Below are 57,671 nucleotides of genomic sequence, written 5' to 3'. Positions count from 1 at the left end.
AATAGGAGCAAAACTCTCTAGACTACCGATTTCTTTAACAATACAGTCATCGATAGTAGCATTGGCTTTTTGGAAAAAATCACGAGTTGCTCCTTCGCCGTCAGCCACTAAAACCGCAATTTTCTGCTCGGCTTTTAATCCCATCTTGATAAGAGGAATTTGAAGGACGCTGGAGAGGTAGACAGGAATAGAGACTGCGTGTTTAATTTCTTCCTGGAAATGGTTGAAATAGCCGCACGCACCAACAATAGCTCGAACTCCTTTTTTCTCTAACCGTTTGGCAGCTTCAATAATCGCTGGTAGCACTTCAGCTCTTCCTTGAAAAAGATCCTCGATTTCAATGTTGATGACTTCATATAAAACTGGGAAGTGAAAGGTTGTTGCATTGACGACATTCCCAGGCATTTTGACATAGTCGAAATCAATGGCAATGATACCAAGAGCGATTCCAGCAACGGGTGTTGGTACAACGTGATGGGAACGCTCTATTTTTTGTGGATTGTCTAGATAGGTATAGTGATGTTGACTCATCTTAGTCTGCCTTTCTAAAGTTTCCATTTTCAAGATAATCTAGAATTTCTTCAGCTGAGAGATGTGCTAAATCTAGGTCATCCAGCGTCAATCCTTTATCGTAGAAGTTTTGTCCCGTCATCACAGAACCAAGGGTGATCATACTGTCGATAACCGGAGTTGAGACACCGTATTTTTTCCCTAATTCATGGTAAAGATGGCAGCCGACTGGAATATCTTCTGTGATATAACGATCGTGGATGCTAAATGGACCTGTACCGTAAGCCATAGGGAATTGTTCGTCAAATGGGACAATACAGTCATCGCCCATATACTCAGGCCCTAGGATACTGGTACGTGATAAAAAGTTTTTCTTAGGGTAACGTTGTAAGTCTACACCGATTTTTTCTGCTAATTCAACTTGCTCTAGATAAAAGGCATATTGAACCTCAGCGACGGATTCACTGTAAGCATGGGAATAGATAGAATAAGAGTACTTGTCATTGCCGCCAAAAATTCTCCCCCAATTTTCCATCACGCTAGCACCTAGGATTGTGCCTGGTACATGTAGGACAGGGTTGACATTACTAAAACCGATGTCTAGAACCGTTTTCCCGCCAGTTGCTCCTTGGCCATGAGTGATAGCGTCAAAGCTACCGATAGCTTTGGAACTCTCCAAAAAAGCATCTTGATCGGTGCTTGGAAGGCTGGCACCTCGAAGGGTAATCGCGCGGTATTTTAGTTCGATTTTTGGCGTTAAAACACCGCCTTCTTTGATGACACGAGAGCCGTATGGGGCACTAGACCAGCCCCCAACGATGATGTCTTTTTGACAGTTTAATTCGCGCATTTTTTTCCGCAATTTGAGACTACCAAAGTTGTCAGGGATGATATGAACAATCATACCATCTTCTAGAACAGGAACTAATTTCTCAAAAAAGGTATCGTGAGCGACAGAGGGTACGGTGACAAGGACGAGGCGTGCTCCTTTTACCGCCTCAGCGATGTCAGTTGTTATCAAATCAAAATGGGCTTTGCCGCTCCGTTCAAAAGCAAATAGGTTATTTTGTCCCGTCTGAGCAATCGTAATTCCAGTTTTGTCAATGTCTCTAAGAGTGGTTGAGGAGAATTCCGGTAGTTCATAGAGATGAACAGTATTGCCGGCGAGAACAGAATCCGCTGCCACAGCTTTTCCGACTGCTCCTGCTCCTAATACTGCAATAGGATGATTTTTTAACTCTTGAAAATTCATAATTTTCTCCTTATAAGATAGATTCACCCTTATTTTATCATAATTTAGAAGATGGGGTGTTTGGTATTTTTTATCAAGGGTATAAAGAACAACTATCAACAGGATGTAAATTTTCTTTCTGAAAAAAGAAAATCATTTGCAATTTTATCAACTTCATTATATAATAGTAGTGTTGAAAGATAGCTTGGATATTTGCAAGTTAAAAATTTCACAAAAGGATTAAAAGGCCTGCCTTTTAAAATAAAAGAACCCGATTTTCATAAGGAGGAAATCATTCATGGTAGTTAAAGTTGGTATTAACGGTTTCGGTCGTATCGGACGTCTCGCATTCCGTCATATCCAAAATGTAGAAGGTGTTGAAGTGACTCGTATCAACGACCTTACAGATCCAGCAATGCTTGCACACTTGTTGAAATATGACACAACTCAAGGTCGTTTCGACGGTACTGTTGAAGTAAAAGACGGTGGATTTGAAGTAAATGGTAAATTTGTGAAAGTTTCTGCTGAACGCGAACCAGGAAACATTGACTGGGCTACTGATGGTGTAGAAATCGTTCTTGAAGCGACAGGATTCTTTGCTTCTAAAGAAAAAGCTGAGCAACACATCCACGCTAATGGAGCGAAAAAAGTTGTCATCACTGCACCTGGTGGAAACAATGTAAAAACAATCGTATTCAACACAAACCATGACATTCTTGATGGTACTGAGACAGTTATCTCTGGTGCTTCATGTACTACAAACTGCTTGGCTCCAATGGCTAAAGCACTTCAAGATAACTTTGGTGTTGTTCAAGGTTTGATGACAACTATCCACGCTTATACTGGTGACCAAATGATCCTTGACGGACCACACCGTGGTGGTGACCTTCGCCGTGCTCGTGCTGGTGCTGCAAACATCGTACCTAACTCAACTGGTGCTGCAAAAGCCATCGGTCTTGTAATCCCAGAATTGAACGGTAAATTGGACGGAGCTGCTCAACGCGTTCCTACACCAACTGGATCAGTAACTGAATTGGTAGCGGTTCTTGAGAAAAATGTAACAGTTGATGAAGTAAATGCTGCAATGAAAGCTGCTGCTAATGAGTCTTACGGCTATACAGAAGATCCAATCGTTTCTTCAGATATCGTAGGTATCTCATTTGGTTCGTTGTTCGACGCAACTCAAACAAAAGTTCTTGATGTTGACGGTAAACAATTGGTGAAAGTTGTTTCTTGGTATGACAACGAAATGTCTTACACTTCACAACTTGTTCGTACACTTGAGTACTTTGCAAAAATTGCAAAATAATGAGTTAAAAGGAGAGGTCATTTGACTTCTCTTTTTTGGTGCTAAAACGTTCGCTTTCCAGTGAGAATTTTTGTGAAATCTTTCCCTATATTTCCAAAATATGGTATAATGAGGGAGTATAAAATAAAGAATAGGAGTTTTTGTAAAATGGCAAAACTTACTGTAAAAGATGTTGACTTGAAAGGCAAGAAGGTCCTTGTCCGTGTTGACTTTAACGTTCCGTTGAAAGACGGCGTGATTACAAATGATAACCGTATTTCAGCAGCCCTTCCTACCATCAAGTATATCATTGAGCAAGGTGGACGTGCGGTGCTCTTCTCTCACCTTGGTCGTGTGAAAGAAGAAGCGGATAAAGAAGGAAAATCTCTTGCACCAGTTGCTGCTAACTTGGCAGAAAAATTGGGTCAAGATGTTGTCTTCATTCCAGGGGCAACTCGTGGAGCAGAACTTGAAGCAGCAATCAATGCATTGGAAGATGGACAGGTTCTTTTGGTTGAAAACACTCGTTTTGAAGATGTTGACGGCAAAAAAGAATCCAAAAATGATGCAGAACTTGGTCAATACTGGGCTTCTCTTGGAGATGGCATCTTTGTCAATGATGCCTTTGGTACAGCACACCGTGCGCACGCTTCAAACGTAGGTATCTCAGCAAACGTTGAAAAAGCAGTTGCAGGTTTCCTTCTTGAAAATGAAATTGCTTATATCCAAGAAGCGGTTGAAAATCCAGTTCGTCCATTTGTTGCGATTCTTGGTGGTTCAAAAGTTTCTGATAAGATTGGTGTAATCGAAAACCTTCTTGAAAAAGCGGATAAAGTCCTTATTGGTGGAGGTATGACCTATACATTCTACAAAGCACAAGGTATTGAAATCGGAAATTCACTTGTGGAAGAAGATAAATTAGATGTAGCGAAAGCTCTTCTTGAAAAAGCAAATGGGAAATTGATCTTACCAATTGACTCAAAAGAAGCAAATGCTTTTGCTGACTACACAGAAGTTCGTGATACAGATGCTGAAGCAGTTTCTGAAGGCTTCCTTGGTCTTGATATTGGTCCAAAATCAATTGCTAAATTTGACGAAGCTCTTACAGGTGCGAAAACAGTTGTTTGGAACGGTCCTATGGGTGTCTTTGAAAATCCTGACTTCCAAGCTGGAACAATCGGTGTGATGGATGCGATTGTGAAACAACCAGAAGTGAAATCAATCATCGGTGGTGGTGATTCAGCTGCAGCAGCCATCAATCTTGGCCGTGCAGACAAATTCTCATGGATTTCTACAGGTGGTGGCGCTTCAATGGAGCTTCTTGAGGGTAAAGTATTGCCAGGCTTGGCAGCTCTTACTGAAAAATAATCTTCTCATGATTGAGGGCTAGAAAAGGTGTCGATAGGCACCTTTTCTGTGTATCGCGTAGAGTTTCTATGAAGCTTAGTGAACTAGAAAATCTAGCAAGGTATAAAGTATTGTCGGGACTTGTAGCACTTACGGAGAAATAGACTGTCTAGACTGTTCTATTTCTCTTTATTTTTTGTTTTCTTGGAATGGTCCGCAAGGCAGGCAAGTTGTTCAATTAGTGGTATAATATAGGTATCAAATCTGTTTGGTGAGAGGGAAGTGAGATATGTTTAAAAAATACAACTTTAATCCTAAGGAATTTAAGTTGGGAATGCGGACTTTGAAATCAGGAATCGCAGTCTTTTTAGTCATCCTGCTTTTTGCATTTTCTAGCCGACAAGGCGCTCAAATTGCAGCTCTGACAGCTGTTTTTAGTCTGCGTGAGGATTTTGATAAAAGTGTGCATTTTGGGGCTTCCCGAATTTTGGGGAATTCGATTGGTGGTGTCTATGCCCTTATCTTTTTTATCTTAAACCAACTCTTTCATGAGCATGTACTGGTTACGATTTTTGTGGTACCGGTTTGTGTCATGTTAACGATTATGACAAACGTGGCTATGAATAACAAACCTGGGATTATTGGGGGAGTGGCTGCTTTGTTGATTATCACCTTATCGGTTCCGTCTGGAAATGCGATACAGTATGTCTTCATCCGTGTTTTTGAGACGTTTGTTGGAGTGTTTGTGGCGATTTTGGTCAATTCCGATATCGATAACATAAAAAAAGCGCTCACAAAACGAACGATGTAAGAAAATCTAACATAAAATATTGACGAATGCGTGGAATTCTCCTATAATGGTAGGCAGAAAGGAGCTTATCATGAGAGAAAAAGAATTTCGCAGATCTTTGGCAGTTTTTCCAATTGGTAGTGTGATGAAATTGACAGACTTAACGGCGCGTCAGATCCGCTATTATGAAGAACAGGGGTTGATTCACCCAGATCGAAATGAAGGCAATCGTAGACTCTATTCATTGAATGATATGGACCAATTGCTGGAGATTAAGGATTTCCTTAATGAGGGTCTCAATATCGCAGCGATTAAGAAAGAGTATGCGAACCGTAAAGCCAAGCCTCAGAAGGAATCTGAAACGCTGACGGATGAAGATGTACGCCGTATTCTTCGTGATGAACTCCGCAACCAAGGGCGCTTTTCTAACCCTACTAGTATCTTTCGTTAGTCTTCCCTGTTTTTAGACAGGAGTGTTATAGTTGAATCATTAAAGGAGACCATTTATGTCAATTACAGTAGCGGATATCAAACGGGATATTCAAGAAAAGAATGTGACCTTCATTCGCTTGATGTTTACAGATATCCTAGGAATTATGAAAAATGTTGAAATTCCAGCCACTGATGAGCAAGTAGATAAGGTGTTGTCAAATAAGGCAATGTTTGACGGCTCTTCTATTGAAGGATTTGTCCGAATCAATGAGTCAGATATGTATTTGTATCCGGATTTGAATACATGGACGATTTTCCCGTGGGGGGATGAAAATGGTCGTGTTGCAGGTTTAATCTGCGATATTTATACGACAGAGGGCGAACCATTTTTAGGGGATCCTCGTGGAAATCTAAAAAAAGCCTTGCGTCATATGGAACAGTTAGGTTTCACATCGTTTAACTTAGGTCCAGAGCCAGAATTTTTCCTTTTTAAAATGGACGAAAATGGGAATCCAACGCTTGAAGTAAATGATAAAGGTGGGTATTTTGACCTTGCGCCGACAGATCTTGCGGATAATACACGCCGGGAGATTGTCAATGTCTTGACACAAATGGGCTTTGAAGTAGAGGCTAGTCACCACGAAGTAGCAGTAGGGCAACACGAAATTGACTTTAAGTATGCAGATGTTTTGAAAGCCTGTGACAATATTCAGATTTTTAAATTGGTTGTCAAAACGATTGCTCGTAAGCATGGTTTATATGCAACCTTTATGGCTAAGCCGAAATTTGGTATTGCAGGTTCTGGAATGCACTGCAATATGTCCTTGTTTGATAGCAAAGGCAATAATGCCTTTTATGATCCAGCAGACCCGTATGGTATGCAGTTGTCAGAAACAGCTTATCATTTCTTGGGAGGCTTGATGAAGCATGCTTATAGCTACACAGCGATTATGAATCCGACAGTTAACTCGTATAAGCGTTTGGTACCAGGATTTGAAGCGCCTGTTTATATCGCTTGGGCTGGTCGTAACCGCTCGCCATTGATTCGCGTACCGGCATCTCGTGGTATGGGAACGCGTTTGGAATTGCGTTCGGTTGATCCAACAGCTAACCCGTATTTGGCAATGGCGGTCTTGTTGGAATCTGGTTTGGACGGTGTCGAAAATAGGCTTGAAGCACCAGCACCAGTAGAATCTAATATCTATGCGATGACTGAATCAGAACGTCAACGCGCAGGAATTGTCGATTTACCGTCTACGCTACATAATGCGATTAAGGCCTTGCAAAAAGATGATGTCGTAAAAGCTGCTCTTGGAAACCACATTTTTACAAACTTTGTAGAAGCTAAAAAGATTGAATGGGCTAGCTATGCGACCTACGTATCGCAATGGGAAATTGACCACTATTTGGATTTATACTAATTATAAGGGAAGGATACCGAAGGTGTCCTTTTTGTTATGGCTTTGAGCTATCATAAAAAGGTTAGACTTGAGCCAATCGCTTTTGCTTACAACTTTGTAAGGTTTCAATACAGAATTGTAAGGTTACATCTTATTTGAAGTTTTATAATAAAGATAAGGAGAGTGACGAGCATAACTTTCTTGAGTAAAAAGTTGAGAGGAGTCAAATAATGAAAGATGTGATAGCACTACAGCAGTTAGTAAAGGTTTATAAGGACGTTCCAACTGTTGATTTGGAGCAGATTACGGTGTATGAGGGAGAAATTTATGGCTTTCTTGGTCCGAACGGTGCAGGTAAAACAACGACCATGAAAATGATTCTGTCGCTGGTTTCTCCGACTTCTGGTCAGATTTTTGTCAATGGTCAGCCAATTGATCAAAAAGGACAATATTTGGATCAAATAGGATCAATGATTGAGGAGCCTTCGTATTATCCGAATTTGACAGCGTATGAAAATCTACTGGTTTTTCAGAAAATGCTTGGTTTTGATAAGAAACAGATTTGGCCGACATTGAAATTAGTCGGTTTGGCAGATGAAAAAAATCGCAAGAAATTAGTAAAAGCCTATTCTTTAGGAATGAAGCAACGCCTGGCTTTAGCTTTTGCTTTAGTAAAGAAACCAAAAATTTTACTCTTAGATGAGCCAACCAATGGCTTGGATCCTGCCGGGATTCATGAAATTCGAGAGTTAATTGTGAAATTGGCTAAAGAGGAAGGATTAACTGTCTTTATTTCGAGCCATATTCTATCTGAAATTGAGCATATTGCTGATCGGGTAGGAATTATCAACCATGGGCGCCTGGTTTACGAGGGAGAGCTTGAAGTGATTAAGGCCAATACATGGATTGAAATCGGTGGTGATTTTTCAAGTGGGTCTGTACTTGAGTATCTGAAAGAGTTTGGTAATCTGACTATTTTAGAATGCAGTCCTGAGCGTGTGAAGCTGGGCGATTTGGAGAACGAAGATGTGGCTGATTTGGTCAACTACTTGGTGGAGCATCGTGTTCACATTTTCCATGTTTCTCGTGAAAGAGAGAGCCTGGAAGATATCTTCCTATCTTTGACGAAGGAGGGCTAACATGGTAAAAGCAATTCAAATTGAATGGTTAAAAAGCAAGCGGACGAAATCGTTATCGACCTCGATGGTGATTATTTTGAGTGGGATATTGTGGACGATTGTGACATCAAGAGTAGATGGTCAGGGAGTGGAATCGTTTTTTGACAATCAAGACACTCATGTTTTGATACTTCCTCTGGCAATTAGTATTTTTGTTTCCCGCATTGTGTTTAACGAAAAAGAGGGTCGAACCTTTAAGCTACAAGTCAGTAATGGGAGTGGTTTAAGGACTGTATTTCATGATAAGTTATGGTTTACGAGTTTATTTTTTGTCTTAATGGCCATTCTTTTTTCTATGATTATCTTCCTGTATATCGTAGCTATCCGAGGAGTTTTTGTCTCTATTCGGCTAGTGGGGATTCAAATTGTGACACTTTCGCTAGCAAGTTTTGTGCAGATTTGTTTGTATATGACCGTAGCTCTGTCTATGGAAAAACCAGGAGGTGTACTAGCTTTAGGATTTATTGGTTCGTTTTTGGGGTTGATTTTTCAGCCACAAACAAATAACCTATGGTCTTTTCTGATTCCTTGGGATGGAGCAAGTTTCTTATCCATTTATAAATTTGGCTTTGATCCAAAAATAGAAAAAGGATTTTATACAGTAGATGGTCAGTTAGGCTTGAAAATAGCTATCTATATTCTATATGCAGTTGCTTGTTATCTGCTTGCACGGAAGATAGTGTTGAAAAAGAAAGGAGAACTGCTATGATACAGTATGTCGTTGCTGAATGGCGAAAATTACATAAAGTGCAGCTTGGATTGATTGGGCTACTCATGCTAGGCATTTCCAGTTTTATAGGATTTGGGATTTATTATGTGAATCGATCTATTTTTATTGAAGATACACAGTCTGTTGTGATGTGGGGACAGTTGACCTTCTATTATAGTCAGATTTTCTATCCAGCCATGTTAGCCATCTTTATTGGTATTTGCTTTATGCCAGAATTTGAGAGAACGACATTAGAAATGTTGCAAGCGAATCATGTATCAATCAAAAAACTTGTAGTGAGCAAATTGCTTAACTTGCTCATTCTTTTACTCCCCATTCAGATGATGTTGGCCGTGTTTTGGTTGTTTGCACTATGGCTTGATCAGATAATAGTCTTTTCTGAGCTGGCGCTTCATTTAAAATGGATTTTCCTGTCACTCATAGGCTCTCTCAGTATTTTGAGTTTGCAGGCGTACTTATTTGTTAAAACACGAAACATTGCTAAATCAGTTGCCTATGCAGCTATGGGAGCTGTTGGTGGATTTGTCTTGCTTTTTATAGGGGACAGGCTACCGTTATTCTATCCGTATTCACAACCGATGATTGCGCTTCGTAGTCGAGCTTTGGAGGATTTTTCTAGTTCGGAATTGGTATTATTTATCGGGATAAATCTTCTATATTGTGCTGTATTCTATGGCTTGACAGTCAGAGAGCTTCAAAAGCGGCCGTAGTTGAGAAACGAAAAAAACCGTCATCTCTCTCGAGGTGCGGTTTTGTTTGTTATTGATCTGGCGTTAGGATCATCGGGATGATGATTGGTTCACGTTCGGTCTTTTCATATAAGAAGGGTCGAAGAGCGTTGACAATGGCACCATTGACAGATTGGATATTGGCTTCTTTATTTTTAAGAGCAATCCGAATCGCGTTGAACAAGACACGCTGGCTTTCACGAATGAGGTCGCCTGATTCCCGCATATAGATAAAGCCTCGGCTGAGGATGTCTGGACCTGCCAGAATCATTTGCGATTGGAAATCAACGGTTGCGACAGCAAGGACAACACCGTCTTCGGATAAGTCTCGGCGGTCTTTGAGGACGGCAGCTCCAATTTCTCCGATGCGATTTCCATCCACATAGATATCTTGAGCATTGAATTGTCCTGCTAGACGAGCGCTGTCTTTTGTCAGGGCAAGGACGTCTCCGTTTTCCATGATGAAAATGTTATCTTTGGGAATACCGGTGTCCATTGCGAGCTGGGCATGGATTTTTTGCATGCGGTATTCACCGTGGACAGGCATGAAGAATTTTGGTTTAATGAGGCGGAGCATGAGTTTTTGTTCTTGTTGTCCACCGTGTCCAGAAGTATGGATGTTGTTGATTTTACCATGAATAACTTCAACACCTGCTTCAATCAAGATGTTAATCAATTTGTTGACCCCAGTGGTATTTCCTGGGATGGGACTAGATGAGAAGATAACGGTGTCGCCAGGCTGCAATTGAACTTGGCGGTGAGTACCATGTGCGATACGAGAAAGGGCAGCCATTGGCTCACCTTGACTTCCTGTACAGAGAATCATGATTTCGCTGGCAGGGTATTCTTTGATTTCATTTGGCTCGATAAAAGTATTTTTAGGGACTTTGATGTAGCCTAGCTCAATACCGTTTACAATGGCTTTTTCCATGGAGCGTCCAAATACAGCAATTTTCCGTCCAGTCTTGACAGCGGCATCGGCAGCTTGTTGGAGACGGAAGATGTTGGAGGCAAAGGATGCAAAGATAATCCGACCGTGAATGCCTTCAATCAATTTCATGATGGATTGGCCGACGACTTTTTCTGAGTTGGTAAAGGTTGGTACTTCCGCATTTGTGGAGTCAGAAAGTAAACAAAGGACACCTTCTTCTCCAAGGGCAGCCATGCGGTGTAAATCAGCTGGCTCTCCTACAGGTGTAAAGTCAAACTTGAAGTCTCCTGTACAGACAATTTTTCCTTGGGGAGTATCGATGACGATACCAAGTGGCTCTGGAATAGAGTGAGTGGTGCGGAAGAAACTGACTTTTAATTGTTTGAAGGTTAATTCGGTATTGTGATTGATTTCATGGAGTGTTGCATCACGTAAAAGACCGTGTTCTTCTAATTTTCCACGAATAAGAGCGAGAGCCAGTGGTCCAGCATAGATAGGAATATTGGCTTGTTTGAGAAGGAAGGGAATTCCTCCGATATGGTCTTCGTGACCGTGAGTGATGACGAGCCCCTTTACACGGTCAATGTTATCTACGATGTAAGAGTAATCTGGAATAACGTAGTCAATACCGAGTAGGTCATCTTCTGGGAATTTAATCCCTGCATCGACAATGAGAATCTCATCTTGGTATTCGATGCCGTAGGTATTTTTCCCGATTTCTCCCAAACCACCGATGGCGAATACGCCGACTTCTTGAGGTTTTAGATTTACTGACATGGATTAAAACTCCGTAATACTAAAATCGGCATGAGTTTTTTCGTACTCAAGGTGGTTTTCAGACAATAATTCAATAAATTCGATGTTGTAAGCTGTATGTTCTTCCACTAGTTGGCGAGCGATAATCCGACCTTCTAATTCTGTTTTTGCATCAATATCGAGATAAAGAGTACGAGTTTGTTCGCGGCGTGGAGTAGCATCTTTTGCTTTTTGGTAAAATACTTTATAAATCATGTGTTTCCTTTCATTGATGACAAGTCTATAGCAAATGGTTTGGACTATAAAAAAGTAAGAGTGTAAGCGAGCTGCTCAAACTCCGAGTTTTTTGTAAGGTGTAGGCTGTTTTTTATGCCGTCCAAACAGACTAGGCTATCACGAAGATAGTCTTATCAATTTATATGTAATTTTCTAGAGTTGTCATTTTTTGATGTGATTTTTCTACTATTATATCATAAAAGGGGCTTTTGGTAAAAGGAATTGGCAGGAAAATGAAAAAATCGACTGTCTTTCAAGTGGTTTTCACAGGTCACTATTCTCAAAGATTGAAAAAAAGGGCAAGATAGCTTACAATAGAGGAGTATAGAATCGTGTAAAGAGAGTAAAAAGATGAAAATATTGGCACTTGATACGTCTAACCAAACGTTAGCCGTAGCCTTAGTGGAAAATGGACGTTTGCAGGCAGATATGACCCTCGCTGTCAAGAAAAATCATAGTATGAGCCTCATGCCTACGATTGATTTTTTAATGCAGTCTGTAGGCTGGAAACCGACTGATTTGGAGAGAATCGTAGTAGCGCAGGGTCCAGGGTCTTACACAGGATTGCGGATTGGGGTTGCGACAGCTAAAACCTTGGCCTATACCTTGGGGGTCGACTTGGTAGGGCTTTCGAGCTTGCAGGCCTTGGTGCCAAAAGAGCTAGATGGATTAGTAGTGCCAGTCATTGATGCTAGACGCAATCATGTCTATGCAGGATTTTATGAAAATGGGCAGGCGGTCAAAACAGATACCTATCTTTCTTTTGAGGACTTGCTAGAAGAAGTGAAAGACTATGAACATGTGACCTTTGTGGGCGAAGTGGGAGCTTTCGTGGAGCAGATTGGGGCAGCGTCGCCCAAAGCTCAGTATCAGACAACCTTGCCGTCTGCGTATCAGCTTGCCTTGGATGGAGAGCATGTGCCTGTGAGTGAGGTAATGTCCTTTGAACCACGCTATCTTAAGCGGGTTGAGGCGGAGGCAAATTGGCTCAAGGAGCATGAGGAACAAAATAGAGAAAGCTATATCCAGCGTGTATGATTGAGATTGAAGAATACAAGGGGCAGGAAGAGCTAGCACGAGACCTCTTTGCTGTTTTGTGCGATGTGTACGATCAGGCACCGTGGACGGTAGAGCAGATTGAGTCAGATTTACGCCAACCAGAGACGGTTTACTACCTGGCAAAAGAGGGCCAAAAGCTCCTTGGTTTTTTAGTAGTACAGCAGGTTGTAGACGAGTTGGAAATCTTGCAGATTGCCGTGAAAAAAGATGCCCAAGGTCAGGGAATTGCGGGGCGCTTGCTAGATTGTATCGAGTCTTTTGCAGGTGCGGTATTTTTAGAGGTCAGGGCTTCCAATCAGCGTGCGAAAGGATTATATGAGCGCTATGGATTTGAAGAAATTGGCAGGCGTAAGGGCTATTACCATGGTCCGATAGAAGATGCCATTGTGATGAAAAGAGAGAAAAATGAACGATAGATATATTCTTGCGATTGAGACCTCTTGTGATGAGACCTCGGTTGCCGTATTGAAAAATGATGCAGAGCTCTTGTCCAATGTGATTGCTAGTCAAATCGAGAGCCACAAGCGTTTCGGTGGGGTAGTTCCTGAGGTGGCTAGCCGTCACCATGTTGAAGTGATAACCATCTGTATTGAAGAAGCCTTGTTGGAGGCTGGGATAGGTGCTTCAGACCTGACGGCAGTTGCAGTGACCTACGGACCTGGGTTAGTTGGAGCGCTTTTGGTAGGCTTATCCGCAGCGAAAGCCTTTGCTTGGGCAAATGGTTTACCCTTGATTCCAGTCAATCACATGGCAGGGCATTTAATGGCGGCACGACAGGTCAAGGAATTAGAATACCCTTTACTGGCTTTATTAGTGTCGGGAGGGCACACGGAATTGGTCTATGTGGCAGGTCCAGGCGATTACAAGATTGTCGGAGAAACGCGTGATGATGCGGTCGGTGAAGCCTATGATAAGGTCGGTCGGGTCATGGGGCTTCCCTACCCAGCGGGTCGTATCATTGATGAACTCGCGCATCAGGGAGTAGATATCTATGACTTTCCACGTGCCATGATCAAGGAAGACAATCTGGAATTTTCATTTTCAGGCTTGAAATCTGCTTTTATTAACCTCTGTCATAATGCCGAGCAAAAAGGAGAAACACTTGCCAAAGAAGACTTGTCCGCTTCTTTTCAAGCTTGTGTCTTAGATATTTTACTGGCAAAGACGAAAAAAGCCCTCGAAAAATATCCTGTCAAGACCTTGGTAGTCGCAGGAGGAGTAGCTGCCAATCAGGGCTTACGTGAACGATTGGCGCAAGAAATAAGCAATGTAGAAGTCATCATCCCCCCCTTGCGCCTCTGTGGTGATAACGCAGGCATGATTGCCTTAGCAGCTGTCAGTGAGTGGAACAAGAACAACTTAGCGTCTCTTGATTTGAATGCCAAGCCGAGCCTGGCATTTGATGTCTTGGAGGATTGCTTATAGTAACTGGAGAGCCGAGTGGCTCTTTTTTAAATGTTTCAACTGGCAGAGAAGATTTTTTCTGAAAATAACTTGAAAAGGTTGACGATGGTTAGTTTCTAGCTTATACTAGAAAAACAATGATCGGAGTTTGGAAAGGAGAATGGTGTGGAACAATCATTGGTGAGAGAAGGGGCAATCGATGCGATTCCAACGGTCTTGGGCTATGCGAGTATCGGGCTAGCTTGTGGGATTGTTTCGGTCAATTCAGGCATTTCTCCCTTGGAAATGAGCTTGATGAGTTTGTTGGTCTATGCAGGAAGTGCGCAATTTGTCATGTGTGCCATGGTTTTAGCAGGAGCGCCGCTCGTTTCGATTGCGGTAACGGTCTTTTTTGTCAATCTGCGTCATTTTCTATTAAGCTTGCATACAGCGACCATGTTTCAAAACAATTCTTTGGGGTCTAATCTTTTTATCGGCTCATTCTTGACAGATGAATCATACGGTGTCTTGCTACGCAAGCATTTGGAGGATGCAGCTGTATCGCCTGACTGGATGTATGGCAATAATCTAGCCAGCTATACTGCCTGGGTGTTGTTTACTGTTTTAGGAAATCTCATCGGTAGTTTCATTCCAAATCCGGAAGGGTTCGGACTTGATTTTGCTTTGGTAGCAATGTTTGTAGGAATTTTTGCAGGACAACTGGAAGCCATGGCCAGACAACTTCCTTTGAAGAAGATTGGCTTAATTTTGTTGAGTGTATTTGTGGCCTATGTGGGGCTAGTAATGGTGGTGTCAAGCTACATTGCGGTTCTTGTCGCAACCTTGATTGGCTGTTTTGTGGGGGTGATGGTAGATGGTAAGTAAGGAGATTTTATGGATTATTCTAGCTGCAATGGTCGTAACCTGGATACCGAGAATTCTGCCCTTTGTCTTGACCAAAGGAAAATCCCTGCCACCTCTTGCCCTTAAATTCTTACGTTTTCTGCCGATTTCAATCATCTTTGCGCTGACTTTATCCAGTGTGGTGGATGAGCAGGTGGGGAGCTTGCCAAGGTTTTTGCCGATTGAAACTCTCGCCTTACTTCCAACATTCTTTGTCGTTTTAAAGACCAAGAACATCTCACTTGCTGTGGTAGTGGGAGTAGCAATTACGGCGGGTTTACGCTTTCTTTCAGGAATTTAAATCATACTCTATAAAAATCAAAAATAGCATTTTTCGATACTTTATTAAATAGTGCGGACGCAAGCAACCTCCTTCGGAGTTTCATTGCTAAATTTTGAACCTAAGGTCTCAAAATTTCCGTTATTCGCAACAGCGTAACTGTTGCGAATAATACCACTACTGCAAAAGTATCCTATATTTCAACACCTTCGGCTTACTGGATTTCCAAGCTGACGTAAACACTATCCTAACTTTGTCAAGGCAACCAATTTATATTTTTAAGGTTCTAAATGGTGGATTAAGTTGGTTATTTTTGAGTTTCAATGAGTATCAGATACTAAAAAGTTCGAGGGAAACATCTCGAACTTTTGTGTTTTTATTTCAAGCGGAAGGTCTTGGGTGCTTTTTTGAGGAGGATTAGATAGCCGATTCCGACATAGAGGCTGATGCCGATGGAAAGACCTAGGATATACAGTGGACTTTCGATTTTTAGTTGGATGTTGAGATAGGCCAGCCAGTATAAGGCTCCGCTGAGAATACGATAGAGAGGGTTAACAATGTCCATATCCTTGGTGAAAGGCTGGAGAATGTAGTAGATAAAGAGGTCGTGGAAGGAAAAGAGAAAGGTGATGCTGAGCATGAGGTAGGCGGTCAGAAGAGTTAGTTGCCACGAATAGTGGAAATGCCCCATGAGCATAATGATGAGAAAGAGAGCTGAGGCAAAGATACTATTGAATTTGAGTGTTTGGATAAAGCGATAGTTAAAGCCAGCTAAAATCGTCTTAGGTTCTCGATAAAATGGGTAATGGAGCATAGAGATGTCACAATTGACAAAGACCATTTGGGTGATTGTCTTACCGAGAGAGCCTGCATACATGATCATGAGTGTAAATGGCAAGAGTGCTAACAATCCTTCCTCGGGTAGCTTGAAAGGTTCGTGTAAAAAGAAGGCAATCGTCGCAAATAGAGTAGGAACGAGAAGCAAAAATGCTAGTCGTTTTTTCAATCCTTTTGCAAGAATACTGTGATAGCGCTGGAAGAGAAGGGCGTTTAGATAGACCATACCTGTCAGATGAGACAGGTCTTTTTGCTTGTCCAAGCTCAATTTTTCCTGCATTTTGAGCCCCTGGCGGGTGTATTCGTTGCCTTGGGTCATCTGGAAGATTTTCTTATCGAGTGCAAGAGATTCTTCCATGCGGTAGTTGAGGAATTCCGTTATCTTGTCAAAGGAAAGGACAGAGCGTAGGCTGATGATGAGTAGAGGGATTTGGACAATCAGTAGCAGGAGTAAAAAGTAGCTGTTTAGCGCATCCCGTGTGAAAAAAGCAAGGATTGCACAGGTAAGCCCTGGTGCGATAAGTGCCCAATTCTGCCAAGACCAATTTTTTACCACAATCTTGCGATTAAAGAGCCAGAAATTACAAGCGTATCCAGCTAATTGGGCAGTCGGAAGAGTGAAGATACCAACTGGGAGAATCAGCCACTGATGTGCTAGACCGCTCAAGACCATCAAGGCAGGAAGATAGGCTAGGCTATGGATAAGGGGGTCTACCAATAATTGACTTTGCAAAAAGAGTCTTTGGGAGAGTTTGAAGTTCACCATAAACTCCCGATTTGACTGAAAAATGACAGATTCAAAACCTTTCAAGAAGCGAACCATTAGCCCTGTGATGCAAAGCCAAATCGTAAAGCCAAGCAAGAAGCTCAGAGGCTGTAGTGGCAGGGATAATGGATCTGCACCTGTTGCAAGATTGATCGCGCTATGAGCGATACCCACATAGAGCGTCAGCCAGATGAACTTGGCAAGAAAGCGCATGGGAATACTTAGAATGGTGAAAATGTAAAAGAGAATTTTTTTGAATGAATAGGAGCGATAGACTGTTTCAGGAATAGCTGAGCCTATCAAGGGGATTTTTCGAAGGTAGTAGAGCAAGCCATTGACCTGCTTGCTGATGTTAAAGGTTTCCTGATACCAGATGTAACGTAGGATGTCTTTCATGTTCCACCTCCTATTTATCGGCCAGTAAGTTGACCACCTCTTGCTCAAAATCCGCATCGTGTAGCCGATCGGTTGGTACAGCCTGTAATGTATGGTGATGCAAGAGAACAATCTCGTCACAGAGGTCTTGAGCCAGTTGGAGGATGTGGGTCGAAAAGATGATGACGGAATCTTTTTTAGCCTCGCGAATGAGTTGTTTGAACTCATGGGCAGCAACAGGGTCAAAAGAGGTCAGAGGCTCATCGAGCAAGAGAACTGCTGGTTGTACAATCAGCGAAAGGAGGAGCTGGACCTTGTTTTGCATACCGTGGGAGAAATCCTTGAGTAAGCGGTGTTGGTCTTCCTCATCAATGCCAACGAGTGTCAGCCAGTCTTCAGGACGGCGTTGGTGGCGGAGCTTTTCCTTGTGGATGTCCATGTAAAAACGGACAAATTCAAAGGCCGTCATAAAGGCAGGCAGCTGTGGATAGGTCTGGGTAAAGCCGATATCGGTAGTGTCATAATCGCGTAGCTGACTATCTTCTTCAAACTGAATCTTGCCTTGTTCAAGGACAAGATTTCTAGCAATACAGTTAAAAAGAGTGGTTTTTCCTGCGCCGTTTCTGCCCAGCAGTCCATAAATTTTTCCCTGTTCAAAGGTGAAAGAGGTATCTTGCAGGATGATCTTTTGGTCAAATTGTTTGGAGATAGAGTTGAGAACGAGTTTTGTCATGGGAGATCTCCTTTTTGTATCTTTTTCTATGTTTATGATACATTAAAATACAAAAAAATTCAAGGTCTTCCTTGAATTTTATGAAAGCGGTATCGGCTGTGTCCCCGCAACCCAACCAGTGCAGAGACAGTAGGTGATGTTGAAGCCTCCTGTATGGGCGTTGATGTCGAGCACCTCGCCCGCAAAGTGAAGACCTGAGACTTTCTTGCTCTCGAGAGTCTTGGGATTGATTTCCTTGAGGTCGACTCCACCCTTGGTCACAAAGGACTTGGCTAGTGACATCTTGCCTGTAATAGGAATCGGTAGTGCCTTGATTGTAGCTATCAGTTGGTCCGTTTCTTTTTTAGACAGTTGTTTGACTTTGGATGGATAAGAGTTAGCGAAAAATTCTGCCAAGCGTTCGGGCATGAAGGTTTTCAAGACGTTTTTGAGGGCTTTTTCTCGCTCTTCTTCGAGTAAGTTTAGCAAATCTTCTTGGGAAATCTGGGGCAGAACATCTAAATAGGCTGTTTCTCCACCCTTGACGAAGCTTGATAGCCGTAGGGCGGCAGGCCCAGAAAGTCCAAAATGTGTAAATAGGAGGTCGTGGGTAATCACGTGTTTATTATAGCGGAGAGTGACATCGTCTAACGAAATGCCTTGAAGCGCCTTGTGGGGAAAATCAGTTAGGAGTGGACTTTCAGCTGCTTCAATGTCGGTTACAGCGAGTTTGAAATGGCGAGCGATGTCATGACCAAACCCAGTAGAACCTGTTGAGGGATAGGCTTTGCCTCCTGTTGTGACAATGACCTTGCTAGCAGTGAAAAGATTATCCGTGGTCTTAATCTGAAAGGTTTGCTCTATTTTCTTAACGGAGAGAACTTCTATTCCTGTTCGAATGTCAACACCCAAATCCAACATTTTCATCTCAAGAGCCTTAATAATCGTTTGAGAGCGATCGGTCGTTGGAAAGACACGTCCGTGATCTTCGACCTTTAGCTTGACACCGTTGTCCTCAAAAAAACGAATGATGTCATGATTATCAAATTGGGAAAAGACGCTGTAGAGGAAACGACCATTACCTGGGATGCCTTCTAGTAAGTCTTCAAGTGTGCCATTGTTGGTTACATTGCAACGGCCACCACCTGTTCCAGCTAGTTTTTTTCCTAGTCGGCGATTCTTTTCAAGGAGCAGCGTTTTCTGCCCATAAAAGCTAGCGGCAATGGCGGCCATCATGCCAGCAGGTCCTGCGCCAATAATAATCGTATCAAAGTGTGTCATAGCCATTCCTTTTATCTTGTTCATTCTGTTTTATTCTACCCTTTTATTGTATCACAAAAGCAGGTCAGAGGGTATTAGAACTTGTATTCACAGCCCAGCAACTCTATTTAGGGATTATTTTTCGTTACTCATCATTGCTTTTTTTCGAAATATAGTCAGTATTCCTTCAAAAAAATGCCTTGATTATCGTAAAATAAGCTCCTGATTAGAATGACTTCGCTTATGAATACAGGTTCTAGAATAGTAGGAAAATTTGACAGGACCAAGTGGTTGTGGTAAGATTTTAATGATACAAACAAGAAAAATCAAGCAATTGAGGATATTATGGGAATTGAAAAAACAGTCAGCGAATTGGCGGAAATCTTGGGTGTTAGCCGGCAGGCGATGAATAACCGAGTGAAGTCTCTTCCAGAAGAATTCGTTGAAAAAAATGAGAAGGGTGTAACAGTTGTCAATCGTGCTGGACTGGTTAAGTTAGAAGAGATATATAAGAGAACGATTTTTGAAGATGAGCCGATTAGTGAAGAAGTCAAGCAACGTGAGCTGATGGAAATCTTAGTCGATGAGAAAAATGATGAAATCAACCGCTTGTATAAGCAGCTCGAGGTCAAAGACAAGCAGATTGCGGAAAAAGATGAGCAATTGCGGGTCAAGGATATTCAGATTTCTGAAAAGGACAAGCAGCTGGATCAGCAGCAACAACTGACCTTAAAGGCCATGGCAGACAAGGATGTCTTGAAGCTGGAATTGGAAGAAGCAAAGGCGCATGCGCAAGAAAAAACAAAAGGTTTCTTTGCACGATTATTGGGACGATAGGAAGTTTGAGACGAGAAGTTGTTTCAGACTTTTTCTTTTTGTCTAGAACAAACAGCCCAATCATTCTTGCAAGAAGGGGGTTGCAAATTGGGCTCAAAGAAGCTAGATTTTTAAAATGAAAAGGGTTACAATAAAAATAAGGAGGACGACATGATTGATAACCGTACCATTGCTATCTTAATGGAATTGTTTGCCAATCAAGAGATGAGCCTGTATGAGTTGAGTATTCAGACAGGAATTGAAAAAGACCAGTTGTTGACAAGCCTTGAGCAGGTCAATCACGTGTTAGCAGCTCATGCTTTTGAAATGATTCAAGAGCAAGAAGGGGTTTATCAGGTACCTGATTCCTTGCTAGAGGAAAGTTATCATATTTTTGAATTATTTCGCAATCGGCAAATTTATTTGTCGCAGGAGGAGCGAATCGTCCTGATTTATCTTTACACTTTTATTCGGAAGGATTTTATTTCCAATGTGCATTATCAAGAACTCTTGAGTGTCAGTAGGAATACCACACTTTCGGATATTAAAAATGTAAAGGAACTGTGCTTGCGATTTGGTGTTTCATTTGACTATACTAGAGCGCGTGGCTATCACTTAAATGGTCGTGAGGAAGACAAGCATCGTCTAGCTCTGTATGCCATTAGTGATTGCTTGCAGACCTCCATTGGCTTATGGGCCTTAGATTATATTCTAAGAGCTTGGCAGGAAGACAATGCGATTGATGTACTGAAAAAGACTAGCCAGCAGGCTTGTCAATTCTATCAGGTATCAGCTTTAGAAGATCGTTTGGATGAATACTTGTACTTCTTACAGTTTCTTGCTATTCGCCAGGCTAGAGTTCAGTTGGAAATCGATTGGCCGACTGCAACAACTCTCGGATTTATTCAAGAATTTGTAGAACAACTCTGGGGAATCCTTCAAACTAAAAAGAAGGCAAATCATACCTTATCAGAGAAATGGTTAGCCTATTTAGCCCATTTGTTACAGGGGTGCCTTGAGGGAGATTTAGAGCAAAAAGAAGGTTTGTTTCATCAATTGACCGTTGCGATTGTGGAGGAAATGGAGCGGCTGTCTCTGATTGAATTTGATAATCGCTTGGAGATGATTGAGGGCTTACAGCGCCACTTGATTCCTGCTTACTATCGCTTGACCTCACAGTTGGTCAATGTCAACTCCTATACGGATGTGATTAAAGAAGAGCATAAGGACTTGTTCCAATTGGTGCAAAAAGCCTTAGCGCCTTTAGAAGCTCATCTCGGATTTGCGATTCCAGACAGTGAAGTATCCTACTTTGTGATTCACTTTGGTGGCTACATTGAGGCTAAAAAGGAACGTTCGTTTCGCTACCGTGCCTTGGTAGTCTGCCCTAATGGAGTTAGCTCATCTTTGATTGTCAAAGAAAATCTCCGCCAGCTTTTCCCCAATATTTCTTTTGCGGATACGCATTCGCTCAAGGAATTTGAAGAAAGTCACAGCGAAGAGTACGATATGATTTTTGCGACGATTAAACTGGAAACCAAGTTGCCTTTCTTTTTAGTTCCTCAGTTGATGACAAATAGCCAGAAGAAAGATTTATTCCAGCTGGTGAGTGAACAATTTCCCAATGCCGGTTATTTCCCGATTGAAATTGAACAATTACTAGCAGTGATTGGCAAGTACGCGACCATTCATCGTGAACAGTCCTTGAAATACGAGTTGGTTCAATTTATGAATCAGCAATCTTATGAACGAAGGAGACGAAGTCCTATGTTAGGCGAACTTATTACGAAAGAGACCTTCCAACGCTCGAGCGAAAGCCTGAATTGGAAAGAAGCGATTGCTTTAGCCACTCAGCCTTTAGTAGCAAACGGTTCGGTGGAAGAACAATATATTGATGCCATGATTGGCAAGGTGACAGAGTTTGGTCCCTTTATTGACTTAGGAAAAGGCGTAGCCATTCCTCATGCACGTCCAGAAGACGGGGTTAATCAAATCGGGATGTCCATGCTTGTTTTGGAAAATCCGGTCTATCTACTTGATGATCCAGCGCATGAAATTCGTCTGTTTATCTGCATTGCTGCCATTGATAACCAGACTCACTTAAAGGCACTTTCAGGTTTAACAACCATTTTACGAAAGGAAGAAAATATTCAACAACTCATCAATGCCAAGAGCTTTGATGATATCGCAGACTTAATAAAGGAGGTTAACTAATATGTTACGAATCGGTACTGCATGTGGTTCAGGATTGGGATCAAGTTTCATGGTGCAAATGAATATTGAGTCCATCTTGAGAGATTTAGGCGTTTCAGATGTAAACGTTGAGCATTATGACTTAGGTGGTGCAAATCCAAGCGAAGCGGATGTTTGGATTGTGGCTCGTGACTTGGCAGATTCTGCAACGCACTTGGGCGATGTCCGTGTCTTAAATAGTATTATTGACATGGATGAATTGAAAGAGCTCGTTACAGCAATTTGTCAGGAAAAAGGCTTAATTTAATAAAAAAAGAAGTGGTGGATTCGCCACTTCAATAGGAGGATATGACTATGTTTTTAGATTTTTTAATTGATATCGCAAAAACGCCTGCAATTTTGGTTGCACTGATTGCGATTTTAGGTTTGGTTCTGCAAAAGAAGCCGCTTTCAGATATTATGAAAGGTGGTATTAAGACGTTCGTTGGTTTCTTGGTCGTTTCAGGTGGTGCAGGAATTGTGCAAAATTCATTGCAACCATTTGGACAGATGTTTGAACAAGCCTTTCATTTGACAGGGGTTGTTCCAAATAATGAGGCGATTGTAGCGGTTGCCTTGACAGAATATGGTACAGCAACATCGCTTATCATGTTACTCGGTATGATTTTCAATATCGCAATTGCTCGCTTTACTCGCTTTAAATACATCTTCTTGACAGGTCACCATACACTTTATATGGCATGTATGATCGCGGTGATTCTTTCTGTAGCAGGATTCACCTCTGCTGGCTTGATTGTCATGGGTGGATTGGCTCTTGCCTTAATCATGACCTTGTCTCCAGCCTTTGTACAAAAATACATGGTTCAATTGACTGGAAATGATAAAGTGGCACTTGGTCACTTTGGTTCACTTGGTTACTGGCTCAGTGGATTTATCGGTGGTCTTGTTGGGGACAAATCAACTTCAACAGAAGATATGAAATTCCCTAAAGGGTTGGCTTTCTTACGTGATAGCACCGTAAGTATCGCTATTTCAATGTCTATTATTTACATGATTGTAGCCTTCTTTGCAGGTGGCGATTACATTAAAGAAAACCTTAGCAATGGAACAAACAGCATGGTCTATGCCCTTACTCTTGGTGGTACATTTGCGGCAGGTGTCTTTGTTATCTTAGCAGGTGTCCGCTTGATCTTGGCAGAAATCGTTCCAGCCTTCAAAGGAATCTCAGAAAAATTGGTACCAAATTCTAAACCAGCCTTGGACTGCCCAATCGTGTATCCATACGCTCCAAATGCTGTATTGATTGGTTTTATCTCTAGTTTTGTTGGTGGTATTGTCAGCATGTTCATCTTGATTGCGACAGGTGGCGTGGTCATCTTGCCAGGTGTTGTACCTCACTTCTTCTGTGGTGCGACTGCAGGGGTTGTCGGCAATGCCTCAGGTGGTGTCCGTGGTGCGGTGATTGGTTCATTTGTTCATGGAATGCTCATTAGCTTCCTTCCAGTCTTCTTGCTTCCAGTTATGGGAAGTCTCGGATTTGCCGGTTCAACATTCTCTGATGCGGACTTTGGTCTATCAGGAATCTTCCTTGGTCTCCTAGCAGATCATGGTGGTGTCATGACTGTTTCAATCGGTATTTTTGCAATCTTGGCATTGATGGTTGGTTTATCAGTTGTCAAGAAAGATCAGAAAGAAGGATAAGATATGACAAATAGGCTAGAAGAATTGATACGCTTTGCAAAAGAAATCCGCTACCATACTCTGACAACCTTGAATCAACTCGGATTTGGTCACTATGGTGGAAGTTTGTCAATTGTTGAAGTTTTAGCCGCTCTATATGGTGAGGTTCTGGATGTAACAGTCCAGAATTTCGCTTCTAAGGAGCGCGATCACTTTGTCCTTTCAAAAGGGCATGCAGGGCCAGCCTTGTATAGCACCTTGCACTTGAAAGGCTTCTTTGACCGTGATTTTCTCTGGTCACTTAATCGCAATGGAACACGCTTACCATCTCACCCTGACCGGAATTTGACACCGGGAGTAGATATGACAACTGGTTCACTTGGTCAAGGAATGAGTGTTGCGACAGGAATTGCCTACGGTAAGAAAATTATAGATTCTCCATATTACACCTATACCTTGGTCGGAGATGGAGAATTGAATGAAGGTCAGTGTTGGGAAGCAGTTCAGTTTGCAGCACACCAAGAGTTGTCTCACTTGATTCTTTTTGTAGATGATAATAAGAAACAATTAGACGGACGGACCGCAGACATCTGCCAAACCTTTGATTTTGTAGAAAAATTTGCCTCCTTTGGATGGGAAGCCGTTCGCGTTGATGGCTCAAGCATTGAATCCATTCTTTCAGCCATTCAAGCGATGAAAGAAAGTGACTCGCTTCGTCCAAAATGTATTGTACTTGATACAGTGAAAGGGCAGGGGATTGATTTCCTTGAGACTATGGAAAGCAATCACCACTTGCGCTTGTCTGGTCAATTGGTAGATGATTTAGAAGCTGCTGCACAGGCGCTAGCAAGTGAATTGGAGGTCACAGAATGAGACAAACAACAGAAATGCGTTTGGTATACAGCGACTTCCTCGCTGAAGTCGGTAAGGTGAATCAAGAAATTGCAGCCTTAGAAGCCGATTTATCCAGCTCAATGTCAACAAGCAAGTTACCAGCTATTCTTGGTGGACGCTATGTTAACGTCGGAATTATGGAGCAAGAAATGGTTGGGGTAGCAGCTGGGATGTCTATTTTAGGCTACAAACCTTATTTACATACTTTTGGACCATTTGCTAGTCGCCGTGTCTTTGACCAAGTATTCTTATCACTAGGTTATGCTCAATTAAATGCGACAGTCATTGGTTCAGATGCGGGTGTATCAGCTGAAATGAATGGTGGAACCCACATGCCGTTTGAAGATCTTGGTTTGATGCGTTTGATTCCAAAAGCACGGATTTATGAAGTCAGCGATGATGTACAGTTCAGAGCTGTCTTGGATGAAACCTTGGAAACAGATGGCATGAAGTATATTCGAACCATTCGTAAAGCTCCAACAGCTATTTATCAAGGTGGTGAAGACTTTAGCAAGGGCTATTGTGTCTTGCGTGAAGGATCAGCTGCGACCATTGTCGCAAGCGGAATCATGGTGGAGCAAGCCTTGAAAGCAGCAGATAGTTTGGCAGAAGCGGGTATCTCAGTTCAAGTCATTGACCTCTTTCGAATCAAGCCAATTCATGAAGAGGTCTTGAATCTCCTTGCAGGCAAGCCAGTGATTACTGCAGAAAACCACAATCGTGTGGGTGGTCTTGGCAGTGCCATTTGTGAACTGGCGAGTACCAGTCCAAACACACCAGTCTATCGTGTCGGTGTGGACGAATCCTTTGGTCAAGTTGGTCAACAAGCCTATCTCATGGATGTCTATGGTCTGACTGCAGAACACATCGTAGCTCAGGTCAAGGCAGCATTAGCTTAGAAAAACAAGAAACCAACCTCACATATGGGGTTGGTCAGACTGAGGACAAACTAGTTGAGAGACTGGTTTGTCTTTTTGTTTTCTGTTTTGTGCTTTTACGAAAAAACTTAGTAATACTCCCCTTGGCGGTAGTCCCATGAGTTGAAGTGGTCAGACAGGTGCATCATGATTTTATCAATATCAAGACCTTTACGAATGACGACTGGGCATGGAGAGATAGAGCGGCTGTCCTTACCTTGCTCTGGGATGAGTTTACCGTCAGCGTCTACCATAGAGACCATGACACCTTGTTCATAACGGGTTTCAATGGTCTTGTCAGGCTGGATAGAGGCCACATAATCGTCTGCTTCGATAACAAGGTCAACTTTTGATGCGATACGCTCGCCGATTCCTTCGACCTTCCCACGGTTACCTTTACCAGAAGGATTAGCAGAAGAAGCGTAGACCATACGACCTTCTTTCTCCCACATTTCTTTCGCAATTTGCTCGCCAGCAACACCAAATTTGATGACAAAGCAGGAAGTCCCGCGAATATCCGTCATTAACTCCTCACGACCGTCACCGTAGGCTTTGAGTTTTGCGTAGGCCTCTTCCCGCCAAGGAAGGATACAACCGAGCAAAATATCCTCGTCCCAATGTTTTTGGTAGAAGGCATCAATCTCAGGCGTCATCTGCGCTAATTCACGAAGTTCTTCCATGCTACCACATAAGACGACTCCGGGCTTATTGCGTTTGCGTTCCTTGGCATCAAATTTCCGTTCTAAGCCAGCCTTATCAGCTGTCATGATGATATAGCCAACCTTGGTAGGGCAGACAATCACACCCCCCTCTCCTTTGATAATGTCAAGTCCTTTTTGTGATAGTTGTCCATCCCAATGGATTTGTTTCGTCATACAATCAATCTCCTTGTCTAAATTTTCAGATAATTCAATTATATCAGAATTTTTATGAAAATCAAGGAGTTTTTTCAAACGGATGCTAGAAGTACTGAATGGATGGCAAAGAAAAAATGCAACCGCAGCTGCATCTTTATGATGTTAGAATGGTAATTTTCCAGCGAAAGCGCCCAGTTTTTTCTGGGTGGTTTCATCGATTTTGGTAAGGGCTTGATTGACCGCTTGGATCGTCATCTCTTGCAAGGTTTCTACGTCGTCTGCGTCTACCACCTCAGGCTTAAACTCAATGGCGACCAGCTTCTTATCGCCTGTAAAGGTCACAGAGACCAATTCTTGAGCAGATGTCCCTGTAAATTTTGTTGCGGCAAGTTCAGTCTGGCTTTTTTCCATTTGTTTTTGTAATTTTTGTGCCTGCTTCATCATTTGTTGCATGTTCATCATAGTGTATTGTTCTCCTTTATTTATAGCTATTTCTATTGGTTTTCTCTGCTACTGGTTTTTATTTTCTGCATGGTCATTCCTTGACAGATCTGTTTCGAAAAACAGTTAAATGAAGCAGTTGACTACCTCTTATTATACCATCTCAGGTAGAGAATTCAACTTTCTAAATCATGTTTTTGCACCTCACTCGGGAGATTTTTCAGTAAAAAAGTTAAAAAATACGAGCTAAAAACTTGACAAATCGCTTGTTATACTACATATAACAAGGCTTGACTTTACAGCCAAGCCTTCCTAAAAAGCAGAAAAGGAGAAAATAATGAGATACAAGGATAAAGTGGTAAAATTGCTAACCTCTGCCAGTATCGCCACTCTTGCCGCAACGGCTACTAGCGCAACCGTACTCGCTGAAGATGTAACGAAACCAGCTGACGCAAACCAACCAGTTGAGACGCAAGCTAAACCATCAGCTGACAAACTAAAAGCTGACCGTGAAACGAAAGCGTCTGAAGTTGAAAAAGCAACAGCTAGCGTAACTGCTGCTGAAACTGAGGTAGCTACTACTGAAACAGCTGAAAAAGATGCTACTGCTGCTCTTGCGACTGCAACTGATGAGTTGAAAGCTGCTGAAACAGCTAAGGAAAACGCGACTCCTGAAAATATTGCAAAAACAGAAGAAGCTCTTGCTAAAAATGCGAAAGAACAGGATAAACTCGCAGAAGAAGTCGCTGAAATCGACGCTGACTACAAAGCAACTATCACAGCTAAGGAAACAGCTACCGCTGACTTAGAAAAAGCAACAGCTGAAAAAGACGCCGCTGATAAAGTCGTCGCTGAAAAGGAAACAGCTGTAGCTGACGCAGAAAAAGCCGTAAACGGCGCAGAAAAAGCTGAGCTTGAAGCGCGTGTCACTACGCTCGAAGCAGAAAAAACTGATGCGGATAAGGCGCTTGCTGACGCAGAAAAAGCTCATGCTGACGCAAAAGCTGCTAACGAAAACCAAGCTAAAGCTATTCAAGACGCAACTGCTAAGCGTGACGCTGCAAAAGACGCGTCTGATAAAGCCGCTACTACCGTAACGGAAAAAGCTGCCGCTGTAGAAACAGCTGAATCCGCAGCAAAAGAAGCAAAAGCAGCTGTTGAAGCTGCTGAAAAAGCAATCTCTGCGACATCAACTCTACCACCAAAAGGATATCTCTCTCTCGCTAGATTCAACCCTGAAGAGACTGACATCGTCAAGTACCGCTACGATTTTGACGATGCTACAAATCAACACATCATTCGTGAAGCTACTCCGGAAGAAATTGCTCAAGGCAAAGCTAGTATTGACAAGTTCAGAAGTAAATACAACTACACTAAGGAGTCTATCAATTTCGTCGACCTTTATACAATCTACAGAAAAAACAAAGACGACAAAGACCTAGCAACTTTGGTTCAAGCTGCTGGTGTCGTGATGGCTGCGAAAATTGACACGGTCATCCCAGAAGAATACAAAAACATCAAATGGGACCTTGCTAACTTGACTGACGAACAAATCATCTACTTGTCAGAAATCCTTGCTGACTCAGTATCAACCATTCGTGAAGCCTTCCTCAAGATGGGCGAAACCCAATTCGAGGGTCATACTAAAGTAGGTGTTGGAAAAACCGCTCTACGTATCGTAAAAGCACAAGTTGAGCATTACAAAGAACTTGGTAAAAACAAAGACCGTGACCGCATTCTGCGCCATGACTTTGACAAATCCATTGAACATCTATGGTTCTATGAGAATTTAGGTTACGACCCAGGTAAAGTCGACACCACGCAAAACTTATACGAAATTATGATTCGTTCCACAAGAGGTATTCGGTCTACACTATTTGCTGATAGACATTCTAACTGGGGTCACCTAGAGACTTACCTCAACGGGAATAGCGTTGCGGCAGCAGCGTTCGTCGTGGATTCTCCAGAGTTCGTCACCGATGACCGACCAGACGGCATCTATTCTAATGTGTACATGGACATTTCAACCATCGACGACCCTAAAAACTTCGTAACAAGCGGTTCAGGTGACGAGACTCTCAAAGCTAACCTTCGTGCAGCTCAAGAAAAAGCAGCTGAAGCTGACAAGGCACTTACCGCAGCTAAAGCTGAACTAGCTACTGCTACTAAAACTGCTGACGCAGCAAAAGCCGCTCTAGACGAAGCAGAATCAGCTCTTACAGCAAGTAAAGAAACCGGTGGTCGCCTTGAAATGGCAGCTAACAACCTTGAACTTGCTAAGAAAGCTGCTGACAAAGCAAACGCCAGCCTTGAAGCTGCAAAAGCGACTCTTGCTACTTACAACGCAAGTGAGCCAGAAAAACAAGCTAACCTTGAAGCAGCGAAAACGGCACTTAAAGACGCTCAAGCTGATGCTGATAAAGCAGCTGAAAACCTTAAAGCAGCTCACGACCAAGTTGAAGTGCATCGCACCCACCTAATTACAATCGCAGCTCAAGTAAAAGGTTCAGCTGAAACCAAAGACCGCTTGACCAAAGAACAAGACGCTCTTACAAAACAACTCGACAGCTACAAGAACCCAGACGTTGCTATTAAAGCTGCTGAAAAAACAAAAGCTGAAGCCGAAGTTGCATTCAAAGCCGCTCAAGAAAAAGCTGACACAGCTCGTAAGAACCTTACAGTAGCAACTGCTACTCTAGAAAAAGCTAAAGGTGAACTTAGCGCAATCGACGCTGAACTTGCTAAACTTCTTGCGACTAAAACAAGCGCTCCTACAAAAGCTGGTACTAACGTAACCCTACCAGGTGGTGAACAAATCACTATCCAAGGTAGCAAGACAAACGTTGTTACTCCAGTTGTAAAAGCTCCAGTCGCAGCAAAACCTGTTCAAACAGCTCCAGTTGTTAATAACGTTACAAAAGGTGAAGCTAAAGCAACTACAGCTACCGTGACTAAACAGGCTGGTATAACTGTAACAACAACAGCAGCAGGTCAAACGGTCAGCTACTCACGCGTAGAACGTGCAAAAGCCCTACCAAATACAGGCTCACAAGAAAGCCTTATGATGCTTGCACTTGGCAGCATGATGACCAGCCTTGGACTTGCAGGAGCAAGAAGAAGACGTAGGGGGTGAGGAATGAAGATAATAAAAACTCTTTTAAGAGGTTTTGGGATCTTCTTATTGATAATTGTATCGCTTTCGATTTCACTGATGAGATATATTGAAAAAGAAATATTTAAAAGACCATGGAGGTGAACAGCAAAACGGACTTTTTGATAAATTGGTAGCGGAGATAAAACAAAGAAAAACTCACTTGAATTGTCAAGTAGAGCGCTATTGGATGATTTATACATTATTCAGCGATATTTCTGAAAAACAAATTAAGTCGATAAAAAGAAGACAGAAAGGGTAGAGATGAGAAAGATTCTATTTCGTTTTCCAGCATACTATTATCTAAATCCGATTAGCCTAATTTGTGCTGCAGGTATACTTTATATGCGATATTATGAGTGGATAAGTACATTTAAAAAGGTTGCCGAGTACGAATATTATAATGTTACTTATTCAAACCCCTATATAAACTTAGTGATAGGGACGTGCTTTTTAATTGTTTTAGTAGTATTGAATGTTTTATTATACCCATATGTGTTTGATGCTATTATAAAGTTTGTGGTAAGATATATCGGTCCATCACGATTAATGAAATTTTTTATAAGGCGGACAGTTTCTGTTTACCAGTATGAGATAGACCGTGGTGATATTTACACACATCATACGGTCGAATACGATCGTAATGGTTATCCAGTTGCGTTAATTCCACAATATAGTTTAGCAAAAAGTCGGGCCTTTGAAGAGGCACAGGTAACTGCAGCGACAAGCATATTTGCGCTTATACTTATTTATACAGGTGTCCTGTGCTTGTTTTTAAGTGGTTGGATGTTCTCGGCTGTGATTGGTTGGTTATTTGCTTGGAAATTTAATAGTGGTAAAAAGGTAAATACAGGAATAAAGTCTTGACTAAGCTAAAGGAGGAGCGAAAAATGAAAAAAAGTATCATCTGGTTGAGTGTGACATGCTTATTCTTAGTAGCTTGTGGAAAGTCTAAGGCTACAGCACCGTCCTCGACTGCTATGTCACATAAAAAAGTGGCACAGAGCAGCTCGACGAGCTCTTCTAAAAAGGTTGAACCAGCAAAAAAGGAAGTTGCAACTCCTAAAGTGAATAACAATGAGATGTATAGAGCAGCTATCGATGCATTTGCGCAAAAGCACGGCCAATCGTTACCGTCAGGCTACTTCAGTTATGCCTACTATGATATTGATAAAAATGGACAAGATGAGTTGCTCATCGGAAATAAAAATAGTAATGATTATTTTCTCTACGGCATTTACTACAACCAGCAAGGAACGGTTGAGCCAGTAGTCGAAGGGATAGTAGAAATAGGTCCCATCAATACCTCCATCAGAGTATTTCCGGACGGACGTATCAGCAGCACAGGCTGGGGGAGAGGTATGGGGGACGGAGATATGATAGTTTATCAATTACGTAAGGACAACTCTGGCGTGGATAAGGGAGCGCCTGTGTCCTTCAAACAATTGGAGTTCCCATGGGCGGAACTGGGATTGAATCCAGATGAAGCTCTGACATTTCTAGATTTGGAGTGGACGACCTACGATGTTAATGGTCAATAGGCGAGTGTTGGAGAAACGTCTGGAGCAGTCGGTGAGTTGATGGCTTTTCCAAGGGAATTAGCAGGTACCTATCACTATGTATCTGGCCTGCACCGTCAAACGGATAGTCCCCCAGGAAGTCCTGCTCAAGTGACCTTTTCAGAAGATGGTTCATGGGTCTCTAGTTTTTCAAGCGGTCAGATTGACCAAGTGAGAAAGGTAAACGAGAACTCCTACGTTTATACGGAGGGAGAGGGCTTTTCAGGCTCGGTCGGCCTTGGTGGAAACCCTGGTCCCGGTCGAACTATGGTCACAGGGCTTCAAGTAGAAGGAAACCAACTTAAGTACGTGTTGTGGGTTGTAACAATCGGGGCGGAAGATTATTCAAATCCAACGGTCTATACTGTCTACGAAAAAGAATAAACTCTATCAAAAGCGGATAAGGTGGATGCTCTGTTAGTAGCATATCGATCCTATTCGCTTTTCTTTTTAGGTGTTCAGGGGTGTATTGACAACTAGTGCTTGTTTTTTGAACCTTGGATATGATAATCTATTTTAAGTTGACGAAAGCGCTTTTATAGAGTATAATAAAAGAAAACTGGTTATAACCACCAAGGAGGAAAAGCAATGTTTCAGCTACCAAAAGAAGAACTAGAAAGATTGGGGGCCATCATTACAGTGACTGAGGTTTATCAGCAGCCGAGCCTGTGGAAAGAGGCTTATCAGCTCTATCATGACAAATTAGAGGTCATTACAGCCTTTTTAAACGACATTAAGGCCAAACACGACTTTGTTCAAGTTATTTTTACAGGAGCGGGGACCTCTGATTTTGTTGGTCAAACGATTACCAATCATTTAAATCAGGTTAATGATACCAAGCGGATTCGATTCATTACTGTGGGGTCTGTTGAGATTGTAGCTCGCCCACATGATTATTTACAGGCAGATATTCCGACGATTCTCGTGTCCTTTGCACGAAGTGGAAATTCTCCAGAAAGTTTGGCTACGGTAGAGATTGCAAAACGATTGGTGGATACCTTGTATCAAGTGACCATAACGTGCGCTCCTGAAGGAAAATTGGCGCAAGCTGCTGAAGGAGATGCTGCCAATCTTCTCTTGCTTCAACCAGCACTGTCAAATGACAAGGGCTTTGCGATGACGGGAAGCTACACGTGCATGGCCTTATCAGCCTTACTTGTGTTCTCACCAGAAGCAGTAGAAGTGAAAGCAGGCTGGGTAGAGACCATTGTGGCTCTTGGTCAAGATGTATTAGACCGAGAAGATGCTGTGCAAGACTTGGTGGATCTCGATTTTGAACGAGTCATTTATCTAGGAGCAGGTGGATTCTATGGCCTAGCTCACGAAGCTCAACTGAAGATTTTAGAATTGACAGCTGGAAAAATTGCGACCATGTACGAATCGCCACTCGGCTTCCGTCATGGGCCAAAATCATTGATTAACGAGAAGACCATTGTCATTCTCTTTGCATCAAATGAAGCTTATACAAGGCAGTATGATGTCGATTTGGTCAACGAAGTCTTCGGTGATCAGATTGCAGCACGTATGGTAGTACTCTCTGCTGATAAGCTCGCAGGTACAGAAGCGCCAAACTTTGTGCTTGCAGCAGGTGGTTCAGAGTTGCCAGATGTCTTTTTGACCTTCCCTTACATTCTCTTTGCCCAAACCTTCGCCGTTCTGACAGCCTTGAAATGTGACAATCTCCCAGATACCCCATCTCCGACTGGAACAGTTAACCGTGTGGTACAAGGGGTTACGATTTACCCCTTGTCCTAGGAGTCAACGAAGCCGTAGCGCTTCAGAGTGATATACTACAAAAAGTAGGAAACAACATTTGTTTACCTACTTTTTGTTTATTCTATTTGTGCGGTTATTGCCGACAGTGTATGAAAGGATGGGGTTTATTCATGCGGTAGAGTCAAGTTTGACTGGTCTAAGTCAATGTCTATTTGCCAGTCACCGTTGTCTCGAATGGTGCACTCGAAGTCGGTGGTGTATAGGACCAGTCGTAGTGTGCTATCTTTGCTGAATTTGTAAATGGTTGGTTGTAATTCCCACACAATATCCATCCATTCGTTAGCAGGTACTGTTTCGATTGTCAGGAGATTTGTGCGGTTTTGTAAGTTTAGGTAGCCCTTGCTGACGACGCGGTAGGGACTTTCTACAAATGGCAGTTCCATCAGGTTTTCGGTAGCGTAGAAGCGACCGTTATCAAGGCTGGCACGGGCTTTCATGCTAGGGATAGGAGCCAGTCGCTTGTCAGCCCCAAAATCCACTAGTTGAGCAGACAGCAGTCCTTTTTCCACACTTGATTTGACGCGGAGATGAAGGCGCACCCGACCATTTAGCTGTAGCTCTTCTGATATAGGGATGTCAATGGTGATTTGTTGGGCCTTATCTTCAAAGAGATCTTGTAGGAAGCTCGGATAAGCCTTGCCGTATTTGGTCAATTGCTCCTCAGGATATTGGTTGGAAATGGTGCGAATTCCCTTTCCAAGAGGGAACAATTTCTCTTTTTGTCCACCAAATTGGTTTAATTCTATCCAGCTTTGTTCTATGCTATTGTCTTGCCAGATGATAGTAGGAAGTTGGTAGTGATTCTCTTGGCCGAGCAATTTTTTTGTGAGCAGGGCATTCATGGACTCTCTAAAATCAATCGACTGCCAATTGTTCATGTAGACATGCGCCCCATTATGGAAAAAGAGGTGTTTGCTTACATGGTCTGGCAGAGCGTGGAACATATTCCACACATGAATAGGTTTCACATTCCAGTCTTGTGAGCCGTGGGTAAAGACGACCTCACATTGAACTTTGTCTGCATGGAGGAGGTAATTGCGGTCGTGCCAATATTGGTTGTAGTCGCCAGCTGTGCGATCAAGTGCCTGTCGTTCAGCATCAAATGTAGCTTGGTAAGAGGATTTGGTGCGCAGAAAATCACCTGCCTGTAGGCTACGAGAATAGGTGAGGGCTGTCAAACTATCCAAGTCTTCACCAGGATAGCCCCCAGGGCTTGTCACCAGTCCATTTTCACGATAATAGTTATACCAGGAAGAAATCCCAGCCTCAGCAATGACAACCTCAAGACCGTCTACACCTGTTGTCGCAAGGGCATTTGACATGGTACCTAAATAGGATAAACCCGTCGTTGCAACCTTTCCATTTGCCCAATCAGCCTTCACGACTTGTGAACGAGTATGGTCTGTGTAGGCCCTTGCTCGACCATTTAACCAATCAATAACAGCCTTAAAGCTATAGACTTGTTGGTAATCACCAGAGGTCATCATGCCTGTTGAGCCGAGAGTTCCAACACCTGATACATGGATACTAGCAAAGCCACGAGCTAAGAAATAGTCATTGAGTGAGTAAGAGCTGATATGGCCGACCTTCTCAGTTGCAGTACTAGTAGGAAGTAGGCGCTCATCGGCTGGAAGAGTTTTGACATCGGTTGGCGTAACTGTAATCGTGTGAGGCTCTTTGGTAGCTAATTGGCCTTCCATTTTATGAAGAGCTTTGTCACTGGCTTGGTCATTGACGCCTTGATGATAGGGACTATTAGTGATAACAGCAGGAACTTTTCCTGCAAAAGTAGGACGTAAAATGGAGACCTTAACAATGTCTGCTTGCCCAGATTTCGCCGTGTCAACTGGCGTTTCGACATAGACCACTTCACGGATAACCTTGCTTGTTGCAAATGTTGCTAAGGATTTTCCATTGAAGAAATGGTAGGTTTGATCTTCTGGAATCAGACCGTCGCTCACTAATTGATCAATGAGGGTATTACCAGACTTGGTGCGCATTGCGAGCAATTGGTAGAGGTTTTCAATTAGATTGCCATAGGTGATTGGAAATTGAGTGCTAGCTACAAAGTCCATCACATCTGTATAATCGACTCCAGGGACAAAACCTAATAACTGGAAAGCTACTTGATAAAAAACCTGATCAGACAATTCGCTATCTGATTGGAAGAAGGACAAGAGGTCCGTTTCCCAGTCTGCGATGAGATTAGACAGAGTGATGTCGGTATTTGCTGCCAAAAAGAAAACCTTTCGGACAAAATGTTCCAAGTTTTCCTTGTTGTTCGCTTCAGGTCGGAGAGCAAATCTTAGGCTTTCCAACTCTGCTAGCATGTCTTTTTGGGGTGTTTGGATATAAGAAAATTGATTAAAACGCATACATTCTCCTAAATGTTTCAAAATAGTCTTTACATTACCTATTATAGCTGATACAATAGTGTTTGTCTAAAACTTAATGGAGGAAATGAAAAAATGGACGTAGCAGTACATGTAAAGTACATTACAGAATTTCTTGCGACAGCACTTCTCATCATTTTAGGGAACGGAACTGTAGCAAATGTTGATTTAAAAGGCACAAAAGGAAACAATGCAGGTTGGATCTTGATTGCCATTGGTTATGGTTTGGGTGTCATGATGCCAGCCTTGATGTTTGGGAACGTTTCTGGGAATCATATCAACCCAGCTTTTACACTTGGCCTAGCCGTATCAGGTTACTTTGATTGGGCACTGGTTCCAGGATATCTTGCAGCACAACTCCTTGGTGCAATAGCAGGTCAAGCGGTTGTCGTTGGTGTTTACCGCCCTTACTTCTTGAAGACTGACAATCCAAATCATATCTTGGGATCATTCTCGACAATTTCAGCACTAGACGACGGTACAACAGCTAGCCGTAAAGCATCATGGATTAACGGATTCTTGAATGAATTCTTCGGTTCATTTGTCTTGTTCTTTGGAGCGATGGCGATTACTAAGCATTACTTTGGAGCAGAAGTTCTTGGCTTTTTAGCAGAAAAAGGTGCAGACTTGTCAGATGCAGCAACTAAATTACAAATCACTCACTACCTAAATCCAGGGTTGAACGTGGCGCACATGGGGCTTGGTTTCTTGGTAATGGCGCTTGTAGCAGCCGTTGGTGGACCAACTGGACCAGCACTTAACCCAGCTCGTGACTTAGGTCCACGTATCTTGCACCACTTATTGCCGCAAGCTGTTCTTGGTCAAGCAAAAGCAGACTCAAAATGGTGGTATGCATGGGTACCCGTTGTTGCGCCAATCGCAGCAGGTATCAGTGCTGTAGCTCTTTATAAACTAATCTACGGATAAAACAAATGAGGTCTTTAAGGCCTCTTTTTGTGGCGACAGTACAGAAAATTTTGCCTAGATTTACAGTCAAATATTTGTAAATTTTAGCGTTTTCCATTACAATAGAGAAGTATCGAAGTAAGGAAATGGAAGATGATGAAAGAGAAAACTATGGTTCCTGCGATTCGAGTGAATAATCGCAGGGTGAATCAAGCATTTTTTGAAGAAAATTTAGGCTTTAAAACCTATTTAGAAGATGCTGCCTTTGTTGAATTAGGTGCAACCTCAAGCGTAGCGACAAAGTTGGTGTTGATTGAATCGCCAAGTATGCGAACAAGGGCTGTTACAGGGGTGAAAAAGCTTCACAAAATCGTGATTCAGATAGCAGATCCGCTAGAAATTGAAGCCTTGCTAGCGCGTGGCAGTAGCTTTACTAAGCTCTATAAAGGACCTAATGGTTATGCCTTTGAAAGTATTTCACCAGAGAATGACACTTTTTTGCTCCATGCAGAAGAAGACGTATCAGAGCTTGTGCAAATCTTGCCACCAGTTGCCTTTCGTGAGTTGGACAGCTTTGAGAAATTAACAGCCTTTTCAGTTGAAAAGATTGTTATCAACACACCCCACCCTGAAGCAAGTCGTGCTTTTTATGAGAAACTATTTCCTGGACAAAGGGTAATAGCTTTCCGTGAAGCTGTTGGGGATGACTTGTTGGCTGAAGCAGGAGAGACATGGGATATTGATAGTTTACGAATTCCAGTCGCTGCTGATATGGATTGGTCAGTGCTGGAGGAGAACCTACAAGCTCCTTTCTTCAAAGACAAGAAAGAACGCTTTTTACAGACGATTGATGAAAGCAATATTGAATTGTGGTTTGAAAAATGAAGGCTATCTTAGATAAAATTGACCAGCAAATGGCTGAACATTTGTATCGTGGTGCGAGTCTAGCTCTCTACCATCAGAGCAGCTGGCATGACTACTATATCGGTTATAGCGAAGAAAATGTAGTGACGCAAGCAGGATTGACCTATGATCTGGCATCTGTTTCCAAGGTTGTCGGAGTGGGTACAGTCCTGATTTTTTTGCTAGAAGAAGGCATCATTGAGTTAGATAAACCTCTTGTGACCTACTACCCTTGCTTTCATGACAGCAGTGTGACCATTCGTCAACTTGTCACGCATACGACAGGGATTGATCCCTATATTCCTAATCGAGATTCCCTTGATGTTGCAGGGCTTAAGAAGGCGATAGAAGAGATCCGAGTGACTGCTGATAAGCACTTTCGCTATACGGATATTAACTTGATTTTGCTTGGGTTCATGTTGGAGGAATTATTAGGGAAGCCACTGGATACCATTTTACAGGAGCGAATTTTCACACCGTGGGGGATGACAGAGTCACAATTTGGACCAGTTGTGACAGCTGTTCCAACGCTTAAGGGAGAGCCGGCAGGGATTGTACACGATCCCAAAGCCAAGGTGTTAGGAGCCCATTGTGGCTCAGCAGGACTCTTTTCGACTCTAGCAGACTTAAAAAGGTTCCTGAATCATTACTTGGAAGGAGAATTTGCGAGGAATTTGAGTCAGAATATCAGCTTTTCAAAACCCCGTTCAATCGTTTGGAATCTTGAAAATGGTGGTTGGCTGGATCATACAGGCTACACAGGTCCCTTTGTCTTGGTTCATCCTCAAAAGCAGCTAGCAGCGATTTTTCTGACTAATCGCACCTATGATGAAGATAATCGCCCCTTGTGGATTGAGAAGCGAAAGGAGCTATATCAAGTGATTGTAGAGACCTTGGAGCAAAGTTTATAACATAGGGGCTAGTTCCAGTAGCATGAAATAGAAAAAAGAGAGGAGTCATACTCGTGATTTCAAAACCGCGACTGTGCTTCCTCCTTTCTTTTTAGATAGGATTTACCAATGGCGTAGATGAAAAGATTGGAATAGAAAAAAGTAGTTCTGATTGTTCAGAACTACTTTTTATTTTTAGTTACCTGAAATTTCGCGAGCAGCATCGTCCATTGAAAGAACTTCGTGGAAGACACGTTGTGTCAATTCAGTTTTTTGTTCCTTAGTGAGGTACTTGGTGTTTACACAGTAACCAGAGATACGTACGATAACGTCTTCACCGTTCATAATCTTGTCATAAACATCTTGAAGGTCCATAACGTTCAAGTTAACGTGTTGTCCACCATTTTCGAAGTAACCATCAAGGATTGTTACCAAGTTGTTGACTTGCTCATCGAATGTCTTACCGAGTGCTTTTGGTGATACTTGAGTTGTCAATGAAATTCCGTCATTTGCATGTTTGAAGTTCAATTTAGACAAGGAGTTCAAGTTTTGCAACCAACCACCACGAGATTTAGATGTTGGGTTTGCACCTGGTGGGAAGAATTCTACTTTAGAAGTGTTAACAGAACCATCTTCGTTGAGGAATACACCACGGTGAACAGGGGAGTTCGCCGTTTGTTTAGAGTAAGCAACGTTAGAAGTGATGGTCAAGATAGAAACAGTTGCTTCTGCATTCTTGTACAATTTATGTTTGTTCAAGCGTGTGAAGAATGCTTCCATGAGCCATTTTGCAATGTCATCTACACGGTCATCATCTTCACCGTAACGTGGGAAGTCACCAGTTACTTCGTAGTCGTAGATAAAGCCATCTTCGTCACGGATTGGTTTTACTTGTGCATATTTAATCGCAGAAAGTGAGTCAACTGTATTTGCAAATCCACAGATACCGAATCCCATGTTTGCACGAAGGAAGGTTGGCAAGAATGCCATTTGAACAGCCTCATAGTTGTACTTATCGGTCATGTAGTGGATGATGTTCATCGCATCTACATAGGTATCAGTCAACCAGTCAAGCGCTTTTTCAAAGTTCTTGATAACTTCATCGTATTCAAAGACTTCAGAAGTGTTTGGCTCTACGCAGTCAAATACTTTGTAGTCTTTGTGAACATCGTCATAACCGTTGTTCCAGCTTGAAAGAAGGGCTTTAAGAACGTTTACGCGAGCTCCGAAGTATTGGATGTTGTGGCGTTTATCTTCGCTTTCTGGGTCAAGTGGTGATACACAGCATGAGATACAGCTCATTTCACCATATCCGTCTTTAGCCATTGTTGTGACACCTTCGTACTGAATAGAAGAGTGTTTGTGGCTCATTGACATACAGTAGCGACGGAATGAATATGGAAGTTGGTCAGACCAAAGAACAGTCAAGTTTGGTTCTGGAGAGTTACCGATGTTGTCAAGTGTGTTCAAGAAACGGTAATCCATTTTTGTAACACGGTGACGACCATCGTTCCCCATACCTGCCATAGAAGTTGTAAGGAAAGTTGGGTCTCCTGAGTAGATTTCGTCAAATGCTTTTGTACGAGCAAATTTAACAGTACGAAGTTTCAATACGAAATCATCTACAAATTCTTGAATTTCTGATTCTGTAAATGTACCACGAGCCAAGTCACGTTCTGCATAGATGTCAAGTACGATTGGCACACGTCCAAGTGAAGTTGCTGCACCGTTGATGACACGACATACTGCCATGAAGGCGATGTTAACCCATTGGATAGCTTCTTTTGTATTCAAAGCAGGACGGCGTACATCAACACCATAGTGGTCACCCAAACGAACAACTTGTTGTAATGCTTGGTACTGCATGTTGATTTCTTCACGAAGACGGATTGATTCTTCGTCGATTTCATTGATAGAGTTCCAGTCTGCAACTTTTTCTTCCATCAAGTAGTCTGCTCCATAAAGGGCAAGACGAGCGTACATACCGATGATACGTCCACGTGAGTAAGCATCTGGAAGACCAGAAACGTGATGAGAGTGGCGCGCGCGACGAATGTCAGATGTGTAAGCGCGGAAGATACCGTCGTTTACAGTTGTTGCGTGTTTTGTGTAAATTTCATGAAGAAGTGGGTCAGGAGTATAGCCGTTTTCAATCAATGTTGTTTCAGCCATACGGATACCACCACGAGGCATGAAGTTCAATTTGAACAACTCATCGTTTTGGATACCGAAAATCACTTCGTTATCTTTGTCGATGAAACCAGCTGGGATATCGGCAATAGAAGTCGCACGGTCAATATCCATTGGGAAACGAGTATCTTCATATCCTGCTTTTGTTTCTTCGATGATTTTCTTAATGTGGAGAGAGCGTTCCGTTGGACCTGCAAGGAAACTTTCGTCTCCGTCGTATGGAGTGTAGTTAGCTTGAACGAAGCGAGTGACACTAGCTTTATCTTGCCAGTCATTACCTTTGAAACCTTCCCAAGCTTGGGCGAAAATGTCTTCAGTTACATTTTTTGTTTTAACTTTTGTTGACATGAGGGTTCTCCTTTTATATTTAGGGCAAATGTGCCTTTATGCCTATTATTATACCACTTGAGACCACTTTCTACAAGGCAAAAATACTTGAAAATAAATGAAAGAACTTGCAGGAATCTTACATTCTTTCAATTTAATTTTCAAATGTTTTGTAGTGAATTTTAGCGGAAATAAAGAAGATGGGTTATACTAGAGAAAAGGTGGTAGAAAGTATGCTTATTTTTCCCTTAATCAATGATACTTCTCGAAAAATTATCCACATTGATATGGATGCTTTTTTTGCGGCCATTGAAGTGCGGGACAATCCTAGCTTGAAAGGAAAGCCTGTGATTATTGGGCAGGATCCCCGTTTGTCTGGTGGTCGTGGAGTTGTTTCGACCTGTAATTATGAAGCGAGAAAGTTTGGAGTGCATTCGGCTATGAGTAGTAAAGAAGCCTATGAGCGTTGTCCACAGGCTGTCTTTATTGCAGGAAATTATGAAAAGTATCAGACTGTGGGACAGCAAGTAAGGGAGATTTTCTATCGCTATACGGATTTGGTAGAGCCGATGAGCATTGATGAAGCCTATTTGGATGTGACAGAAAATAAAATGGGAATTTCATCTGCGGTTAAGATTGCAAAACTCATTCAACATGACATTTGGAATGAACTGCATCTGACGGCTTCTGCTGGAGTGTCTTATAATAAATTTTTAGCAAAAATTGCTTCAGATATGGAAAAACCTCACGGGCTGACCCTTATTTTGCCAGATGAGGCAGTTTCTATCCTATCGACCTTACCTGTGGAGAAATTTCATGGAGTCGGCAAGAAAACAGTTGAAAAGTTACATGAAATGGGCGTATATACAGGTGAAGACCTACTTGGTATCGCTGAGATGACCTTGATTGATGCCTTTGGTCGCTTTGGCTATGATTTGTACCGCAAGGCACGGGGAATTTCTAATTCTCCTGTCAAGGTCAATCGTATTCGCAAATCAATCGGTAAAGAGCGGACTTACCGCAAACTTTTATATTTGGAAGCAGATGCTAAGAAGGAGCTAGCAGGTCTGTCCGAACGAGTAGCAGATAGCATGCAGAGACAGCAGAAAAAAGGACGAACCATTGTCTTAAAAATCCGCTATGCCGACTTTACAACTCTCACCAAGCGGGTGAGCATTGCTGAAGCAACTGATCAAGCCGATGTCATCTATCAGCAAGTAGAAGGAATACTAGAGCATATTGCGGATTGGAGTAAGGGGATTCGTTTGCTAGGAGTGACGGTTACGAATTTTAATGAGTAGCTAGAGCGATAGGAGAGGAACTTTTTCTATATTCTTCCATTTGCATTATTAGTATAATGATATAAAAGGTGGTACAATAAAAGAAAATGCCTAAGGAGGCCTTTGTGTCATGATTCATTTAGTTTGTCCGAATCCTGCTTTAGATAGAACGCTGTTAGTGGAGCGCATTGAGAAAAATATTCCGCTTCGTCCGAGTGAAGTGAGGGAGTACCCTGGTGGAAAAAGTTTTAATGTCGCTTATGCTCTCAAAGAAAATGGCGAGTCAGACTATGTGATTCATACCATTTTAGGAGGCAGAATCGGTCAGTATATTCAAGATTTGAATGCAGATAAGGGCAATGCCTTGCAGATTGTTGAAAATTCGCAAAATACCCGTACCTGTAACATTTATATGGAAACAGAGACAGGTGATGTGACCTTGTTTTATGAGAAGGGCTTGGAGTTGACGGAAGATTTGTTGGCCCAATTTACCAAGCAATTAGAAGATAGTCTTTCAGAGGGAGATTGGTTGGTCTTTTCAGGTAGCTTAATGAAAGGCATACCAGATGATTATATCAAGCAAGTGATTGATCGCCACTCAGGGGTTCATACGATTGTTGACACTAGCGGGGGAGCCTTGCGAGCAGCCTATCAATCGAAACCAAGTTTGGTCAAGATTAACAATGAAGAACTCAAGGATATTTACCCAGAATTGGATGAGGACAATCCAGAGCAGATTTTAGCGATTTTAAAAGAAAAAACACCGCATGAAAATATGATTGTTACCATGGGGGCTAAGGGAAGTTTAGCCAAGATAGGAAATCGCTTTTTCCGAGTGGCACCTCTACGTGTTGAGGCGCTGAACCCAATTGCGTCAGGGGATTTTTACTTGGGTGTCTTAGTCAAAGGTTTGAGCCGACAAGAAGCCCCTGAACGCTATCTCCGTGAGGCAGCAGCTTTTTCGGCAGCTAACTGTTTGCAGTATTTCCCAGAGGTGGACAAAGAGCAGTACAACGAATTACTCGAAAAAGTAACGGTTGAAGAATTGTAGAATAGGAGGAGTGCTATGGGATTTTTTGATCAGATGAAAGACCAAAGTTCTTTTTCAACAGCTTCTAGCGCAGATAACTTACATTACGTGGTTCTTCAGGTGACATTAAAAGAGAAATTTTGGGGGACAGGTTCTGGGAATTTGACGGAATTAGAAGATGTTATCAATCGTCAAGTTCAAAAAGGCTACAGACTTCATACGATTACGACAGCTAACGGTGGAAGCAAAGGCTTGGGTGGAGGAGATCGTATTCAGGCTACCATGGTCTTTGAAAAGATTGTGTAGGGAGTTAAAAACAGAAAAAGGTTAGGCAAAAAGTACCAAAACTGCTCATTTTTATAGTTCGAGCAGCTTAACGCAGTAGTTGTCTGGTTTGTAAAACGTTGATAAATCAACATTCTATTAAAAAGGCTAGCGAAGAAGAGTTCGCTAGCCTTATTTCCAACCGTTCACAATTCTCAATTGCATGGGGCGAGCTGTGCTCGGTCTATTTCCAGCCTTCCACCATTCTCAATTGTGAAAGCTAGTCAACATGCGGGGATGGGAGTAAAATAATCCAGTGGATTATTTTAGCCTGAATCTAGAAATAAAGGAGTGAGGATAATCGATTTCTATGAAATCACGATTTTGTCCCACTCCCTTTTTGTGTTAATGGTTTGATTCCAGTGAGCCAAGGTTAACTTGTTCATTGGTTGTGCGGATAATGAGTTTATTTGGAGCATCTTTTGGGCTGAAAGTTGCCTTTGCGCCGTCTCTATTTTCTTCGATTTTGAGATTCTTATATTCGCTTCCTACGTTGATTCCCATCTGTGTCAGATGTTCCTTTCGGAATGCTTCCTCTTGAGCTTTGGTGGTTTCGTCATTTTCTGACTCAGTATAGGTATGTGGAGCGTAGTAGGCTTCACGCAGTTTCTCCCAATCATAAGAGACAATCACATCAAGCTGGGTATCTTTTTGGCTCTTTTCGGATAAGCCAATGTTGATATCTGCATGGTATGGGCCAGTGGTCTCCATTTTGGTGGTGCCGAGAATGGTTGTATCATGCAGGTGGATGGAGCCAGCGTTTTGAATTGTGACATTTTCAAGTGTACTGGTTTGGTAGGATTGTATGGCAACGGATGCGTCCATGGTCATATTTTTCAGGTGAGAATGTTGGAATGTGAGGGAGCCATTGCTAGATATGTGGATTGTTCCGCCTTCTAGCTTGACATTATCACCATAGATGTAGCCACCCCAGTCAAGATTTTTGATACGGACGTTATGGAGCGATAGAGAGTCGCTGTAGTTCCAACCAGACAGTTTTTCAAGTGTTTTTCCTTTGGGAACAAGGATGGTCAATTCTTTGAGTTCATGATTGCGCGCTATGTTGATGGCTAATTCCTGTCCTAAAAATTGCATGATTCCTTGAATATGGAATTTGGGGTCTTTCCCTTGAATGGTGAGGGTATGATTATCCTGTTGCAAAGAGAGGGAACGGTAGCGGAAATTATCAAAATTGGCATAGCGGACATGGAATTGATCATCTGGGGATTCGTCGACTTGAACTGTCCTCGTTTGGGAATCAATCGTGATTTCTTTGATGTCTTTATAGGTTTCTTCTGTCAAGCTAGGAGTAGAAATGGTCTGGATATCTTCAATACCTCCCATGAAGTAGCCAACACCGCAAAGAATTAAACCTGAAATCAAGGTAATAAAACCCGTTAATAAGGTAATCGTAATTTTCTTTTTCATGCTGTTTTACCTCGCTTTAAAATCCATTGAAAGAGAAATTTGACTAGGCGACCTGACCAGTAGGCAAAGAGTCCTGTGACAACATAGAGAATGGCTGCGCCACCGATGAGACCAATTCCTGTCCCAAATCCCATGAGAAAGGCTGGGAGGGATTGACCAAGGAGGCTAAAGGCTTCCCAGATAAGATAACCACCTGTCACGATGAGCCCCAGTCCCAATAGGAAGGCCGAGAGGATGAGTCCTGCAACTCCTGCGATTATCAGAAAAAGTATGCCGATCAAAAGGAGCAACAAGGGAATGGCAATGGGAAGCGAAAGGAGGGCAAGAACAGCTAGCCAAATGGTTTTAGTCTTGCTTTTACGCTCGGCAGTCATCTCTTCTTCGATATGGCGGTCAAGGATATTATTGATAATATCACTAGCTGCTTCTTTTGGAGAGCCTAATTCTTCAATCAAGGCTGCTTCACCTTCTGGACCTGCATCATCAAAGTATTCTTTAAAATAATTCACCGCTGCCTGGTATTCTTTGTGGGGCAATTTTTTCAGATGTTTTTCTAACTGCTCCATGTATTCAGTTCTTGTCATGACGAATGCTCCCTTCTATAATGCCATTGATAGTCGATGTGTAGGTGTCCCAATCTTCCTTGAGCCGAACCAGTTGTTCATGTCCAAGTTGGGTTAAGCTATAGTATTTGCGCGTACGGCCTTGGTATTCTTGGGAATAGGTGGCCAAATAATCATTCTGCTCCATCTTTTTTAAAATAGGATAGAGAGCAGATTCCTTGATATTGGCAATGAGCTTAATGGTCTGACTGATTTCATAGCCATAAGAATCTTTGGACTCTAAAATCGCTAGGATGAGAAATTCTGTCAGCACAGCGGGTACAGGAAAGTACATTGCAACTCCTCCTTTGCTTTTTGATTTGTTTTGAGTATAGATTGATATCGGATATATATCAAAATTTAGTATATATAAAATATACACCCATAAATCCAAAATGTCAATAGATTTTATATGAAAAACAGTAAAAAAACTGAAGAAACGAAGTAGTCTCTTCAGCTTAAATCATCTATTTTTTAAAAAATACCTGAATATCTTCTTCTGTAATCCCAATCATGGAATCAATGGTCAGGAGATTTTCTTCAGTTAGGATGTAGGATTGGGGGGCTTCTTCTTCTGAATTAGTGCTAGCTATGGTCTCAGTTTCTAGCACCAGCTCGGCCACCCCTGTCTCAAAGCGCTCCTTGAGGTAGGTCTTACGACTTGTTCCTGCATTTTTTACGGCATAGTCAAAGGCACTGTAATCCCCCAAGAGAATGAGTTTGCTCTTTGAACGGGTAATAGCAGTGTAGAGGAGGTTGCGCTGGAGCATGCGGTAGCTGGTTCGTGTGATTGGCAGGATGACGACCTGAAACTCGCTCCCCTGTGATTTGTGGATAGACATGGCATAGGCTAAGGTGATTTTGTACCATTCGTTGCGGGGGTAGGTCACTTCACTTCCGTCAAAGTTAATTGTGATTTCGTCCTGCTTGGAATCGCTATATTTGGCAGGAAGAAGATCGGTAATGTAACCTAAGTCTCCATTAAAGACATTGGCTTCGGGATCGTTGACCAAGTGAATGACACGGTCTCCCTGACGAAAACGGATCTCGTTTTGGAGAAATTCAAGTTGCCCTTCTGCGAGCGGATTTAGGAGGGCTTGAGTCGTGATATTGAGCTGGTCAATACCTGCTTGTCCTCGGTACATGGGAGCGAGGATTTGTACTTCTTGTGCCTTGATTCCTGATTGAACGGCTGCGCTGACAATCCGATCAATGAGCGCAGGAATTTGTTCGTTCTGGGCTTCAAAATAGGAACGATCAGCCTTTTTCTCTCGGAAATCAGGAGGAAGTTGCCCTTGTCGGATATGGTTCGCCAAGGTGACAATCGTTGAGTCGTCTGACTGGCGGAAGATTTTTTCCAGAGTAATGCTTGGAATAGCAGGAATATTCAGCAAATCAGCTAAGACTTGCCCAGGACTGACAGAGGGCAATTGCTCAGCATCTCCTACAATTAAGACCTGAGTATTGGATGAAATGTGCTGAAACAGCTGGTTGGCAAGCCAGGTATCTACCATGGAAAATTCATCAATGATAATAAATTCAGCATCTAGATACTCGTCTCGATAGCTTTCTTCCTGACCTTCTGTCAAGCCAAGATGGCGGTGAATGGTCGCACTTGGCAGTCCTGTCAATTCATTCATTCGTCTAGCAGCCCGACCTGTTGGTGCGGCAAGTAAAATCGGGCAATCGCCTGTCATCTTGGTCAGGTTGATTCCGTGGAGCATAGCATAAATGGAAATAATCCCATTGATGACCGTTGTTTTTCCGGTTCCTGGTCCTCCTGTCAGGATAAAGAGCGGATTGTTGAGGGCTTGATGAATGGCCTGTTTCTGAATGGTGTCGTATTGGAAACCTGAAAGCTCCTCGACTTCACGGATGGCAGCGTCAATCTTTTCAGCTGAAAAGGTGGGGACTTCTTGTTTGTCTAATAAGCGCTTGATTTGCTTATGGATACCTTGTTCTGCAAAAAAGAGGGAATTATCAAAGATTTTGGTGTCCATTTGCTGGACCTTGCCGTCTTGAATCAATCCTGTTAATTCTTGGGCGACAAGAGCAGGATCCAGCTCAATCTTGCGGGCTGTTTCAAGTACCTCTAGGGAGTGTTCCAATAAATCACGGGCTTTGATATAGGTGTCGCCCGTCTCCATAGACTTGTGAATCAAACTATAGAGCATGGCAGCCCGAAAACGCTGCGGAGAATCGCTTGCGATTCCTAGAGTTTCTGCAATTTTATCAGCAATGGTAAAACCCAGTCCTTGCACATCTTCCACCAGTTGATAGGGGTTTTCGGTAAGGACATCGAGTGTTTTTTCCTTGTATTGGTCTTGGATTTGAAAGGCTAGTTTGTTAGGGATACCGTATTCAGCTAGTTTTGCTAGAGTGACTTCTGTGCCGTAGTTGGCATGCAATTTCTCAAGGAAAGCCTGCCGGTATTTGGCAGAAAGTCCCGTAATTTGCGTTAATTTCTCAGGTTCAGCGAGAATGTGATCAATGGTATTTTCTCCGTAGAGTTCGACAATTTTTTCAGCCGTTTTGCGCCCAATTCCTTTAAACTGATCGCTGGAAAAATATTTGACCAAGCCAGCAGCAGTTGGTTTGCTACGTTCATAGCGCGTGATTTGGAGCTGCTGACCATACTTGGGGTGGGTGACGAGATGACCATAAAATTGATAATCTTCCCCCTCGATGACATCTGCAATCGTGCCTGTCACAATGATTTCGTAGTCATCATAGTCACTATCGGTATCATCGATTTCAAGTAGCAGAATCTTGTAAAAATTGGACGGATTTTCAAAGATGATGCGGTCAATGGTTCCTGTAAAATAGAATTCGCTCATAGTGTTTCCTAATGGTATCTGGGTAGTGAAAATCCCAAGCTCAGACGTCAATGAAGAAAGAATACAACGTTTAGCTTGGGAGTCCTGATTAGAATGATTTAATGCGGTTGAGAGGCCAGAGGCGGAATACGATTTTGCCCTTAATATTAGCCTTTTCAAATGTACCGACATTGCGACTGTCCAGTGACACTAAACGGTCATCGCCCAGTAGATAATACTGTCCATCTGGGACCTGAGTCGTGAATGTTGGATTGTAGTGTTCATCTTGTGTGAAGGCTTGAGCAGCTTGGGCACGCTCTTGGAAAGATTTATTGTAGGAGTAAGTCGCTTGCAATTTATCTTGGGCAAAGGCAGCCTTGTATTCGTCAAGATATGGCTCAGGAACTTGTTCGCCATTGACATAGAGTGTATCATTTTCATAATGAATGGTATCACCTGGTAGACCAATAATTCGTTTGACAATGAGTTTTTCCTTGCCGCTATCGTCTGTTTCGCTGGCTACGACAATGTCAAATCGCTTGACGTCTCCGACTTTCAGCATGACCAATTGCTCCTTATCATAGAGCGTGGGATCCATAGAATGACCATCCACACTAACAAGACTCCAGATAAAGAGCCTAGAAAGGATAGCGAATATGACAACAAGGGAGAATAATCCCCATTCTTTCAAAAAACGTTTCATAGTTGATACCTCATTTACGACGTGATAAGAGTGCCTGTGCTTTCTGAGTATTGGCAAAATGTAGTTTGGCAGTTTGTTCAAGTCCAGCCATGCCATATTGAGCCAGAATATCTCGAGCAATGTGGTCTGATTGTTTTCCGGCACCAGATGGTAAGTTGTGTCCGATTTCCTGACCTAGTTGGGCTAGGTTCTCCAAAAACATGGCGCGTGCGATAATGGATGATACAGCGACGGCCAGGTATTTTCCCTCAGCTTTTTCTTCTAACGTGATTGGATTTGGAAAGTGATTGCTTTCCTGAGCCAGATAGCGACTGTAGTTTTTACTGCTAGTAAAAGCATCGATGACAATCTCTTGTGGCTGTACTCCCTTTTGTAAGAGCAGAAAAATGGCCTGATTGTGCAGGGCGACCTTGACAGATACTGCATTGTAGCCTTTCTCGATGACTTCATTGTATTTCTTTGGGGTCAATAGCAGAGCTTGGTGCGTGATTTTTTCCTTTAACACTGGTGCGATTTGGCAGATTTTCTGGTCTGTTAGCCGTTTGGAATCATCCACGTCGAGTGACTTGAGAAAAGCATGGTCATCTGGCGTCACAAAACTCGCAACAACAGCCAGCCCTCCAAAATAAGACCCATTTCCGACTTCATCTGTTCCAATTATTGGAATCTGTTGGGATTGTATTGGCTGATGAGGAGGTTGCTTTTCTTGGTAGCCCCATTTCTGCGCCAAGAAACTGGCCTTTTCTCCTTGAAACATCAGCTTGCCTGATTGGTAGAGGGTGATACTAACACCGTCTACCTTGAAAAAGGCTTCGACATAGGGATTCTTACTAGGTAGTTGATAATGGGCATACTGCGCTTTTAGCTGTTGCTTTTGTTGATCATCTATCGTTATCACAAGATTGTTCATCTTCTTATTGTACCATAAAAGAGGAAAACTGTGGAAGGAAAGATTGGGAAGCGTGAAAAAACAAGAGAGCCAGGAAAAATGGATATTCCGTTTTTGATTCGAAGGTTAAGCGCCGTTTCCTTTTCAAGGATAGTAAGGACTCAAGCTGTCCTTTATCGAATTTTGGAGCATGTTTTTTGGAGCAACAGATTCTTTGGTTTTACCCACTATGGCTCTCTTTTTCCTAACCATCTCAGTCTTTAAACGAGAAGTGGATGATCACACTCTCTTTCTCTACAAGGACCTCAATCGCAAGCAGATTTTCTGGGCCAAGTATTGGAGTTTGATTGTGATGATTCATATCTTTCTGGGGATTAGTTTTCTAGTTTCACTCGGTGTTTTCTATACTCGTGTGATTCACATGGACTTTGCGACAGCAACGTTTTTTCATAGTAGTGTGGCCGATACCTTAGCGAGTGCAACGGCACTTGCCACCATCAGTCTAAAAGCTGTCGTTTCGATGACGATTGCTAGCGTACTTTGCTTTTATTGGAATATAGGAGCAACCATGGTGAGTGCTATTGCTTTAAGCATTGTTAGGATGATTACGACGGCAACGGGTGGTCCCATCGGCCTCCTCTTTCCGACAGGTTATTAGGAAATGGCTTGGACAGGCAGTCGGGATGCCCTTCTTGCTATAGCTGGAGCGAGTTTTATTACTCTTTTCTAGGTGTTAGTGTTGACACGCATAAATCGGAAAAAATTTGCTCAGTTGGAATTTTAGATGAACAAGGGCGATTATCTCGTTCAGATTCGCTCCCTCGTTTTTTAGGAAACGCTCAGCAATTTCAGTATACAGAAAGTAAGCATAAGATTGATAAGTTTCGCTTTGTCGATTTTGTACGGAGAAAGACCATTCTTTAAGGGTATTGGGATTAGCCAAATGGCTGATTTTACGATATAATATGAATTGAGGTATTTTTATGGCAAACTTAAATCGATACAAATTTACATTTGGAGAAAAACAATTAACACTCACGACAGAACATGATAATCTCTTTATGGAAGAGATTGAGCGCATCCTACAGGAAAAATATCAAGCAATTAAAGAAAAAATGCCGATGGCGGATTCTGAGACTTTGGCGCTATTGCTTGCAATCAATGCCTTGTCTGTCCAGTTGAAACGAGAGTTGGAGCATGAAAAAGTAGAGGTGGAATTAGCTAGTGTCAAAGAAAAAGTGCTCAAGAAAAACGTAACTCTCCTAGATCTAGATGAACTCGAGGATCCATCATGATAACGTTGCTTTTGTTTATTATATTATGTTGGAGTTTTTATATCGGCTACAGTCGTGGGTTAGTGCTGCAGAGTTATTATACCTTTGCTAGCATCTTTTCCCTTATTATTGCTGCGAGTCAATACAAAAAAATAGTGGCTCTGTTGTATCTGTGGGTACCGTTTGCAACGGCAGGGCAGGGTGCTAGTACCTATTATTTTGAGAGCAAGTATTTATTTAGTCTTGATAAGATTTTTTATGCTGGCTTGGCCTTTTTCCTTATCTATGCTATAGTTTATCTTTTTATGCGGATACTGGGATTGTTGGTGCATTTACTCCGTTTTGTCGATCCGGATACGACGGTGACCAATGCAATCAGCGGTATTTTAGCGATGGTTGTGACCGTTATTTCGTTGCAGATGTTGTTGACGATTGTAGGCACTATTCCCCTAGCAGCGGTGCAAGATACGCTGCATAAAAGTTGGCTGGCCAATGCGATTATTCAGTACACACCGATTACGAGTAGCTTGTTCAGAAAACTATGGCTTGCAGGGCTTGGCTAATAGAGTGGCTTCATTTAGAAAAGGGGTTGAGCACGTGTTGCCCAATCCCTCTGTTTTACTTGAAATTGGAAGACATGTGCAAATTCACCCTTAAATAATTAGGTTGATAGGATGAATATGTAATAGAAATGCAGAATGAAAGAGGATGAACCTCGGAGAAAGAAAATGAACCAGAAAATTATGGAAACCTTGGAGTTTCACAAGGTCAAGGCCTTGTTGGAACCCTTTATCGTAACAGAACAGGGAGCGTTTGAACTACAGGCTCTTGCGCCAATGACAGATGCGGTGCGGATTCAGCAAGCCTTTGATGAAATGGCAGATATGGGGCAACTTTTTGTTGAGCATCCGCATTTTAGCATAGGAGCAACTGTTGATATTGCGCCAGCCATGAAGCGTTTGGACTTGGAGGCAGATCTCAATATTTCTGAAATCTTAGCTGTCAAAAAAGTTCTCGAAGTTTCAAAAGAATTAGCAGATTTTTACCAGCAATTGGAAAATGTCCATTTGACTCAATTGTCGTCCTTATTTGAAAAAATTGAGTTATTTCCCCATATCCAAGGCAGTTTACAGGCGATTAATAATGCGGGTTTTGTGGAAGATTTTGCTAGTGAGAGATTAGCCAAGATTCGCAGGAAGATTCGCGAGTCTGAAGATCAAATCAGACAGGTCTTGCAAGACATGCTTAAGACCAAGAGTGATATGCTGACAGATACTGTTCTGGCCAGTCGGAATGGTCGCAATGTCCTACCAGTCAAAAATACCTATCGTAATCGAATTTCAGGTGTGGTGCATGATATTTCTGCTTCTGGGTCAACCGTTTATATTGAACCTCGTGCAGTTGTGTCCTTGAATGAGGAAATGACCCATGCCAAGGCAGAAGAACGCCATGAAATCAGCCGTATTTTGCAAGAATGGTCCAATATGCTGCGGCCCCATGGCCGTGTCATTCGCAACAATGCTTGGGTCATTGGCCACCTTGATCTAATCTGTGCCAAGCATGTATTTGATAGGACCTATCAGGCGACTATCCCAACTCTATCCTTGTCGAAAGATATTGCCCTATTAAATGTTCGCCATCCACTTTTAGCTCACCCCATTCCCAATGACCTGTATTTCAAGGAAGAATTGACAGCTATCGTGATTACAGGTCCCAATACAGGTGGTAAGACCATTATGCTGAAAACACTGGGGTTGACGCATCTCATGGCCCAGTCTGGTCTTCCTATTTTGGCGGATAAGGGCAGTCGAGTTGGATTATTCCGCGAAATGTTTGCGGACATTGGCGATGAACAGTCGATTGAGCAAAGTTTATCCACCTTCTCTAGTCACATGACCCATACAGTCGATATTTTAGCCCGAGCTGACCAAGATTCTCTTATCTTGTTTGACGAATTGGGAGCGGGGACTGATCCACAAGAGGGAGCTTCGCTTGCCATGGCGATTTTGGAAGACTTGCGCTTGCGAGGCATTAAAACCATGGCGACCACCCATTATCCTGAATTAAAGGCCTACGGAATCGAGACAATCGGTGTGGAAAATGCCAGCATGGAATTTGATAGCCAGAGCCTGCGGCCAACTTACAAGTTTATGCAGGGTGTTCCAGGGCGTTCCAATGCCTTTGAGATTGCAACGCGACTCGGCTTATCAACGGCTATTATTAGCGATGCCGAAAGCATGACAAAGACCGACAGTGATGTGAATCACATTATTGAAAAGCTAGAAGCGCAAACAGTAGAAAGTCGTAAGCGTTTAGATACCATTCGTGAAGTCGAGCAGGAAAATCTCAAGATGAACCGTGCCTTGAAGAAACTCTATCACGAATTTTCACGAGAAAAAGAAACAGAGTTAAATAAGGCACGTTTAGAAGCACAAGAGATTGTGACCATGGCTTTGGCTGAAAGTGATGAGATTCTGAAAAATCTTCACAGCCAGGCTAGCTTGAAGCCACACCAGATTATTGAAGCCAAAAGCAAGCTGAAAACATTAGCACCAGAAGTCGTAGATTTATCGAAAAATAAGGTCTTAAAAAAGGCAAAAAAAGAAAAGGCTGCGCGCGTGGGAGATGATATTTTAGTCACGAGCTATGGACAGCGGGGCACCTTGACCAAGCAGTTGAAAGACGGTCGTTGGGAAGCCCAAGTTGGCTTGATTAAGATGACGTTGAAATCAGACGAATTTACCCTTGTTAAGGCTGAAAAAGAAGAAAAGCCAAAACAAAAACAGGTCCATGTCGTCAAACGCACCACTGGAAAAGGGCCTAAGGCCCGCCTTGACTTGCGTGGCAAACGCTATGAAGAAGCCATGCAGGAATTGGATGAATTTATCGACCAGGCTCTTCTCAACAATATGTCCCAAGTGGATATCATTCACGGTATCGGAACAGGTGTCATCCGTGAAGGTGTCACCAAGTATCTTCGTCGTAACAAGCAGGTCAAGGAATTTGGCTATGCCCCGCAAAATGCAGGAGGCAGCGGTGCAACCATTGTGACCTTTAAATAATATATCCCTTGACAAACCCGATTGGAGGGGTAAAATAGTGGTATCTTTTAAAGCAAGGAGTAGGAAATATGCTTATCAGGAGATACAAGCCGAGTGATGAAAAAGGTTGGGTCTATACTAAGGCACTTAGCTATCTCTTTTCTCCCTTTTTTGATGATAGAGAGACAACCAAGCCTACCTTGAATAGGGATATCTATGATGACCGCATTGAGTGGGTAGCAGAAAAAGATGGTCAGATTGTTGGTTTGCTAGATATAGACATTTACAATCAAGAATGTAGCCAGTCCTATCTGTATGCACCCGCAGACAAAGTGGCCTATTTTACCAATCTAGCAGTTCACCCCGATTATCAAGGACAGGGCATAGCTCAAGCACTCTATGACCGGGCTTTACAGGAATTACAAGAATATCAGGTAGAACGATTAGCGATTTTCACACGTGAGGGAGATGTGGCCAATCATCTCTATCAAAAATGGGGTGGCAAGTTGGTATGTAGCGATTACTTAGTCGTCGGTCAGCCAAAGGATACGCCTACTTTCCGTTTCGGTGTTGATGTAGAAAAGGCTAGCCGATCCTTGACAGACATGGCTGGACAGCCACTGCCTTACTACCTCAGAGAGGGGATTTATATAGTTGCTAATCAGGCGGATTTGGACTTGTTTGACATTGAGGAATGCTATCAAGAATTCACCTATGTCATAGATATTTGCCTTGCGTAGCAAATATTTTGAAAAAGTTTCCTTTTAGTGTAGAATAACAATACAAAGAAAAAAAGGAGAACGAATATGGTTCAAGCAGTTACGGATGCAAACTTTGTTGAAGAAACCAAAGAAGGACTTGTGCTGATTGATTTTTGGGCAACTTGGTGTGGTCCATGCCGCATGCAAGCACCGATTTTGGAGCAATTAGCAGAAGAAATTCACGAAGATGAATTGAAAATTTTGAAAATGGATGTCGATGAGAATCCAAATACAGCCCGTGAATTTGGGATTATGTCAATCCCAACTCTTCTCTTCAAGAAAGACGGAGAAGTCGTAAAACAAGTTGCTGGTGTCCACAGTAAAGAGCAACTCAAAGCGATTATCGCCGAGTTGGCATAATATAAAAAAGCTGAGAACGTAAAAAGTTCTCAGCTTTTTGTATGTACAACCTTGCTTAGTCAGCTGACTATTTCTGCCTTGCTCCCGTTCGTTTCCGATACTGTCTAGGAGTCAATTGAAAGCGCTGCTTGAAATGTCGATTAAAATTGGATAAATTATCAAAGCCAGCAAGAGGAGCGATTTCAGCAATGGGCAACATGGTCTGGATCAGCAATTCGCAAGCCTTGTTGAGGCGTTTTTGCAGGATGAATTCCCCGCAGGAACTTCCCGTATGCTGTTTGAAAATGCTCATAAAATGATTGCGGCTGTAGCCAAAATAGTCTGCTAATCGGCCAATCGTGAGCTGGTCAGCTAGATGATCGTCAATATATTAGATTAAATCTCGTAATTTTTCATATTTACGATAGGTCTCATCACTATAGTGTCGATTGACATGTCGGTATTTGAATAAAAGATAGAGAAATTCATATAGTTTCGACTTCAGTAGCACATCATAGTAGAGACTTTGGTCATGTACCAAGGCAAAGATGGCTAGTAGACAGGCCTTGATTTCCTCATAGCCTGGCATAGCGGGCTGAATACGTGTCGTCAGATGAAAATGCCCCGAATAAATGGGTTGAATGTAGCGTTGACTGAACAACTCAATTTGCGAGCGTCCCAAATTGTCTAAGTGAATGCGAAAAATCTGGCTATGCTGTTCCTTGCCTACGATAGGCTTAATGGCATGTAAGAAAGTAGGCTGAATCAGAATAATATCTCCAGCAGCACTATCAAATGTCTCCGTATGGATATGATAGTGAGCGGAGCCCTTTTGGACATAGACGATTTCCAATTCTGGATGCCAATGGTACATGATGTCAGGATCCTGAGGCGTTAGGAGCATCTTTTCATAATAATAGGGAAAGCCAGAAGGATTGTCTTTAATATATCGAGAATAGCTTGTCATCTTTCCCTCCTATCTCGTTTATACCATTATACCAAAATTGAGAGGGTTAAGCATGGATATTCGGGTCACTTTTTGTGCATTTTGATATAAATAAGGTTAAGCCCAAGTCCAACAACTGCAAAGGCAATTGAGAGATAAAAGGCCTGACTATAGTTTCCGTTATTGGCATTGGCCAATTGGATGGCTAGACGAGGAGCGAAAAAGGCGGCTAACGAATAACCTGTAAAGATAATTCCGTAATTCACCCCTTGATTTGTAGGTCCATAATTTTGGCTCTATAATTTCTGTAGTGGGTAAAACCACCATGGAGATTATGGGGTCTTTTTCTACCATTTGTCAAGTTTATCAAGGATTTAAGAAAAAATATTTTCAAGACAGTAGCTATTTCGAAAGTGCTGTCTTATTTTTGACACTTATTTAGTAAAAAAAAGGCATGTCAAAAGAACACCTTATGTTGGAAATTTTTCGATAAGGTGTTACAATACTAGGGTATAGACAACTTTACTGATTTTGGGTTGAAGTATAATCGTAGAGTTTGTTATGCGTTATGAGGTAATACATCGTCCTGATGAGGCGATGCATGGAGGCAATCGTATGTGGCTTAGTTGACGTCACCTGCGATTGTCTTTTTCGTTTCTCATAGAAATCTGCGATATGGCAGGGATTAGTGTGACTAGCTGCAGCGATGTTGTGGATGCACTTGAATAGAATCTTTCTCACGTAAGGGTTCCCGCGTTTGGTGATATGTTCTTTGGCTAAGAAGTTCCCAGATTCATAGTGTCTGAGATCAATCCCAATAAAGGCGTTGATTTGATTGGCAGACTGAAAGCGACGCCTGTCGCCCAATTCACCAATAATACTTGTCGCTGAGGTTTCCGCTATTCCAGGAATAGAGAGAAGGATCTCATATTCAGGTAATGGCTGAGCGAATGTGACCATTTCATCCAAAACAGTTTGTCTCCGATTAGATAGCCTGATTAGTTCTTGTGCATAGTAACGGACCTCTTCCATCATTGGAGAGGATTTTTTGACCGCACCATAAGACTGTCTGGCAAGTTCAGTAAGTTTGTTAGTCAGGAAAGCGACACGCTTGTCAGAGATCCGTTTTGAAGTCGACTGACAGATACGATGCCTTAACTCACTGTTCGTTCG

55 protein-coding genes and 2 pseudogenes (1 of these 57 running past the window's edge) are annotated in these 57,671 nt (G+C 42.4%); 37 read left to right on the top strand and 20 right to left on the bottom strand.

Going from position 1 to position 57,671, the window contains the following annotated elements; translation table 11 throughout:
- Together ABPH35_RS00735 and ABPH35_RS00730 are read right to left on the bottom strand one after the other, a co-directional pair.
- Window positions 1-531, bottom strand: the 5' portion of a protein-coding gene (locus ABPH35_RS00735; protein WP_349988394.1) for an aspartate/glutamate racemase family protein. The gene continues 237 nt to the left of window position 1, outside the view; 531 of the gene's 768 nt are visible here — the first part of the coding sequence; the start codon lies at window positions 529-531; its stop codon lies beyond the left edge, outside the window.
- Window position 532: 1 nt separating this feature from the next.
- Window positions 533-1,762 (bottom strand): NAD/NADP octopine/nopaline dehydrogenase family protein, encoded by a 1,230-nt coding sequence (locus ABPH35_RS00730; RefSeq protein WP_349988393.1) that lies wholly within the window; start codon window positions 1,760-1,762, stop codon window positions 533-535.
- Between the two features lie 277 nt (window positions 1,763-2,039).
- On the opposite strand from ABPH35_RS00730, the gene gap reads away from it, so the two are divergent.
- From gap to ABPH35_RS00690, 8 genes are all read left to right on the top strand, one after another.
- The gene (gene gap, locus ABPH35_RS00725; protein ID WP_368849465.1) at window positions 2,040-3,050 is read left to right on the top strand and encodes a type I glyceraldehyde-3-phosphate dehydrogenase; all 1,011 of its coding nucleotides are present in this window, start codon (window positions 2,040-2,042) and stop codon (window positions 3,048-3,050) included.
- A gap of 147 nt (window positions 3,051-3,197) precedes the next feature.
- Window positions 3,198-4,397, top strand: coding sequence for a phosphoglycerate kinase (locus ABPH35_RS00720; protein WP_349988391.1), 1,200 nt, complete (start codon window positions 3,198-3,200; stop codon window positions 4,395-4,397).
- 268 nt (window positions 4,398-4,665) lie between these two features.
- Window positions 4,666-5,187 (top strand): aromatic acid exporter family protein, encoded by a 522-nt coding sequence (locus ABPH35_RS00715; protein WP_368849464.1) that lies wholly within the window; start codon window positions 4,666-4,668, stop codon window positions 5,185-5,187.
- A gap of 70 nt (window positions 5,188-5,257) precedes the next feature.
- Window positions 5,258-5,617, top strand: a complete 360-nt coding sequence (locus ABPH35_RS00710; RefSeq protein WP_349988389.1) for a MerR family transcriptional regulator — start codon at window positions 5,258-5,260, stop codon at window positions 5,615-5,617.
- 55 nt (window positions 5,618-5,672) lie between these two features.
- A complete protein-coding gene (gene glnA, locus ABPH35_RS00705) occupies window positions 5,673-7,019 on the top strand; it encodes a type I glutamate--ammonia ligase (RefSeq protein WP_349988388.1) in 1,347 nt (448 codons plus the stop codon).
- Window positions 7,020-7,228: 209 nt separating this feature from the next.
- The gene (locus tag ABPH35_RS00700; RefSeq protein ID WP_349988387.1) at window positions 7,229-8,137 is read left to right on the top strand and encodes an ABC transporter ATP-binding protein; all 909 of its coding nucleotides are present in this window, start codon (window positions 7,229-7,231) and stop codon (window positions 8,135-8,137) included.
- Window position 8,138: 1 nt separating this feature from the next.
- Window positions 8,139-8,885: an ABC transporter permease gene (locus ABPH35_RS00695; protein ID WP_349988386.1), complete on the top strand. Its 747-nt coding sequence runs from the start codon at window positions 8,139-8,141 to the stop codon at window positions 8,883-8,885.
- Window positions 8,885-9,616: an ABC transporter permease gene (locus tag ABPH35_RS00690; RefSeq protein ID WP_349988398.1), complete on the top strand. Its 732-nt coding sequence runs from the start codon at window positions 8,885-8,887 to the stop codon at window positions 9,614-9,616. Before ABPH35_RS00695 ends, ABPH35_RS00690 begins: the two co-directional genes overlap by 1 nt.
- A gap of 49 nt (window positions 9,617-9,665) precedes the next feature.
- Here ABPH35_RS00690 and rnjA read toward each other — a convergent pair whose 3' ends face one another.
- Both rnjA and ABPH35_RS00680 read right to left on the bottom strand, forming a co-directional pair.
- Complete coding sequence (rnjA, locus tag ABPH35_RS00685) at window positions 9,666-11,342, bottom strand: ribonuclease J1 (protein ID WP_349988385.1); 1,677 nt, start codon at window positions 11,340-11,342, stop codon at window positions 9,666-9,668.
- Between the two features lie 3 nt (window positions 11,343-11,345).
- A complete protein-coding gene (locus ABPH35_RS00680) occupies window positions 11,346-11,576 on the bottom strand; it encodes a DNA-directed RNA polymerase subunit epsilon (RefSeq protein WP_349988384.1) in 231 nt (76 codons plus the stop codon).
- Window positions 11,577-11,948: 372 nt separating this feature from the next.
- Here ABPH35_RS00680 and tsaB point away from each other — a divergent pair, with 372 nt between their 5' ends.
- The 5 genes from tsaB (at window position 11,949) to ABPH35_RS00655 (ending at window position 15,243) form a co-directional block, all read left to right on the top strand.
- Window positions 11,949-12,635, top strand: a complete 687-nt coding sequence (gene tsaB, locus ABPH35_RS00675; RefSeq protein ID WP_349988383.1) for a tRNA (adenosine(37)-N6)-threonylcarbamoyltransferase complex dimerization subunit type 1 TsaB — start codon at window positions 11,949-11,951, stop codon at window positions 12,633-12,635.
- Window positions 12,632-13,072, top strand: coding sequence for a ribosomal protein S18-alanine N-acetyltransferase (rimI, locus tag ABPH35_RS00670; protein WP_349988382.1), 441 nt, complete (start codon window positions 12,632-12,634; stop codon window positions 13,070-13,072). Before tsaB ends, rimI begins: the two co-directional genes overlap by 4 nt.
- Entirely contained in the window at window positions 13,062-14,081 is a 1,020-nt protein-coding gene (gene tsaD, locus ABPH35_RS00665) for a tRNA (adenosine(37)-N6)-threonylcarbamoyltransferase complex transferase subunit TsaD (RefSeq protein WP_349988381.1), read from the top strand. Before rimI ends, tsaD begins: the two co-directional genes overlap by 11 nt.
- Before the next feature lie 144 nt (window positions 14,082-14,225).
- Window positions 14,226-14,924 (top strand): AzlC family ABC transporter permease, encoded by a 699-nt coding sequence (locus ABPH35_RS00660; RefSeq protein WP_349988379.1) that lies wholly within the window; start codon window positions 14,226-14,228, stop codon window positions 14,922-14,924.
- The gene (locus tag ABPH35_RS00655; protein ID WP_349988377.1) at window positions 14,914-15,243 is read left to right on the top strand and encodes an AzlD domain-containing protein; all 330 of its coding nucleotides are present in this window, start codon (window positions 14,914-14,916) and stop codon (window positions 15,241-15,243) included. The genes ABPH35_RS00660 and ABPH35_RS00655 overlap by 11 nt, the downstream gene beginning before the upstream one ends.
- A gap of 355 nt (window positions 15,244-15,598) precedes the next feature.
- Here ABPH35_RS00655 and ABPH35_RS00650 read toward each other — a convergent pair whose 3' ends face one another.
- From ABPH35_RS00650 to ABPH35_RS00640, 3 genes are all read right to left on the bottom strand, one after another.
- Complete coding sequence (locus ABPH35_RS00650; protein WP_349988375.1) at window positions 15,599-17,221, bottom strand: hypothetical protein; 1,623 nt, start codon at window positions 17,219-17,221, stop codon at window positions 15,599-15,601.
- Between the two features lie 10 nt (window positions 17,222-17,231).
- Entirely contained in the window at window positions 17,232-17,933 is a 702-nt protein-coding gene (locus tag ABPH35_RS00645) for an ABC transporter ATP-binding protein (RefSeq protein WP_349988374.1), read from the bottom strand.
- Between the two features lie 78 nt (window positions 17,934-18,011).
- Window positions 18,012-19,193 (bottom strand): BaiN/RdsA family NAD(P)/FAD-dependent oxidoreductase, encoded by a 1,182-nt coding sequence (locus ABPH35_RS00640; RefSeq protein WP_349988372.1) that lies wholly within the window; start codon window positions 19,191-19,193, stop codon window positions 18,012-18,014.
- A gap of 324 nt (window positions 19,194-19,517) precedes the next feature.
- Here ABPH35_RS00640 and ABPH35_RS00635 point away from each other — a divergent pair, with 324 nt between their 5' ends.
- From ABPH35_RS00635 to ABPH35_RS00610, 6 genes are all read left to right on the top strand, one after another.
- Window positions 19,518-20,009, top strand: coding sequence for a DUF536 domain-containing protein (locus tag ABPH35_RS00635; protein WP_349988370.1), 492 nt, complete (start codon window positions 19,518-19,520; stop codon window positions 20,007-20,009).
- Window positions 20,010-20,159: 150 nt separating this feature from the next.
- Window positions 20,160-22,202 carry a PTS sugar transporter subunit IIA gene (locus tag ABPH35_RS00630; RefSeq protein WP_368849463.1) on the top strand — a complete coding sequence of 681 codons (2,043 nt, stop codon included), beginning with the start codon at window positions 20,160-20,162 and terminating at the stop codon, window positions 22,200-22,202.
- A 1-nt stretch (window position 22,203) separates the two neighbouring features.
- Window positions 22,204-22,488 (top strand): PTS sugar transporter subunit IIB, encoded by a 285-nt coding sequence (locus ABPH35_RS00625; protein ID WP_067087875.1) that lies wholly within the window; start codon window positions 22,204-22,206, stop codon window positions 22,486-22,488.
- Window positions 22,489-22,529: 41 nt separating this feature from the next.
- Complete coding sequence (locus ABPH35_RS00620; RefSeq protein ID WP_368849462.1) at window positions 22,530-23,882, top strand: PTS ascorbate transporter subunit IIC; 1,353 nt, start codon at window positions 22,530-22,532, stop codon at window positions 23,880-23,882.
- A 3-nt stretch (window positions 23,883-23,885) separates the two neighbouring features.
- Window positions 23,886-24,734: a 1-deoxy-D-xylulose-5-phosphate synthase N-terminal domain-containing protein gene (locus ABPH35_RS00615; RefSeq protein WP_368849461.1), complete on the top strand. Its 849-nt coding sequence runs from the start codon at window positions 23,886-23,888 to the stop codon at window positions 24,732-24,734.
- Entirely contained in the window at window positions 24,731-25,654 is a 924-nt protein-coding gene (locus tag ABPH35_RS00610; RefSeq protein ID WP_368849460.1) for a transketolase C-terminal domain-containing protein, read from the top strand. The genes ABPH35_RS00615 and ABPH35_RS00610 overlap by 4 nt, the downstream gene beginning before the upstream one ends.
- A gap of 107 nt (window positions 25,655-25,761) precedes the next feature.
- On the opposite strand, the gene ABPH35_RS00605 is transcribed toward ABPH35_RS00610, so the two are convergent.
- Together ABPH35_RS00605 and ABPH35_RS00600 are read right to left on the bottom strand one after the other, a co-directional pair.
- Complete coding sequence (locus ABPH35_RS00605) at window positions 25,762-26,547, bottom strand: Sua5/YciO/YrdC/YwlC family protein (RefSeq protein ID WP_368849459.1); 786 nt, start codon at window positions 26,545-26,547, stop codon at window positions 25,762-25,764.
- A 144-nt stretch (window positions 26,548-26,691) separates the two neighbouring features.
- On the bottom strand, window positions 26,692-26,991 hold the full coding sequence (locus ABPH35_RS00600; RefSeq protein ID WP_368849458.1) for a YbaB/EbfC family nucleoid-associated protein: 300 nt from the start codon (window positions 26,989-26,991) through the stop codon (window positions 26,692-26,694).
- A 316-nt stretch (window positions 26,992-27,307) separates the two neighbouring features.
- Between ABPH35_RS00600 and ABPH35_RS00595 the strand changes: the two genes are divergently transcribed.
- The 6 genes from ABPH35_RS00595 to ABPH35_RS00570 all read left to right on the top strand — a co-directional run bounded on the left by ABPH35_RS00595 (window position 27,308) and on the right by ABPH35_RS00570 (window position 33,435).
- On the top strand, window positions 27,308-30,103 hold the full coding sequence (locus ABPH35_RS00595) for an SEC10/PgrA surface exclusion domain-containing protein (protein WP_368849457.1): 2,796 nt from the start codon (window positions 27,308-27,310) through the stop codon (window positions 30,101-30,103).
- Window positions 30,104-30,191: 88 nt separating this feature from the next.
- Window positions 30,192-30,383, top strand: coding sequence for a hypothetical protein (locus ABPH35_RS00590; RefSeq protein WP_368849456.1), 192 nt, complete (start codon window positions 30,192-30,194; stop codon window positions 30,381-30,383).
- 2 nt (window positions 30,384-30,385) lie between these two features.
- A complete protein-coding gene (locus ABPH35_RS00585) occupies window positions 30,386-30,988 on the top strand; it encodes a hypothetical protein (RefSeq protein WP_349988721.1) in 603 nt (200 codons plus the stop codon).
- A 23-nt stretch (window positions 30,989-31,011) separates the two neighbouring features.
- A complete protein-coding gene (locus tag ABPH35_RS00580; protein WP_368849455.1) occupies window positions 31,012-31,662 on the top strand; it encodes a hypothetical protein in 651 nt (216 codons plus the stop codon).
- Window positions 31,663-31,701: 39 nt separating this feature from the next.
- Window positions 31,702-32,064 (top strand): hypothetical protein, encoded by a 363-nt coding sequence (locus ABPH35_RS00575; protein ID WP_368849454.1) that lies wholly within the window; start codon window positions 31,702-31,704, stop codon window positions 32,062-32,064.
- Between the two features lie 204 nt (window positions 32,065-32,268).
- Window positions 32,269-33,435: an SIS domain-containing protein gene (locus ABPH35_RS00570; protein WP_368849453.1), complete on the top strand. Its 1,167-nt coding sequence runs from the start codon at window positions 32,269-32,271 to the stop codon at window positions 33,433-33,435.
- 125 nt (window positions 33,436-33,560) lie between these two features.
- Here ABPH35_RS00570 and ABPH35_RS00565 read toward each other — a convergent pair whose 3' ends face one another.
- Window positions 33,561-35,831, bottom strand: a complete 2,271-nt coding sequence (locus ABPH35_RS00565) for a Xaa-Pro dipeptidyl-peptidase (RefSeq protein WP_368849452.1) — start codon at window positions 35,829-35,831, stop codon at window positions 33,561-33,563.
- A gap of 93 nt (window positions 35,832-35,924) precedes the next feature.
- Here ABPH35_RS00565 and gla point away from each other — a divergent pair, with 93 nt between their 5' ends.
- The 3 genes from gla (at window position 35,925) to ABPH35_RS00550 (ending at window position 38,569) form a co-directional block, all read left to right on the top strand.
- Complete coding sequence (gene gla, locus ABPH35_RS00560; protein WP_349988725.1) at window positions 35,925-36,776, top strand: aquaglyceroporin Gla; 852 nt, start codon at window positions 35,925-35,927, stop codon at window positions 36,774-36,776.
- 132 nt (window positions 36,777-36,908) lie between these two features.
- Window positions 36,909-37,640, top strand: coding sequence for a CppA N-terminal domain-containing protein (locus ABPH35_RS00555; RefSeq protein WP_349988726.1), 732 nt, complete (start codon window positions 36,909-36,911; stop codon window positions 37,638-37,640).
- Window positions 37,637-38,569, top strand: coding sequence for a serine hydrolase domain-containing protein (locus ABPH35_RS00550; RefSeq protein WP_349988727.1), 933 nt, complete (start codon window positions 37,637-37,639; stop codon window positions 38,567-38,569). The genes ABPH35_RS00555 and ABPH35_RS00550 overlap by 4 nt, the downstream gene beginning before the upstream one ends.
- Before the next feature lie 174 nt (window positions 38,570-38,743).
- Here the strand turns inward: ABPH35_RS00550 and pflB are convergent, their stop codons facing one another.
- Window positions 38,744-41,086 carry a formate C-acetyltransferase gene (gene pflB / locus ABPH35_RS00545; protein WP_349988728.1) on the bottom strand — a complete coding sequence of 781 codons (2,343 nt, stop codon included), beginning with the start codon at window positions 41,084-41,086 and terminating at the stop codon, window positions 38,744-38,746.
- A gap of 212 nt (window positions 41,087-41,298) precedes the next feature.
- On the opposite strand from pflB, the gene dinB reads away from it, so the two are divergent.
- From dinB to ABPH35_RS00530, 3 genes are all read left to right on the top strand, one after another.
- Window positions 41,299-42,366 carry a DNA polymerase IV gene (gene dinB, locus ABPH35_RS00540; protein ID WP_349988729.1) on the top strand — a complete coding sequence of 356 codons (1,068 nt, stop codon included), beginning with the start codon at window positions 41,299-41,301 and terminating at the stop codon, window positions 42,364-42,366.
- 109 nt (window positions 42,367-42,475) lie between these two features.
- The gene (locus tag ABPH35_RS00535) at window positions 42,476-43,396 is read left to right on the top strand and encodes a 1-phosphofructokinase family hexose kinase (RefSeq protein ID WP_349988730.1); all 921 of its coding nucleotides are present in this window, start codon (window positions 42,476-42,478) and stop codon (window positions 43,394-43,396) included.
- Window positions 43,397-43,411: 15 nt separating this feature from the next.
- Entirely contained in the window at window positions 43,412-43,681 is a 270-nt protein-coding gene (locus ABPH35_RS00530; RefSeq protein WP_349988731.1) for a DUF4177 domain-containing protein, read from the top strand.
- A gap of 363 nt (window positions 43,682-44,044) precedes the next feature.
- On the opposite strand, the gene ABPH35_RS00525 is transcribed toward ABPH35_RS00530, so the two are convergent.
- The 6 genes from ABPH35_RS00525 to rnhC all read right to left on the bottom strand — a co-directional run bounded on the left by ABPH35_RS00525 (window position 44,045) and on the right by rnhC (window position 50,158).
- Window positions 44,045-45,127, bottom strand: coding sequence for a DUF4097 family beta strand repeat-containing protein (locus ABPH35_RS00525; protein ID WP_349988732.1), 1,083 nt, complete (start codon window positions 45,125-45,127; stop codon window positions 44,045-44,047).
- Window positions 45,124-45,711, bottom strand: a complete 588-nt coding sequence (locus ABPH35_RS00520; RefSeq protein ID WP_349988733.1) for a DUF1700 domain-containing protein — start codon at window positions 45,709-45,711, stop codon at window positions 45,124-45,126. Before ABPH35_RS00520 ends, ABPH35_RS00525 begins: the two co-directional genes overlap by 4 nt.
- Entirely contained in the window at window positions 45,698-46,024 is a 327-nt protein-coding gene (locus ABPH35_RS00515; RefSeq protein WP_349988734.1) for a PadR family transcriptional regulator, read from the bottom strand. The genes ABPH35_RS00520 and ABPH35_RS00515 overlap by 14 nt, the downstream gene beginning before the upstream one ends.
- A gap of 172 nt (window positions 46,025-46,196) precedes the next feature.
- Complete coding sequence (gene recD2, locus ABPH35_RS00510) at window positions 46,197-48,566, bottom strand: SF1B family DNA helicase RecD2 (protein ID WP_349988735.1); 2,370 nt, start codon at window positions 48,564-48,566, stop codon at window positions 46,197-46,199.
- Window positions 48,567-48,654: 88 nt separating this feature from the next.
- A complete protein-coding gene (lepB, locus tag ABPH35_RS00505; protein WP_349988736.1) occupies window positions 48,655-49,248 on the bottom strand; it encodes a signal peptidase I in 594 nt (197 codons plus the stop codon).
- A 10-nt stretch (window positions 49,249-49,258) separates the two neighbouring features.
- A complete protein-coding gene (gene rnhC, locus ABPH35_RS00500; RefSeq protein WP_349988737.1) occupies window positions 49,259-50,158 on the bottom strand; it encodes a ribonuclease HIII in 900 nt (299 codons plus the stop codon).
- A 193-nt stretch (window positions 50,159-50,351) separates the two neighbouring features.
- On the opposite strand from rnhC, the gene ABPH35_RS00495 reads away from it, so the two are divergent.
- From ABPH35_RS00495 to trxA, 6 genes are all read left to right on the top strand, one after another.
- A complete protein-coding gene (locus ABPH35_RS00495; protein WP_368849451.1) occupies window positions 50,352-50,795 on the top strand; it encodes a hypothetical protein in 444 nt (147 codons plus the stop codon).
- A 325-nt stretch (window positions 50,796-51,120) separates the two neighbouring features.
- Window positions 51,121-51,432: a cell division protein ZapA gene (zapA, locus tag ABPH35_RS00485; protein ID WP_349988739.1), complete on the top strand. Its 312-nt coding sequence runs from the start codon at window positions 51,121-51,123 to the stop codon at window positions 51,430-51,432.
- The gene (locus tag ABPH35_RS00480; RefSeq protein ID WP_349988740.1) at window positions 51,429-51,974 is read left to right on the top strand and encodes a CvpA family protein; all 546 of its coding nucleotides are present in this window, start codon (window positions 51,429-51,431) and stop codon (window positions 51,972-51,974) included. The genes zapA and ABPH35_RS00480 overlap by 4 nt, the downstream gene beginning before the upstream one ends.
- 165 nt (window positions 51,975-52,139) lie before the next feature.
- On the top strand, window positions 52,140-54,473 hold the full coding sequence (locus ABPH35_RS00475; protein WP_349988741.1) for an endonuclease MutS2: 2,334 nt from the start codon (window positions 52,140-52,142) through the stop codon (window positions 54,471-54,473).
- A gap of 68 nt (window positions 54,474-54,541) precedes the next feature.
- Window positions 54,542-55,192 (top strand): GNAT family N-acetyltransferase, encoded by a 651-nt coding sequence (locus ABPH35_RS00470; protein ID WP_349988742.1) that lies wholly within the window; start codon window positions 54,542-54,544, stop codon window positions 55,190-55,192.
- Between the two features lie 66 nt (window positions 55,193-55,258).
- Window positions 55,259-55,573: a thioredoxin gene (gene trxA / locus ABPH35_RS00465; RefSeq protein ID WP_119875626.1), complete on the top strand. Its 315-nt coding sequence runs from the start codon at window positions 55,259-55,261 to the stop codon at window positions 55,571-55,573.
- 67 nt (window positions 55,574-55,640) lie between these two features.
- On the opposite strand, the pseudogene ABPH35_RS00460 reads toward trxA, so the two are convergent.
- The 3 genes and pseudogenes from ABPH35_RS00460 to ABPH35_RS00450 all read right to left on the bottom strand — a co-directional run.
- Window positions 55,641-56,519, bottom strand: a pseudogene (locus ABPH35_RS00460) (helix-turn-helix domain-containing protein).
- Window positions 56,520-56,584: 65 nt separating this feature from the next.
- Window positions 56,585-56,791 (bottom strand): annotated as a pseudogene (locus ABPH35_RS00455) (L-lactate MFS transporter); the annotation flags it as partial.
- 229 nt (window positions 56,792-57,020) lie between these two features.
- Window positions 57,021-57,671, bottom strand: a 651-nt coding sequence (locus ABPH35_RS00450) for a transposase (protein WP_368849450.1), incomplete at its 5' end; no start/stop codon positions are given.

Source organism: Streptococcus handemini, assembly GCF_040984445.1.
GTDB classification, from domain to species: Bacteria; Bacillota; Bacilli; order Lactobacillales; family Streptococcaceae; genus Streptococcus; species Streptococcus handemini.
Note: the sequence above shows the minus strand (reverse complement) of the source record. Positions and strands in the feature narration are given on the sequence as shown.

Bases quoted from the DNA above. Each gene is read 5' to 3' on its own strand.
- ABPH35_RS00730 (WP_349988393.1), bottom strand. From the start codon at position 1,762: ATGAATTTTCAAGAGTTAAAAAATCATCCTATTGCAGTATTAGGAGCA.
- gap (WP_368849465.1), top strand. From the start codon at position 2,040: ATGGTAGTTAAAGTTGGTATTAACGGTTTCGGTCGTATCGGACGTCTC.
- ABPH35_RS00720 (WP_349988391.1), top strand. From the start codon at position 3,198: ATGGCAAAACTTACTGTAAAAGATGTTGACTTGAAAGGCAAGAAGGTC.
- ABPH35_RS00715 (WP_368849464.1), top strand. From the start codon at position 4,666: ATGTTTAAAAAATACAACTTTAATCCTAAGGAATTTAAGTTGGGAATG.
- ABPH35_RS00710 (WP_349988389.1), top strand. From the start codon at position 5,258: ATGAGAGAAAAAGAATTTCGCAGATCTTTGGCAGTTTTTCCAATTGGT.
- glnA (WP_349988388.1), top strand. From the start codon at position 5,673: ATGTCAATTACAGTAGCGGATATCAAACGGGATATTCAAGAAAAGAAT.
- ABPH35_RS00700 (WP_349988387.1), top strand. From the start codon at position 7,229: ATGAAAGATGTGATAGCACTACAGCAGTTAGTAAAGGTTTATAAGGAC.
- ABPH35_RS00695 (WP_349988386.1), top strand. From the start codon at position 8,139: ATGGTAAAAGCAATTCAAATTGAATGGTTAAAAAGCAAGCGGACGAAA.
- rnjA (WP_349988385.1), bottom strand. From the start codon at position 11,342: ATGTCAGTAAATCTAAAACCTCAAGAAGTCGGCGTATTCGCCATCGGT.
- ABPH35_RS00680 (WP_349988384.1), bottom strand. From the start codon at position 11,576: ATGATTTATAAAGTATTTTACCAAAAAGCAAAAGATGCTACTCCACGC.
- tsaB (WP_349988383.1), top strand. From the start codon at position 11,949: ATGAAAATATTGGCACTTGATACGTCTAACCAAACGTTAGCCGTAGCC.
- rimI (WP_349988382.1), top strand. From the start codon at position 12,632: ATGATTGAGATTGAAGAATACAAGGGGCAGGAAGAGCTAGCACGAGAC.
- tsaD (WP_349988381.1), top strand. From the start codon at position 13,062: ATGAACGATAGATATATTCTTGCGATTGAGACCTCTTGTGATGAGACC.
- ABPH35_RS00655 (WP_349988377.1), top strand. From the start codon at position 14,914: ATGGTAAGTAAGGAGATTTTATGGATTATTCTAGCTGCAATGGTCGTA.
- ABPH35_RS00650 (WP_349988375.1), bottom strand. From the start codon at position 17,221: ATGAAAGACATCCTACGTTACATCTGGTATCAGGAAACCTTTAACATC.
- ABPH35_RS00645 (WP_349988374.1), bottom strand. From the start codon at position 17,933: ATGACAAAACTCGTTCTCAACTCTATCTCCAAACAATTTGACCAAAAG.
- ABPH35_RS00640 (WP_349988372.1), bottom strand. From the start codon at position 19,193: ATGACACACTTTGATACGATTATTATTGGCGCAGGACCTGCTGGCATG.
- ABPH35_RS00635 (WP_349988370.1), top strand. From the start codon at position 19,518: ATGGGAATTGAAAAAACAGTCAGCGAATTGGCGGAAATCTTGGGTGTT.
- ABPH35_RS00630 (WP_368849463.1), top strand. From the start codon at position 20,160: ATGATTGATAACCGTACCATTGCTATCTTAATGGAATTGTTTGCCAAT.
- ABPH35_RS00625 (WP_067087875.1), top strand. From the start codon at position 22,204: ATGTTACGAATCGGTACTGCATGTGGTTCAGGATTGGGATCAAGTTTC.
- ABPH35_RS00620 (WP_368849462.1), top strand. From the start codon at position 22,530: ATGACTATGTTTTTAGATTTTTTAATTGATATCGCAAAAACGCCTGCA.
- ABPH35_RS00615 (WP_368849461.1), top strand. From the start codon at position 23,886: ATGACAAATAGGCTAGAAGAATTGATACGCTTTGCAAAAGAAATCCGC.
- ABPH35_RS00610 (WP_368849460.1), top strand. From the start codon at position 24,731: ATGAGACAAACAACAGAAATGCGTTTGGTATACAGCGACTTCCTCGCT.
- ABPH35_RS00605 (WP_368849459.1), bottom strand. From the start codon at position 26,547: ATGACGAAACAAATCCATTGGGATGGACAACTATCACAAAAAGGACTT.
- ABPH35_RS00600 (WP_368849458.1), bottom strand. From the start codon at position 26,991: ATGATGAACATGCAACAAATGATGAAGCAGGCACAAAAATTACAAAAA.
- ABPH35_RS00595 (WP_368849457.1), top strand. From the start codon at position 27,308: ATGAGATACAAGGATAAAGTGGTAAAATTGCTAACCTCTGCCAGTATC.
- ABPH35_RS00585 (WP_349988721.1), top strand. From the start codon at position 30,386: ATGAGAAAGATTCTATTTCGTTTTCCAGCATACTATTATCTAAATCCG.
- ABPH35_RS00580 (WP_368849455.1), top strand. From the start codon at position 31,012: ATGAAAAAAAGTATCATCTGGTTGAGTGTGACATGCTTATTCTTAGTA.
- ABPH35_RS00575 (WP_368849454.1), top strand. From the start codon at position 31,702: ATGGCTTTTCCAAGGGAATTAGCAGGTACCTATCACTATGTATCTGGC.
- ABPH35_RS00570 (WP_368849453.1), top strand. From the start codon at position 32,269: ATGTTTCAGCTACCAAAAGAAGAACTAGAAAGATTGGGGGCCATCATT.
- ABPH35_RS00565 (WP_368849452.1), bottom strand. From the start codon at position 35,831: ATGCGTTTTAATCAATTTTCTTATATCCAAACACCCCAAAAAGACATG.
- gla (WP_349988725.1), top strand. From the start codon at position 35,925: ATGGACGTAGCAGTACATGTAAAGTACATTACAGAATTTCTTGCGACA.
- ABPH35_RS00555 (WP_349988726.1), top strand. From the start codon at position 36,909: ATGATGAAAGAGAAAACTATGGTTCCTGCGATTCGAGTGAATAATCGC.
- ABPH35_RS00550 (WP_349988727.1), top strand. From the start codon at position 37,637: ATGAAGGCTATCTTAGATAAAATTGACCAGCAAATGGCTGAACATTTG.
- pflB (WP_349988728.1), bottom strand. From the start codon at position 41,086: ATGTCAACAAAAGTTAAAACAAAAAATGTAACTGAAGACATTTTCGCC.
- dinB (WP_349988729.1), top strand. From the start codon at position 41,299: ATGCTTATTTTTCCCTTAATCAATGATACTTCTCGAAAAATTATCCAC.
- ABPH35_RS00535 (WP_349988730.1), top strand. From the start codon at position 42,476: ATGATTCATTTAGTTTGTCCGAATCCTGCTTTAGATAGAACGCTGTTA.
- ABPH35_RS00530 (WP_349988731.1), top strand. From the start codon at position 43,412: ATGGGATTTTTTGATCAGATGAAAGACCAAAGTTCTTTTTCAACAGCT.
- ABPH35_RS00525 (WP_349988732.1), bottom strand. From the start codon at position 45,127: ATGAAAAAGAAAATTACGATTACCTTATTAACGGGTTTTATTACCTTG.
- ABPH35_RS00520 (WP_349988733.1), bottom strand. From the start codon at position 45,711: ATGACAAGAACTGAATACATGGAGCAGTTAGAAAAACATCTGAAAAAA.
- ABPH35_RS00515 (WP_349988734.1), bottom strand. From the start codon at position 46,024: ATGTACTTTCCTGTACCCGCTGTGCTGACAGAATTTCTCATCCTAGCG.
- recD2 (WP_349988735.1), bottom strand. From the start codon at position 48,566: ATGAGCGAATTCTATTTTACAGGAACCATTGACCGCATCATCTTTGAA.
- lepB (WP_349988736.1), bottom strand. From the start codon at position 49,248: ATGAAACGTTTTTTGAAAGAATGGGGATTATTCTCCCTTGTTGTCATA.
- rnhC (WP_349988737.1), bottom strand. From the start codon at position 50,158: ATGAACAATCTTGTGATAACGATAGATGATCAACAAAAGCAACAGCTA.
- zapA (WP_349988739.1), top strand. From the start codon at position 51,121: ATGGCAAACTTAAATCGATACAAATTTACATTTGGAGAAAAACAATTA.
- ABPH35_RS00480 (WP_349988740.1), top strand. From the start codon at position 51,429: ATGATAACGTTGCTTTTGTTTATTATATTATGTTGGAGTTTTTATATC.
- ABPH35_RS00475 (WP_349988741.1), top strand. From the start codon at position 52,140: ATGAACCAGAAAATTATGGAAACCTTGGAGTTTCACAAGGTCAAGGCC.
- ABPH35_RS00470 (WP_349988742.1), top strand. From the start codon at position 54,542: ATGCTTATCAGGAGATACAAGCCGAGTGATGAAAAAGGTTGGGTCTAT.
- trxA (WP_119875626.1), top strand. From the start codon at position 55,259: ATGGTTCAAGCAGTTACGGATGCAAACTTTGTTGAAGAAACCAAAGAA.